Annotated in this window: 52 protein-coding genes (1 of these 52 cut by a window edge); 32 read left to right on the forward strand and 20 right to left on the reverse strand. The window is 60.6% G+C overall.

Going from position 1 to position 56,536, the window contains the following annotated elements; translation table 11 throughout:
- Positions 1-13 precede the first annotated feature (13 nt).
- Positions 14-6,535, forward strand: coding sequence for an amino acid adenylation domain-containing protein (locus ACUTQY_RS17455; protein WP_442531658.1), 6,522 nt, complete (start codon positions 14-16; stop codon positions 6,533-6,535).
- Positions 6,536-6,622: 87 nt separating this feature from the next.
- Here the strand turns inward: ACUTQY_RS17455 and ACUTQY_RS17460 are convergent, their stop codons facing one another.
- From ACUTQY_RS17460 to lpxO, 3 genes are all read right to left on the reverse strand, one after another.
- The gene (locus ACUTQY_RS17460; protein ID WP_422125032.1) at positions 6,623-7,318 is read right to left on the reverse strand and encodes a CTP synthase C-terminal region-related (seleno)protein; all 696 of its coding nucleotides are present in this window, start codon (positions 7,316-7,318) and stop codon (positions 6,623-6,625) included.
- A 115-nt stretch (positions 7,319-7,433) separates the two neighbouring features.
- Positions 7,434-8,354, reverse strand: coding sequence for a kdo(2)-lipid IV(A) palmitoleoyltransferase (lpxP, locus tag ACUTQY_RS17465; protein WP_033651230.1), 921 nt, complete (start codon positions 8,352-8,354; stop codon positions 7,434-7,436).
- Positions 8,355-8,653: 299 nt separating this feature from the next.
- Positions 8,654-9,559 (reverse strand): lipid A hydroxylase LpxO, encoded by a 906-nt coding sequence (gene lpxO / locus ACUTQY_RS17470; RefSeq protein WP_033651231.1) that lies wholly within the window; start codon positions 9,557-9,559, stop codon positions 8,654-8,656.
- Between the two features lie 248 nt (positions 9,560-9,807).
- Between lpxO and ACUTQY_RS17475 the strand changes: the two genes are divergently transcribed.
- Complete coding sequence (locus ACUTQY_RS17475; protein ID WP_016930249.1) at positions 9,808-10,149, forward strand: hypothetical protein; 342 nt, start codon at positions 9,808-9,810, stop codon at positions 10,147-10,149.
- Positions 10,150-10,278: 129 nt separating this feature from the next.
- On the opposite strand, the gene fis is transcribed toward ACUTQY_RS17475, so the two are convergent.
- From fis to acuI, 11 genes are all read right to left on the reverse strand, one after another.
- Positions 10,279-10,575, reverse strand: coding sequence for a DNA-binding transcriptional regulator Fis (gene fis / locus ACUTQY_RS17480; protein ID WP_000462905.1), 297 nt, complete (start codon positions 10,573-10,575; stop codon positions 10,279-10,281).
- Positions 10,557-11,561 (reverse strand): tRNA dihydrouridine synthase DusB, encoded by a 1,005-nt coding sequence (gene dusB, locus ACUTQY_RS17485; RefSeq protein WP_033644443.1) that lies wholly within the window; start codon positions 11,559-11,561, stop codon positions 10,557-10,559. Before dusB ends, fis begins: the two co-directional genes overlap by 19 nt.
- 394 nt (positions 11,562-11,955) lie before the next feature.
- Positions 11,956-12,837 carry a 50S ribosomal protein L11 methyltransferase gene (gene prmA / locus ACUTQY_RS17490; RefSeq protein WP_033644444.1) on the reverse strand — a complete coding sequence of 294 codons (882 nt, stop codon included), beginning with the start codon at positions 12,835-12,837 and terminating at the stop codon, positions 11,956-11,958.
- An 11-nt stretch (positions 12,838-12,848) separates the two neighbouring features.
- Positions 12,849-14,294: a sodium/pantothenate symporter gene (gene panF / locus ACUTQY_RS17495; protein WP_004936863.1), complete on the reverse strand. Its 1,446-nt coding sequence runs from the start codon at positions 14,292-14,294 to the stop codon at positions 12,849-12,851.
- Positions 14,284-14,526 carry a YhdT family protein gene (locus tag ACUTQY_RS17500; RefSeq protein ID WP_033644445.1) on the reverse strand — a complete coding sequence of 81 codons (243 nt, stop codon included), beginning with the start codon at positions 14,524-14,526 and terminating at the stop codon, positions 14,284-14,286. Before ACUTQY_RS17500 ends, panF begins: the two co-directional genes overlap by 11 nt.
- Before the next feature lie 151 nt (positions 14,527-14,677).
- Positions 14,678-16,027, reverse strand: a complete 1,350-nt coding sequence (gene accC / locus ACUTQY_RS17505; protein WP_033651233.1) for an acetyl-CoA carboxylase biotin carboxylase subunit — start codon at positions 16,025-16,027, stop codon at positions 14,678-14,680.
- A 12-nt stretch (positions 16,028-16,039) separates the two neighbouring features.
- Positions 16,040-16,507: an acetyl-CoA carboxylase biotin carboxyl carrier protein gene (gene accB / locus ACUTQY_RS17510; RefSeq protein WP_033636178.1), complete on the reverse strand. Its 468-nt coding sequence runs from the start codon at positions 16,505-16,507 to the stop codon at positions 16,040-16,042.
- 32 nt (positions 16,508-16,539) lie between these two features.
- A complete protein-coding gene (aroQ, locus tag ACUTQY_RS17515) occupies positions 16,540-16,992 on the reverse strand; it encodes a type II 3-dehydroquinate dehydratase (protein ID WP_004936891.1) in 453 nt (150 codons plus the stop codon).
- 287 nt (positions 16,993-17,279) lie between these two features.
- Positions 17,280-17,879 carry a protein-methionine-sulfoxide reductase heme-binding subunit MsrQ gene (msrQ, locus tag ACUTQY_RS17520; protein WP_016930241.1) on the reverse strand — a complete coding sequence of 200 codons (600 nt, stop codon included), beginning with the start codon at positions 17,877-17,879 and terminating at the stop codon, positions 17,280-17,282.
- Positions 17,880-18,881 carry a protein-methionine-sulfoxide reductase catalytic subunit MsrP gene (gene msrP, locus ACUTQY_RS17525; RefSeq protein WP_033651234.1) on the reverse strand — a complete coding sequence of 334 codons (1,002 nt, stop codon included), beginning with the start codon at positions 18,879-18,881 and terminating at the stop codon, positions 17,880-17,882. It abuts the gene before it with no gap.
- A gap of 156 nt (positions 18,882-19,037) precedes the next feature.
- Positions 19,038-20,015, reverse strand: a complete 978-nt coding sequence (gene acuI / locus ACUTQY_RS17530; RefSeq protein WP_033644448.1) for an acrylyl-CoA reductase (NADPH) — start codon at positions 20,013-20,015, stop codon at positions 19,038-19,040.
- Positions 20,016-20,219: 204 nt separating this feature from the next.
- Here acuI and csrD point away from each other — a divergent pair, with 204 nt between their 5' ends.
- The 10 genes from csrD (at position 20,220) to ACUTQY_RS17580 (ending at position 34,436) form a co-directional block, all read left to right on the forward strand.
- Positions 20,220-22,154 carry an RNase E specificity factor CsrD gene (gene csrD / locus ACUTQY_RS17535; protein WP_033644450.1) on the forward strand — a complete coding sequence of 645 codons (1,935 nt, stop codon included), beginning with the start codon at positions 20,220-20,222 and terminating at the stop codon, positions 22,152-22,154.
- Between the two features lie 412 nt (positions 22,155-22,566).
- A complete protein-coding gene (mreB, locus tag ACUTQY_RS17540; protein ID WP_003855260.1) occupies positions 22,567-23,610 on the forward strand; it encodes a rod shape-determining protein MreB in 1,044 nt (347 codons plus the stop codon).
- A gap of 94 nt (positions 23,611-23,704) precedes the next feature.
- Positions 23,705-24,730 carry a rod shape-determining protein MreC gene (gene mreC / locus ACUTQY_RS17545; protein ID WP_033644451.1) on the forward strand — a complete coding sequence of 342 codons (1,026 nt, stop codon included), beginning with the start codon at positions 23,705-23,707 and terminating at the stop codon, positions 24,728-24,730.
- Positions 24,727-25,215: a rod shape-determining protein MreD gene (gene mreD / locus ACUTQY_RS17550; protein WP_004936918.1), complete on the forward strand. Its 489-nt coding sequence runs from the start codon at positions 24,727-24,729 to the stop codon at positions 25,213-25,215. Before mreC ends, mreD begins: the two co-directional genes overlap by 4 nt.
- 10 nt (positions 25,216-25,225) lie before the next feature.
- Complete coding sequence (locus ACUTQY_RS17555) at positions 25,226-25,810, forward strand: Maf family protein (RefSeq protein WP_033644452.1); 585 nt, start codon at positions 25,226-25,228, stop codon at positions 25,808-25,810.
- A 38-nt stretch (positions 25,811-25,848) separates the two neighbouring features.
- Positions 25,849-27,318 (forward strand): ribonuclease G, encoded by a 1,470-nt coding sequence (rng, locus tag ACUTQY_RS17560; protein ID WP_019453170.1) that lies wholly within the window; start codon positions 25,849-25,851, stop codon positions 27,316-27,318.
- 88 nt (positions 27,319-27,406) lie between these two features.
- Positions 27,407-31,210 (forward strand): AsmA2 domain-containing protein YhdP, encoded by a 3,804-nt coding sequence (gene yhdP / locus ACUTQY_RS17565; protein ID WP_033651235.1) that lies wholly within the window; start codon positions 27,407-27,409, stop codon positions 31,208-31,210.
- Positions 31,207-32,067 (forward strand): deaminated glutathione amidase, encoded by an 861-nt coding sequence (gene nit1, locus ACUTQY_RS17570; protein WP_033644455.1) that lies wholly within the window; start codon positions 31,207-31,209, stop codon positions 32,065-32,067. Before yhdP ends, nit1 begins: the two co-directional genes overlap by 4 nt.
- Before the next feature lie 7 nt (positions 32,068-32,074).
- On the forward strand, positions 32,075-33,520 hold the full coding sequence (gene tldD, locus ACUTQY_RS17575; RefSeq protein ID WP_033651236.1) for a metalloprotease TldD: 1,446 nt from the start codon (positions 32,075-32,077) through the stop codon (positions 33,518-33,520).
- 151 nt (positions 33,521-33,671) lie between these two features.
- Positions 33,672-34,436, forward strand: coding sequence for a CDP-diacylglycerol diphosphatase (locus ACUTQY_RS17580; protein WP_033644908.1), 765 nt, complete (start codon positions 33,672-33,674; stop codon positions 34,434-34,436).
- A gap of 60 nt (positions 34,437-34,496) precedes the next feature.
- On the opposite strand, the gene ACUTQY_RS17585 is transcribed toward ACUTQY_RS17580, so the two are convergent.
- Complete coding sequence (locus ACUTQY_RS17585; RefSeq protein WP_046687886.1) at positions 34,497-36,176, reverse strand: PglL family O-oligosaccharyltransferase; 1,680 nt, start codon at positions 36,174-36,176, stop codon at positions 34,497-34,499.
- 694 nt (positions 36,177-36,870) lie between these two features.
- On the reverse strand, positions 36,871-37,812 hold the full coding sequence (gene uriH, locus ACUTQY_RS17590) for a uridine-preferring nucleoside hydrolase UriH (protein ID WP_046687885.1): 942 nt from the start codon (positions 37,810-37,812) through the stop codon (positions 36,871-36,873).
- A gap of 207 nt (positions 37,813-38,019) precedes the next feature.
- Between uriH and ACUTQY_RS17595 the strand changes: the two genes are divergently transcribed.
- Positions 38,020-38,295 carry a zinc ribbon domain-containing protein gene (locus ACUTQY_RS17595; protein ID WP_033644459.1) on the forward strand — a complete coding sequence of 92 codons (276 nt, stop codon included), beginning with the start codon at positions 38,020-38,022 and terminating at the stop codon, positions 38,293-38,295.
- On the forward strand, positions 38,292-38,636 hold the full coding sequence (locus tag ACUTQY_RS17600; protein ID WP_046687884.1) for a hypothetical protein: 345 nt from the start codon (positions 38,292-38,294) through the stop codon (positions 38,634-38,636). The genes ACUTQY_RS17595 and ACUTQY_RS17600 overlap by 4 nt, the downstream gene beginning before the upstream one ends.
- Here the strand turns inward: ACUTQY_RS17600 and aaeR are convergent.
- Positions 38,627-39,538 (reverse strand): HTH-type transcriptional activator AaeR, encoded by a 912-nt coding sequence (aaeR, locus tag ACUTQY_RS17605; protein WP_004936950.1) that lies wholly within the window; start codon positions 39,536-39,538, stop codon positions 38,627-38,629. The genes ACUTQY_RS17600 and aaeR overlap by 10 nt on opposite strands.
- 314 nt (positions 39,539-39,852) lie before the next feature.
- Between aaeR and aaeX the strand changes: the two genes are divergently transcribed.
- The 5 genes from aaeX (at position 39,853) to ACUTQY_RS17630 (ending at position 44,018) form a co-directional block, all read left to right on the forward strand.
- A complete protein-coding gene (gene aaeX / locus ACUTQY_RS17610) occupies positions 39,853-40,056 on the forward strand; it encodes a p-hydroxybenzoic acid efflux pump operon protein AaeX (protein WP_004936952.1) in 204 nt (67 codons plus the stop codon).
- Positions 40,057-40,063: 7 nt separating this feature from the next.
- The gene (gene aaeA, locus ACUTQY_RS17615) at positions 40,064-40,999 is read left to right on the forward strand and encodes a p-hydroxybenzoic acid efflux pump subunit AaeA (protein WP_033644462.1); all 936 of its coding nucleotides are present in this window, start codon (positions 40,064-40,066) and stop codon (positions 40,997-40,999) included.
- The gene (gene aaeB, locus ACUTQY_RS17620) at positions 40,999-42,966 is read left to right on the forward strand and encodes a p-hydroxybenzoic acid efflux pump subunit AaeB (protein ID WP_033644464.1); all 1,968 of its coding nucleotides are present in this window, start codon (positions 40,999-41,001) and stop codon (positions 42,964-42,966) included. Before aaeA ends, aaeB begins: the two co-directional genes overlap by 1 nt.
- 279 nt (positions 42,967-43,245) lie before the next feature.
- Positions 43,246-43,713, forward strand: a complete 468-nt coding sequence (locus tag ACUTQY_RS17625; RefSeq protein WP_046687882.1) for a ribonuclease — start codon at positions 43,246-43,248, stop codon at positions 43,711-43,713.
- 5 nt (positions 43,714-43,718) lie between these two features.
- A complete protein-coding gene (locus ACUTQY_RS17630) occupies positions 43,719-44,018 on the forward strand; it encodes a barstar family protein (RefSeq protein ID WP_033644909.1) in 300 nt (99 codons plus the stop codon).
- Positions 44,019-44,048: 30 nt separating this feature from the next.
- Here ACUTQY_RS17630 and yjgA read toward each other — a convergent pair whose 3' ends face one another.
- Entirely contained in the window at positions 44,049-44,597 is a 549-nt protein-coding gene (yjgA, locus tag ACUTQY_RS17635) for a ribosome biogenesis factor YjgA (protein ID WP_004936968.1), read from the reverse strand.
- Positions 44,598-44,776: 179 nt separating this feature from the next.
- Here yjgA and pmbA point away from each other — a divergent pair, with 179 nt between their 5' ends.
- Positions 44,777-46,117 carry a metalloprotease PmbA gene (pmbA, locus tag ACUTQY_RS17640; RefSeq protein ID WP_042785444.1) on the forward strand — a complete coding sequence of 447 codons (1,341 nt, stop codon included), beginning with the start codon at positions 44,777-44,779 and terminating at the stop codon, positions 46,115-46,117.
- A gap of 138 nt (positions 46,118-46,255) precedes the next feature.
- Positions 46,256-46,642, forward strand: a complete 387-nt coding sequence (cybC, locus tag ACUTQY_RS17645) for a cytochrome b562 (RefSeq protein WP_033644470.1) — start codon at positions 46,256-46,258, stop codon at positions 46,640-46,642.
- 4 nt (positions 46,643-46,646) lie between these two features.
- Here cybC and ACUTQY_RS17650 read toward each other — a convergent pair whose 3' ends face one another.
- Positions 46,647-47,429: an AraC family transcriptional regulator gene (locus tag ACUTQY_RS17650; RefSeq protein ID WP_033644472.1), complete on the reverse strand. Its 783-nt coding sequence runs from the start codon at positions 47,427-47,429 to the stop codon at positions 46,647-46,649.
- A gap of 282 nt (positions 47,430-47,711) precedes the next feature.
- Here ACUTQY_RS17650 and ACUTQY_RS17655 point away from each other — a divergent pair, with 282 nt between their 5' ends.
- The 3 genes from ACUTQY_RS17655 to ACUTQY_RS17665 are packed head-to-tail and all read left to right on the forward strand — an operon-like array spanning position 47,712 to position 50,825.
- Positions 47,712-49,166, forward strand: coding sequence for an FAD/NAD(P)-binding protein (locus ACUTQY_RS17655; protein ID WP_046687881.1), 1,455 nt, complete (start codon positions 47,712-47,714; stop codon positions 49,164-49,166).
- Entirely contained in the window at positions 49,163-50,044 is an 882-nt protein-coding gene (locus tag ACUTQY_RS17660; RefSeq protein WP_033644476.1) for a formyltransferase family protein, read from the forward strand. The genes ACUTQY_RS17655 and ACUTQY_RS17660 overlap by 4 nt, the downstream gene beginning before the upstream one ends.
- The gene (locus ACUTQY_RS17665) at positions 50,037-50,825 is read left to right on the forward strand and encodes a sulfite exporter TauE/SafE family protein (protein WP_033644477.1); all 789 of its coding nucleotides are present in this window, start codon (positions 50,037-50,039) and stop codon (positions 50,823-50,825) included. The genes ACUTQY_RS17660 and ACUTQY_RS17665 overlap by 8 nt, the downstream gene beginning before the upstream one ends.
- A 37-nt stretch (positions 50,826-50,862) precedes the next feature.
- Here ACUTQY_RS17665 and rnk read toward each other — a convergent pair whose 3' ends face one another.
- On the reverse strand, positions 50,863-51,273 hold the full coding sequence (gene rnk / locus ACUTQY_RS17670) for a nucleoside diphosphate kinase regulator (RefSeq protein WP_004936993.1): 411 nt from the start codon (positions 51,271-51,273) through the stop codon (positions 50,863-50,865).
- A 444-nt stretch (positions 51,274-51,717) separates the two neighbouring features.
- Between rnk and ACUTQY_RS17675 the strand changes: the two genes are divergently transcribed.
- The 8 genes from ACUTQY_RS17675 to dagF form a co-directional block, all read left to right on the forward strand.
- A complete protein-coding gene (locus ACUTQY_RS17675; protein WP_089192640.1) occupies positions 51,718-52,044 on the forward strand; it encodes a glycine dehydrogenase in 327 nt (108 codons plus the stop codon).
- Positions 52,045-52,080: 36 nt separating this feature from the next.
- Entirely contained in the window at positions 52,081-52,446 is a 366-nt protein-coding gene (locus ACUTQY_RS17680) for a glycine-rich SFCGS family protein (RefSeq protein ID WP_004937000.1), read from the forward strand.
- The gene (locus tag ACUTQY_RS17685; protein WP_004937003.1) at positions 52,446-52,742 is read left to right on the forward strand and encodes a DUF4312 family protein; all 297 of its coding nucleotides are present in this window, start codon (positions 52,446-52,448) and stop codon (positions 52,740-52,742) included. The genes ACUTQY_RS17680 and ACUTQY_RS17685 overlap by 1 nt, the downstream gene beginning before the upstream one ends.
- A gap of 30 nt (positions 52,743-52,772) precedes the next feature.
- The gene (locus ACUTQY_RS17690; RefSeq protein WP_004937006.1) at positions 52,773-53,549 is read left to right on the forward strand and encodes a DUF4311 domain-containing protein; all 777 of its coding nucleotides are present in this window, start codon (positions 52,773-52,775) and stop codon (positions 53,547-53,549) included.
- An 11-nt stretch (positions 53,550-53,560) separates the two neighbouring features.
- Positions 53,561-54,211, forward strand: a complete 651-nt coding sequence (locus tag ACUTQY_RS17695; protein WP_342188189.1) for a DUF4310 family protein — start codon at positions 53,561-53,563, stop codon at positions 54,209-54,211.
- A gap of 63 nt (positions 54,212-54,274) precedes the next feature.
- The gene (locus ACUTQY_RS17700) at positions 54,275-55,414 is read left to right on the forward strand and encodes an amidohydrolase/deacetylase family metallohydrolase (RefSeq protein ID WP_046687879.1); all 1,140 of its coding nucleotides are present in this window, start codon (positions 54,275-54,277) and stop codon (positions 55,412-55,414) included.
- Complete coding sequence (locus tag ACUTQY_RS17705) at positions 55,398-56,516, forward strand: DgaE family pyridoxal phosphate-dependent ammonia lyase (protein WP_046687878.1); 1,119 nt, start codon at positions 55,398-55,400, stop codon at positions 56,514-56,516. The genes ACUTQY_RS17700 and ACUTQY_RS17705 overlap by 17 nt, the downstream gene beginning before the upstream one ends.
- On the forward strand, positions 56,513-56,536 hold the 5' portion of the coding sequence (gene dagF / locus ACUTQY_RS17710) for a 2-dehydro-3-deoxy-phosphogluconate aldolase (protein ID WP_046687877.1). 717 nt of this gene lie beyond the right edge of the window; the window shows 24 of its 741 coding nt (coding positions 1-24); it begins with the start codon at positions 56,513-56,515; its stop codon lies beyond the right edge, outside the window. The genes ACUTQY_RS17705 and dagF overlap by 4 nt, the downstream gene beginning before the upstream one ends.

Consider the following 56,536-nt stretch of genomic DNA (forward strand, 5'->3'; position numbering starts at 1 on the left):
GCCGCGCCCGACGGTGCAGTCTTTCAGCGGCGCAGAAGTGCCGATCGCGATCGACGCCGAGTTGACGCAGGCGCTGCGTCAATTCAGCCGACAGCATGGCGGCACGCTGTTTATGACGGTGCTGGCGGCCTGGAGTCTGGTGCTGGCGCGCATGGCCGGACAGCAGGAGCTGGTGATCGGCACGCCGGAGGCCAACCGCAGCCGGCTGGAAACCGAATCGCTGGTCGGTTTCTTCGTCAGCACGCTGGCGCTGCGCATCGATCTTCGCGACGATCCGGATCTGCCGACGCTGCTCGAACGGATCCGCCACACAGTGCTGGCGGCGCAGGAAAACCGCGATCTGCCGTTCGAGCAGGTGGTGGAGCTGGTCAACCCGCCGCGCCATCTGGGCTATACCCCACTGTTCCAGGTGATGCTGGCCTGGCAGGACGGCTCGGTGCGCAATATTCCGCTGCCTGGACTGCAGGCCGAGAGCGCCGAGTTGGGCTATCGGATCGCCAAGTATGATTTGACGCTCGATCTGGCCGATAACGGCGAAGGCATCAGCGGCACGCTGAACTTCGCCACGGCGTTGTTCGATCGCGCCACCGCCGAGCGTTACGGCGCCTATCTGGTGCAGGTGCTGCGGGCGATGGCGACAAACGCTTCGCAGTCTGCTTCGCATATCGACCTGCTGCCGGCCGCTGAGCGCGAACTGCTGTTGTATGGCTGGAACCGAACCGCGGAAGCTTATCCGGCGCAGAACCCTGTTCACGTCCAGTTTGAACAGTGGGCGCGGCGCACGCCGGATGCCATCGCGTTGGTAAACGAGGCGGATAGCCTTAGCTACGCGCAATTGAACGCCCGCGCTAACCAACTGGCGCACCAACTTATCGGACAGGGCGTACGCCCCGGCGACCGCGTGGCCACGTCGCTCGAACGCAGTTTCTCTCTGGTCATTGCCCAGTTGGCGATCCTCAAGGCGGGCGCCGCTTATGTGCCGCTCGATCCGCACCTGCCTGTTGCGCGGCAGGCGTGGATCATCGGCGACAGCGGAACGACGTTGATCCTGTGCGATCGCGATCTCGATCGCGAGATAGCCGGCGAGATCGAATGCCTGCGTATCGATCGTTTGCGGCAGGATCCGACCCACGATCCGGCGGTGGCTCGCGCCGGCGACGCACCGGCTTACATCATGTATACCTCGGGCTCGACCGGCACGCCTAAAGGCGTGATGGTGACGCATCAAGGCATCCTCCGGCTGGCGATTAACAATCGGTTTGCGGCGTTCGAACGCGGCGATCGCTTTGCTTTCGCCGCTAACCCGGCATTCGACGCCAGCACGTTGGAAATGTGGGGCGCGTTGCTCAATGGCGCCAGTCTGGCGATCATTGCGCCGGAGGTATTGACGGATGCCGATGCGTTGGCGGCAGCGCTGGTGCGGCAAGAGATTAACGTCTTGTTCCTGACCACGTCGTTGTTTAACCAATATGTCCATAGCATCGCCGCGACGTTGGCGCAGTTGAAATATCTGATCAGCGGCGGTGAAGCTGCGGATCCGCACGCCTTTGCTCGTATGCTGAAAGAGGCGGGGCCGGTGCGTCTGGTCAATGCCTATGGGCCAACGGAAGGCACCGTTATCGCCACTGCGGCGATAGTTGAACAAGTGGGGCCATGGCAACGCCTGCCGATCGGCCGGCCGATCGGCAATACGCACATCTATCTGCTGGATGAGCATTTGCAGCCGGTGCCGCTCGGGGCCACCGGTGAGCTCTATATCGGCGGTGCCGGCGTGGCATTGGGTTATCTCAATCGCGCCGAACTGACGGCAGAACGGTTCCTGGCGGATCCCTTCAATCCCGGAGACCGGATCTATCGTACCGGCGACCTGGCGCGCTACCTGCCGGACGGCAATATCGACTACCAAGGCCGTAACGATCGGCAGGTGAAAATTCGCGGCTTCCGCATCGAATGCGGTGAAATCGAGGCGCGAGTGGCTGGTCATCCGGCGGTGCGCGAAGCGGTGGTGGATGTCCTCGGCGAAGCGAACAATAAACGGCTGGTGGCGTGGGTGGTGCCGGAGGCTGAAGCGGACCGCCAGACGTTGGCGGTGACGCTGCGGCAGTATCTGGCGGGCATGTTGCCGGAGTTTATGCTGCCGACGGCCTGGGTTGCGCTGGATACGCTACCGCTGACGCCGAACGGCAAGTTGGATCGGCGCGCGCTGCCTGAGCCGCAAGAGGACGCCTACGTGCGTGAGGTTTACGCCGAACCGGAAGGCGAGCTGGAAACGCTGCTGGCGGGGATCTGGCGCGAGTTGCTGGGCATTGAGCGTGTAGGACGTCACGATAACTTCTTCGAACTGGGTGGCCATTCGTTGCTGGCGGTCAAACTGATGGCGCAGCTGCGCCGTGTGGGGTTGAGCGCCGGGGTACAAACGCTGTTCACCGCGCCGACGCTGTCGACGTTGGCGCAGACATTGGTCACGCAGCAAGAGGTGAGCGTGCCGGCCAACGGTATCCAACCGGGTTGCGCTTCCATTACGCCGGAGATGTTGCCGCTGGCGGCGCTGAGCCAGCCGGAGATCGACGCGGTGGTGGCGCAGGTGCCGGGCGGTGTGGCCAACGTACAGGACATCTACGCTTTGTCGCCGCTGCAGGAGGGGATTTTGTTCCACCATCTGCTGGCGGAGCAGGGCGATCCGTACCAGCTGTCCGCGGTGCTGCGTTTCGACAGCCGTGCGCGTCTGGATGCCTGGCTGGCGGCGATGCAGCAGGTGATCGACCGCCATGACATTCTGCGCACCGCGTTCATCACCCAGGGCGTGTCTTCGCCGGTGCAGGTGGTGTGGCGCAAGGCCGAGTTGTCGCTGCAAGAACTGCGGCTCGATCCGGCGCAGGGCGATATCGGTTCGCGGCTGACGGCGTTGTTTGATCCGCGCCGCGTACGGCCAGACCTGACGCGCGCGCCGTTACTGAGCTTTGTCGCTGCACGGGAAGAGGAGGGCAGTTGGTGTGTGCTCCAGCAGTGGCATCACCTGATCGGCGACCACTCGACCCTGGCGGTGATGCAGGAGGAAATCAATCTGATCCTGGCCGGACGCGGAGACGAATTGGCCAAGGCGCCGCCGTTCCGCAACGCGGTGGCGCAGGCGCGGCTCGGCGTCAGCAACGCTGAACACGAGCAGTTCTTCCGCACTCTGCTGGCGGATATCGATGAACCGTCGCTGCCGTTCGGCCTGAGCGATGTGCATGGCGAAGGGCGAGATATCTCGACGGCGCACCTGGCATTGCCGCATGCGCTCAATCAGCAGCTGCGGCGGCAGGCGCGACGGATGGGCGTCAGCCTGGCCAGTCTGTGCCATCTGGCCTGGGCGCAGGTGCTGGCGCGCGCCACCGGCCGCGATGAGGTGGTGTTCGGCACCGTGTTGCTGGGCCGCATGCAGGCCGGAGACGGGGCGGAACGGGCGCTCGGACTGTTTATCAACACCTTGCCGCTGCGGCTGGATGTCAATGAGGTTGGCGCAGAATCGGCGGCGTTGCAGGCGCATATCCGGCTGAGCGGACTGCTGGCCCATGAGCATGCGCCGCTGGCCTTGGCGCAGCGCTGCAGCGGCGTCGCCGCGGGCACGCCGCTGTTCAGCGCCCTGCTGAACTATCGGCATAACAGCGGCGAGGAGACTGCCTTGCCGGCCGGCGTGACGCTGTTGGATAGCCAGGAACGCACCAACTATCCGTTCGTGCTGTCGGTCGAGGACGGCGGCGATTCGTTGGGCCTGACGGCGCAGGTCAGACAGCCGATTGAAGCGCTGCGCGTGTGCGGTTACATGGCGCAGGCGTTGAGCGCCTTGGCGCAGGCGCTGGAAGAGGCGCCGCAGACACCGATCTGCGAACTGGACGTGATGCCGGATGAGGAGTATGCGCTGCAGCTGTGCAGTTGGAATCATACGACGGAACCTTACCCGGCGGATACCTGCGTGCACGAACTGTTTGAACAACAGGCGCAGTTGACGCCACAGGCCGTCGCCGTGATCCAGGGGGCGCGGCAGCTCAGTTACGCGCAGTTGAATGCGCGCGCTAACCGGTTGGCGCACCGGCTGATTGAGCGCGGCGTACAACCGGGCGATCGGGTCGCGGTGCGGCTGACGCGCAGCATCGAACTGGTTTGCGCCCAACTGGCGATCGTCAAGGCCGGTGCGGCGTATGTGCCCCTCGATCCGCAACTGCCGACCGCGCGTCAGGCGTGGATCGTCAATGACAGCGGCGCGTGTCTGATGCTGGCAGAGACCGCCGGCAATGAGGGCATTCCGCAGCTGCCGGTCGAGGATTGCGAAGGCAATGACGGTAATCCGGCGTTGCGATTGTCGAGCGGCACGACGGCCTACATCATGTATACCTCCGGTTCGACCGGTACGCCGAAAGGGGTCATGACGCCGCACCAGGGCATTACTCGTTTGGTGCGCAACAATCGCTACGCCGCCTTTGACGCTGAAGACCGCGTTGCCTTTGCCGCCAACCCGGCGTTTGACGCCAGCACGATGGAGGTGTGGGCGGCCCTGCTGAACGGCGGTGCGCTGGTGGTGATAGCGCCGGAGGTAATGATGGAAGCCGAACGTCTGGCGGCCGAACTGCAGCGTCATCGCATCACCACGCTGTTCTTGACCACCGCGTTGTTCAATCAGTATGTGCACAGCATCAGCGGCGCGCTGGCGCAGCTGAAATATCTGATCAGCGGGGGGGAGAAAGAGGATCCGGGCGCTTATGCGCGGTTGCTGCAAGAACAAGGGCCGGTGCAACTGATCCATGCCTATGGGCCGACGGAAACCACGACCTTTGCGACCACGGCGCGTATCGAGCGGGCCGAAGGGGAGGCGCGTTTGCCGATTGGTAAACCGATCGGCAATACCCGCACGTACTTGTTGGACGCCCGTGGGCGCCCGGTGCCGATGGGGGCGATAGGAGAACTGCACATCGGCGGCGTGGGGGTGGCGTTGGGATACCTGAACCGGCCGGAACTGACGGCGCAGCGTTTCCTGAGCGATCCGTTCAACCCGGTCGGCGGCGGCCGCATGTATCGTACCGGCGATCTGGCGCGTTATCTGCCGGACGGCTGTCTTGAATACCAAGGGCGGTGCGACCAGCAGGTCAAGTTGCGCGGGTTCCGCATCGAACCGGGCGAGATCGAGGTGCAGCTGGCAGCGAGCCCGTGGGTGCGGGAAGCGGTGGTGCAGGTTTGTTCGACGGAGCACCACCCGCGTCTGGTCGCCTGGATCGTACCGGCGGCCGAGGGGGAACGCAGCGCGCTGCAAGGGCAGTTGCGGGCCTATTTGAGCGAACGGTTGCCGGAGTACATGGTGCCGTCGGCTTATGTCTGGCTGGATGCGCTGCCGTTGACCGCCAACGGTAAGTTGGATCGGCGCGCCTTGCCGGAGCCGGAGTGTGCGGCAGTCGGCGCTCGGGAGTATGCGGCGCCTCAGGGTGAGACCGAAACGACGCTGGCGCGGGCATGGTGCGAGCTGCTCGAGATTGGCCAGATAGGACGCCACGACAATTTCTTCGAGCTCGGCGGCCATTCACTGCTGGCGGTGCGTCTCTCCAGCCAACTGCGTCAGCAAGGCATCACCTTGCCGGTACAGGCGATCTTCAACCATCCGATCTTGGCCGAATTGGCCGAACGGATCGATCGTCGCACCGCCGAGGCTCCGCTGTGCAAAGCGGTGCCGGCTCGCAGCAGCGGCAGCCGACCGCCGCTGTTCTTCGTCCCGACCGGCTTTGGCGATCACTCTTATGTATTTGAATTGGCCAAGGAGATCGATGAAAGCTTCCCGGTCTACGCTGTGCCGTGGCCGGCGGTGGAGGAGAAGCCGGCGACCATGAGCGACATGGCCGCCAGCGCCGTGGCGTTGATTCGCGAAGTGCAGCCGCAGGGGCCCTACCATCTGGCGGGGTACTCTTCCGGCGGGGTGTTGGCCTATGCCATCGCCGAGCAACTGCAATCGAGCGGGGAAGCGGTCGCTTTCCTGGGGCTGATTGACACGTTGCGGCCGGTGGAGGCGATGCACAGCCCGGTCCAGCTGTTGCTGAACTGGGTGGAATCCACGCAGGAGAGGCCGGATCCGCAGTTCTGTCAGCAGTTGGCCGAGCTGCCGTTACCGGAGGCGATAGCGGCCGTGCAACGCGCTGGGATCAAGACTCAGCGTGCGGAAGTGGCCGACGAGGCGGCTCTCTGGCAACAGCGACACCATTACGCCAAGCTGGTGGAAGCGACTCAGGTGCAGCCTGCATCGCTCAAGATCCATCTTTTCAAGGCGAAGCAGGAGCAGGTTTCCGCCAATTCGCAGAACGAGCAGTTCCAGGCGTACTGGCAGAAGATCAAGCAGGCGGGATATTGCCGCGAAGACGCTTCCGCGCTGGGATGGGATAGGCTGTTGCCGCCGGCGACCGTCCGCGTCAGTCAGGTCAACGGCGACCATGTGTCGATGATGGAGCATCCGGTTCACCGGCGTGAGCTGGGCCAGCACTTCAATCTGGCGTTGCGCGATCTCGGACAGGCGTAAGTCGGCGGGATAGACGATCAGAAAGCCCTCGCAAGAGGGCTTTTTTTATCCGGTGACAACGCCCCGATGGCGCCGATGAACCTTTGTTTACCCGTTGGCGGCTTTGACGAGTTCCACCACCAACGGTGAAAGCTCGCCGCGCAGCGCGGCGCGTTCCGACTGGAACAGCGTGGCGGCGTAAAAACGCCGGCCCGGCAGTTCGATGGCGCGTACGTCGCCTTCGGTGTCGTGGCCGCTGATGATCAGCGGGAAACGCTGCAGATCGGCGACGAAGTCCGGATTCACGCCGAAGTTGCAGTGGTAGCCTTCATGGGCGTTCAGGCTGCCGTAGGCCTGCGCGACGCGGGTGTCAGGCTGAAAAACGATGTCGCCGGTTTTTTCCACCAGCGAACAGCTCAATGGGGCGATCACCAGCCGGCCACCGCTGTCGGTTTCCGCATGACCAGCGTCGTGCCAGCCCATCACATTACGGGCGTATTCGACGATGGCGTATTGAAAACCGCCGCAGGAGCCGAGGAACGGCACGTCGTTTTCCCGCGCATGACGGATCGCCATAAAGGCGCCGTCGTCGTGACGATACGGGCTGCCCGGCACCACCCAGATGGCGTCGAAATCTTGCAGCGCGTCGGGGGAGGTCAGGGTTTCGGTCGGGAGCCACTGGGGCTGAACGTCGATGTCGAGGTGGGCGGTGGTGAGCTGGAGCGCCACGGGGATGGCCTGGTGGGCCACGGCTTGCGGGTTGTAATCACCGACCAGAGCAATGCGGACTTGAGCTTTCATCATTTCCTTTCCTGTGCGGGTAAAAAAGGAGATTACAGGAAAGCGGGATCCCGAGCCGCAGATTTTTTAAACGCGGCGCACAAAAAAGCCCGGCGTTGGCCGGGCTGAAAAAAGAGGGTCAGTACAGCGAGGGCGCGCCAGCCGGTCGGGTTTTGAAACGGCGGTGCAGCCACATGTATTGCTCCGGCGCCCGCATGATCTCTTTCTCGATCACTTTGTTCATGTAAGCCGCGGCCGCCTGTTCGTCGCTCAGCGGATAGTCTTCCAGAGCCGGTTGGATCAGCAGGTCATAGCCGCGGCCGCCTTCGCGGCGGATCAGCACCACCGGCACCAGCGCCGGGTTGGCCATGCGCGCCAGCATGAAGGTGCCGCTGGTGGTGGCGGCCTTATCGACGGCGAACAGCGGCGCGAATACGCTGCCGCGCGGGCCATAGTCCTGATCCGGCGCGAACCACACCGCCTCGCCGCGCTTGAGCGCATGCACCATGCCGCGCAAATCCTTGCGATCGATCATCGCCTTGTTGGAACGCATGCGGCCTTTGGTCTGCGCCCATTCCATCGCCTTGTTGTTATGCGGACGGTACATCGCCATCATCGGCTGACACAGGCCCATCGCCCGGCCGCCCAGCTCCAGCGACATAAAATGCACGCCGATCACCAGCACGCCGCGATCGTCGCGCTGCGCCATTTTGAGGTGGTTGATGCCGGAGACGTTGAACCAGCGCTTGACGCGTTTATCTGACCAGAACCATGCCATGCCGGTTTCCAGCAGGCCCATGCCGAGGGATTCGAAATTGCCCACCACTTTGCGCTCGCGCTGCGCTTCGTCCATCTCGGGGAAGCACAGCTCGAGGTTGCGACGGGTGATGGTGACGCGGCGCTTGAGAAAACGCATCGAGGTGCGTCCCATCCACACCCCCAGACGGTAGAGCAGCGGATAGGGGAGCTGTACCAGCAGGAACAGCAGAGCGAGGCCGAACCAGGTTAGCCAGTAGCGCGGGTGCAGCAAGGCCAGTTGAAATGCTTTGGCTGATTTCATAGAAACTCGTTTTATACGTTAAAAGGGGCAGCAAGCTGTAACGCATAAAGGTTCCACTCGATAGCGATACGACTACTCAGACACCCGGGTACGGCCAGGGTTTAGTCGGAATTCCATAATTGACTAAACATTTACATTCGAAGGGCGGTTTGCGCTGCTATCAGGCTTCGGAGGGATAGCTGTTGGCCAGCGGAGGCGGCTCTAGGAATGCTTATGCTACACAGGGTACGGGGTGTGGCGGAAGAGGGGCATGCGAATATTCTCATTCACGTTGCCCCTGAGTTGAGGATTGGCGAGTTTTACAGGCTGGGAATGATAATCGCGGCGAAGATCGCGGCGATCACCAGCCATTTCAGCAGGTAGTAACCGCGGCGGTTGCGCGCTTTCAGGCGTTGGCCGGCATCGCGCACCGCGTTGACGTATTTGAAGATGCGGTTGATGCCGCCGGTGCGGTCCTGATCGTCGTTCGGCGAACTGGCCGCCGACATCAACGTAGCGCCGACCCAGTGGTTGACCGCCTGTGCCCAGCGCCATTTCATCGGCCGCTCGACGTCGCAAAACAGAATGATGCGCGTCTGATCGGTGGCGTTCTGCGCCCAGTGCACGTAGGTCTCGTCGAAGATCACCGCCTCGCCGTCGCGCCAGCTGTGCTGCTCGCCGTCTACTTCGATGAAGCAGCGATCGTCGTTGGGCGTCATCAGCCCCAGGTGATAGCGCACCGAGCCGGCGTAAGGATCGCGGTGTTTACCCAGGTGGCTGCCGGGCGGCAGCTCGGCGAACATCGCCGCCTTGACCGACGGGATGCGGTTGAGCAGCTCGACGGTTTTTGGACACAGCGTCTGCGCTGAAGGGTGACTGTCGCTATACCATTTCAGATAGAAACGTTTCCAGCCGCGTTTGAAGAAGGTGTTGAAGCCGGCATCGTTATGCGACTGCGCCTTTTTGATGTGATCCTGCAGGCGCACCGCTTCTTCGCGGATCGTCTGCCAGTTGTCGGTCAGCGTCTGCAGCTCCGGGAAGCCTTTTTCGTCGAAATAGGGCTGTTTGGCGGGCAAACGGGAGAAACCGGTCATAAACATGTTGATCGGCCCCATAAACGTGGAGTGATCGAACAGCTGACGGGTAAGCTTTTGTTTCTCTTTGCCGCGGGAGTGTGCGTAGAGGAAGCTGATGATAAAAATGCCGATAATGATTGCGGCAACCATAGAATCCATCCCTGTTAGTGCTTGTTAAAAATTCGTACAAATTATAGTTTTGTGACAGGAAAAATTTAACTTTTTCGTGCGCTTTCCCCGCTCATGCTGCTTAGTGGCATAAAAAATCAATAAAACTGTTTGTAATAAAATTTTATATCGATTTTTTTGGTTTTAGTCCTATTCTTAAATCGCTCAAGGGGCGTTTCATGCCATCTTGTTTCATGACGAATGGCACGTATCTGAGAAAAGAGGGACTTATGAAGAAATCAATCATTGCCTTGTCTGCACTGCTGCTCGCTTCCCCGGTTTTCGCTGCTGAAACTGCGACCGACACCGCCGCTCACGCCAGCAACGAGGTCGTCGCTGAGGCGCATAAAGGGGCGGATACCGCCAAAGAAAAGCTGCACCAGTCTCAGGACAAGGGTGAAGAGCTGAAGCTGAAAGCCAAGCACGCCGCCGAAGGCAAGAGCGATAGCGTCGGCAGTAAAGTGAGCGAAGGCTCGCAAAAAGCCTGGCACTCCACCAAACAGGGTACGGAGAAGGCTTGGGACAAGACCAAGCAAGGGGCGGAAAGCCTCAAAAACAAAGCGACCGAGTAAGGTCTCCGCTTTTTACCCCAAGGGCCGCGTTGCGGCCTTTTTTATTGCCTGCAAACCGGGCGTGCCCCAAAGAAAAAGGCGCTTATCAAATGAGATAAAGCGCCTTTTCAACACGTTAACTGACTAGTATCAGTTCATGCCGTATTTTTTCAGCTTCTTACGCAGCGTGCCGCGGTTGATGCCCATCATCAGGGCTGCGCGGGTTTGGTTGCCACGGGTGTATTGCATCACCATGTCCAACAGTGGCTGTTCAACTTCAGCCAGTACCAGCTCATACAGGTCATTTACGTCTTGACCGTTCAGTTGAGCAAAATAGTTCTTCAGTGCTTGTTTAACCGAGTCACGCAGAGGCTTTTGAGTCACCTGATCTTGTGAGTTAACGGTAGAAACGGTCAGTACGTCAGAATTTACGCGTTGTTCGAACATAGTTCTGTCAGCTCTTTTTTTACGCTAAGATTTTCGAAATATGCCTCCAACGCCTCCAGCTGTTCGCTGGCATCCTCTATGGCGTTGAATGTGCGCCGAAACTGGTCATTCGGAGCGTGTTCCTGGAGATACCAGGACACGTGCTTACGAGCAATCCGGAATCCCTTGCCTTGGCCATAGAAGCCGTGCAATTCCCGAATGTGCCCAATCAACAAGCGCTTCACCTCGCCAAGCGGCATCGGCGGCAGCAACTCCCCAGTGTCCAGATAATGCTGGATTTCCCGGAAGATCCAGGGTCTCCCCTGAGCAGCGCGGCCTATCATCAGGGCATCGGCCCCGGTGTAGTCGAGCACTGCTCTGGCTTTATGCGGGTCAGTAATATCCCCATTCGCGATAATCGGAATGGAAACACTCTGCTTAACTGCCCGAATGCTGTCGTATTCCGCGTTGCCGTTAAACAGACAGGCGCGGGTTCGGCCGTGAATCGTCAGGGCCTGAATACCACAGTCTTCGGCCAGTTGGGCAATCTCTACACAGTTACGGTGCTCTGGCGCCCAGCCGGTGCGAATCTTCAGCGTTACCGGCACATCCACCGCGTCGACCACCGCGTGGAGGATCCGTTTAACCAGATCCGGGTACTGCAACAAAGCGGACCCGGCAAGCTTCCGGTTCACTTTTTTGGCCGGGCATCCCATGTTGATGTCGATGATCTGCGCGCCGCTGGCCACGTTGATACGCGCGGCGGCGGCCATATCATCAGGATCGCATCCGGCAATTTGCACGGAGCGGATCCCAGGTTCATCGCTATGCACCATACGCAGACGCGACTTATCCGTCCGCCACACCTCCGGGTTGGAGGAGAGCATTTCGGATACAGCCATCCCAGCACCCATTGCATGACAGAGGGTTCTGAACGGGCGATCTGTAATACCGGCCATCGGGGCCGCAATCAGGCAATTAGTAAGCTGGTGGTGTCCAATGCGCATAGACAAAGAGTGACCATACTGTGTCCGCAAGGGCGCGTATATTACGCATTTTTGCGTCGAGATGAAAGGCCAAACTTTAACCAATTGGCCCGATATTAGGACGAAAAATACGCTACGCGGCGATTCATAAAAATATTATATATATTTTACAATAAGTTGACGAAAAGTGCTTATTTTGTGTGCGGCAAAATATTCGCCTTTGCGCAGGATATTATCTGCATTCGCCCGCTATTTTTGCCGGGATAGCCTGCCTGGAAGGCGCATTCTCAGGGCGATCCGTCGTTGAGCGGCGAAAAATTGCATAAAATTTTGTGCCGCCCGAGGGCCGATCGCCGGACAAAAAAAATCCACCGGCGCAGGGCCGGTGGACGAGAGGGGCACTATACCGTGACGCTTACTTGCGGCGACCGGTAATGCGGCACCACTCTTCGCGCTCGGCGACCGGGTCGAGCGTGAACTTCTCTGCGTAGGCTTCCGCTACGCTGCTCGCCTGGCTGGCCAGCACGCCGGACAGCCCCAGATGGCCACCGGCCTTCGGCAGACAGCCGATCAGCGGCGCCAGCTCGCGCAGCGGGCCGGCGAGGATGTTGGCGACCACCACGTCCGCCAGCAGGTCGGCAGGCTGGTCTTTCGGCAGATACAGCTCCAGACGCTCTGAAACGCCGTTACGCTGCGCGTTGTCGCGGCTGGCCTGAATGGCCTGGGGATCGATGTCGATGCCGATAGCGCGCGCCGCACCCAGCTTCAGCGCGGCGATCGCCAGGATGCCGGAGCCGCAACCGAAGTCGATAACGGTTTTGCCGGCCAGATCGAGGCCGTCCAGCCACTGCAGGCACAGCGCGGTGGTCGGGTGGGTGCCGGTGCCAAACGCCAGGCCCGGATCGAGCATCACGTTGACCGCGTCGGGATCGGGCACGTCACGCCAGCTCGGGCAGATCCACAAGCGCTCGCCGAAGCGCATCGGATGGAAGTTGTCCATCCACTCGCGCTCCCAGTCCTTGTCTTCCAGCTGTTCTATCTTGTGGCGGAAACCGGCGCCCAGCAGCGGGTGCTGTTCCAGCATCGCCACCACCTCGGCCATATCGGTTTCGGCGTCGTACAGGCCGATCACATCGGTATCGCCCCACAGCAGGGTTTCACCCGGCAAGGGTTCGAACACCGGATTGTCGTGGGTGTCCTGGAAGGTCACCGACACGGCGCCGCTTTCCACCAGCGCGTCGCTCAGGTCTTCCGCCTGGCTGCCGGTGGTGTTCAGTTTGAGTTGGATCCAAGGCATAGCAATTCTCTTCAAGAGGGTAATGATGACGCCGCCCGGCGCTTTTCGCCGACGACGTTACCGAGATAAAACGCCAACAGGCTGAGCAACAGCGAAGGCACGATAGGGTGCAGCCCCGCCGGTTGCAGGTTGAAGCTGGCCAATAGCGTATAGCATACCGCACCCGACACCATTGAGCTAAGCGCTCCCTGTGCATTGGCGCGTTCCCAATACAGGCCCAGCACCAGCGGCCACAGGAAGACCGCCTCCAGCCCGCCGAAAGCCAGCAGGTTGAGCCAGATGATCATCTCAGGCGGCCGCCAGGCCGCCAGCAGCACCAGCAGACCGAGGATCAGCGTGGTCAGGCTGGAGAAGCGCTTGATCAATCGCTCGTTGTGGATCTGCTGCGGCCGCACGCCCAGGTAGAGATCCTTGATGATGGTGGCGGAGGATTGCAGCAGTTGGGCGTTGATGGTCGACATGATCGCCGCCATCGGCGCCGCCAAAAAGATCCCGGCGGCGTACGGCGGCAGCACGGTGATCATCAGCGTTGGGATCACCTGATCGGGGATCTTGAGATCGGGCAATACCGCGCGGCCGAGCGCGCCGGCCAGGTGCATGCCGAACATCAGCACCGCCACCACTACGGTGCCGAGCAGAATGCCGCGATGCACCGCCTTGCTGTCCTTGTAGGAGATGCAGCGCACGGCGGTGTGGGGCAGGCCGATCACCCCAAAGCACACCAGGATCCAGAATGACGCCATAAACGGCAGGCTGAGGATCTGATCGCCGCCCTGCGGCGACACCAGCGCCGGATCGATCTGCTGCAGTTTGCTTACTGCGCTGTCCAGTCCGCCGGCGGCATGGATCACCGCCACCAGCAGCAGCACGGTGCCAAGCAGCATCACCAGCCCCTGCATGGCGTCGTTCAGCACGCTGGCGCGGAAGCCGCCGAAGGCGGTGTACAGCGCGATGCTGATGCCGAAGATCAGCAGGCCGGTGTCATAAGGAATGCCGGCGGCGGTCTCCAACAGGCGGGCGCCGCCGATGAACTGCACCGTCATGGCGCCGAGGAACGCCACCAGCAGGCTGAGGCTGGCCAGCCACACCAACAGGCGGCTTTGGTAGCGGCCATACAGCATGTCATTGAGGGTAATGGCGTTGTAGCGCCGCGCCAGGATGGCGAATTTCTTGCCCAGCACGCCGAGCGACAGCCACACCGCCGGCAGTTGGATCATCGCCAGCAGTACCCAGCCCAGGCCGTATTTGTAGGCGGCGCCGGGCCCGCCGATAAACGAGCTGGCGCTGATGTAGGTGGCGGTCAGGGTCATCGCCAGCACAAAGCCGCCCATCGAGCGGTTGCCGAGGAAGTATTCGCTGAGGAAATTTCCGTTCTGACGGCGGCGATAGGCATACACCGACAGGCCGAACACCAGCAACAGGTAGGCGACCAGCGGCAGGATCACTTCAGTTTGCATCGCTGTCCTCCAGCGAAATGTCGCGGAACACCGTGCGCACCATCAGCCAGCACAGGCCGATGAACAGCAGCGGCACCAGCAGGCAGGCCATTTCGAACCAGTGCGGCAGGCCGGTGACGCCGATGGCGCTGTCCGGCAGGTAGGCCGCCAGCCCCCAGGCCAGCAGGTAGAGCAGCGTCAGCCCCAGCGCCCAGCGCGCTTCGCGGTGCGCCTGAATAAAGCGTTTGTCCATCCGTGTCTCCCATAGGTTTACGGTGATGGATTCATCAAAGGTAGGGAATTTTACGGCATGACGGCGTTTTGCCAAGCCGTTACTGGCGTCAGCGCCAAAGAAAAAGGCCGGTGATTAACCGGCCTTTCGTCAGACGATGCTGCGTGCCTGCTTAGGTTTCCTGCAGACCCAGCTTCTTCTCCAGATAGTGGATGTTGGTGCCACCGTGCTGGAAGTTTTCGTCGTTCATGATCTTCTGCTGCAGCTCAACGTTGGTTTTGATGCCGTCGATGATCAGTTCAGCCAGGGCGTTTTTCATGCGGGCAATCGCCACGTCACGGTTTTCGCCGTAGGTGATCAGTTTGCCGATCATGGAGTCATAGTACGGCGGTACGGTATAACCGGCGTAGATATGAGATTCCCAACGCACGCCGAAACCGCCTGGCGCGTGGAAGCGGGTGATCTTGCCCGGGCTCGGCAGGAAGGTGTTCGGATCTTCGGCGTTGATACGGCATTCTACCGCATGGCCGTGGATCTTCACTTCTTCCTGTTTGATCGACAGCGGCTGACCGGCAGCGATGCGCAGCTGCTCTTTGATCAGATCCACGCCGGTGATCATTTCGGTAACCGGGTGCTCTACCTGAATACGGGTGTTCATTTCGATGAAATAGAACTCGCCGTTTTCATACAGGAACTCGAAGGTGCCCGCACCGCGATAGCCGATTTCCACACAGGCTTTCGAGCAGCGCTCGCCGATATAGCGGCGCATTTCGCTGGTGATGCCGGGCGCCGGCGCTTCTTCGACCACTTTCTGGTGGCGACGCTGCATGGAGCAGTCGCGCTCGGCCAGATAGATGGCGTTGCCCTGGCCGTCGGCCAATACCTGAATCTCGATGTGACGCGGATTCTCCAGGTATTTTTCCATGTACACCATGTCGTTGTTGAAAGCCGCTTTGGCTTCCGCTTTCGTCATGTTGATGGACTGCTCCAGGTCTTTGTCGCTGCGCACGACGCGCATGCCGCGGCCGCCGCCGCCGCCGGAGGCCTTGATGATCACCGGATAACCGATGCGCTTGGCGAAGGCACGGTTTTTATCCATGTCATCGGTCAGCGGGCCGTCGGAGCCCGGTACGCAGGGCACGCCGGCTTTTTTCATGGCGTTGATCGCGGAAACCTTGTCGCCCATCAGGCGGATGGTTTCGGCTTTCGGGCCGATAAAGATGAAACCGGAGCGTTCAACCTGCTCGGCGAAGTCGGCGTTCTCGGACAGGAAGCCGTAGCCCGGGTGGATCGCCACTGCGCCGGTGATTTCCGCCGCCGAGATGATGGCCGGGATGTTCAGATAGCTTTTTACCGATGGCGCAGGACCGATGCAGACGGTCTCGTCGGCCAGCAGAACGTGTTTCAGATCGCGGTCGGCCGCGGAGTGAACCGCAACGGTCTTGATGCCCAGTTCTTTACAGGCACGCAGGATGCGAAGCGCGATCTCGCCGCGGTTGGCGATAACAATTTTATCAAGCATGGGGGCGCCTCGTTATTCGATGACGACCAGCGGCTCGTCATATTCGACCGGCTGGCCGTTTTCCACCAGGATGGCTTTCACGACGCCGGACTTGTCCGCTTCGATCTGGTTCATCATTTTCATGGCTTCAACGATGCACAGGGTATCGCCGGCGTTCACTTTCTGGCCCACTTCCACGAAGGCTTTCGCGTCCGGGCTTGGGGTGCGGTAGAAGGTGCCTACCATTGGGGAACGAACGACGTGGCCACTCACGGCCGCCGGTGCTGCAGGGGTTTCTGCCGCAGGCGCGGTGGCAACGGCGTTAGCCAGGGCTGGCTGCTGCTGTGCCGGCATCGCGTAGGCCTGCTGCATGACGGGATAAGCCTGCGCCGGTGCGGCACGGCTGATGCGAACCGATTCTTCGCCTTCAGAGATTTCCAGTTCAGAAATGCCTGATTCTTCAACCAGTTCGATCAGTTTCTTGATTTTACGAATATCCATGAGTGTGATTCCGTACTCTTTTTGTGGAGCAATTAGTGGGTTTTCGACAGACGGTTAACCGCTGCCTGTAAAGCGAAAGCGTAGCCATCCGCGCCGAGGCCGCAAATCACGCCTACCGCTACGTCTGAGAGATAAGAGTGATGGCGGAAAGGTTCGCGGGCGTGCACGTTGGACAGGTGGATCTCGATGAACGGGATCTGCACCGCCAGCAACGCATCGCGCAGCGCCACGCTGGTATGCGTGAACGCCGCCGGATTTATCAGAATGAAATCGGTATTGCCGCGCGCCTGATGGATGCGATCGATCAGCTGATGCTCGGCGTTGGACTGCAGATGGCTCAGGGTAATATCCAATGCGGATGCCTGGTTTTCCAATCCGTTAACAATCTCTGTCAGCGTCGTGCTGCCGTACTTCTCCGGCTCACGCGTCCCCAGCAGATTGAGATTGGGGCCGTTCAGAAGCAAAATGTGAAACTTATCCGCCATTGTGCTGGTATCTCCGGCAATAAAACCATCATCGTAGAAAATAACCCGATGTTACCGATTTGTCACCTGTTAAGGGGCAAATTCACCCTGAGAACAGAAACAAGGTCGGGCATTATAACGATATCGTAGCAATTCGCAGCTAAATACTGGTCTTATCAGCGAAGATATTCAACCCCAAATCGACGAACTCGGGGAGCCGTGACAGGAATATGAGCGCTGGAACACAAAAAAAGTTCCCGCCGGCGGCGCGCGTTTTTCAGCGGCAATCCCACGCGCCGCCGCGCGATTCAGCGCCACCAGGCGCGGAATTTCTTGTAACGCAGGCCCAACAGCGCCACCGCCAACAGCGCGTAAATGAACGGCTGGGGTGAAAACGTTTTGACCGACCACAGATAGTGGATGGGCGCGAGGATCGCCGCCAGATAGACGAAGTTGTGCAACGTTTGCCATTTGGCGCCCAGTTTGCGCATCGCCCACAGCGTCGAGGTGGCCGCCAGCGCCAGCAGGATCAGCCAGGTGAGGATGCCGAGCGTCAGATACGGGCGGTTCACCAGCTCGCTGCCCAGCAGGCCGAGATTGCTCAGCCCCAGTTCCAGCGTGGAGTAGCTTATCAGGTGCAACGTGCCCCAGGCAAAGCACCACAGCCCGACCAGGCGGCGGCAGCGGATCAGCAGCGGTTGCCGGGCGTAGCGCGCCAGCGGGGCGATAGCCAGCGTGGCCAGCAGCAGTTTCAGCGTCATCCTGCCGGTAAAATGCTGAATGTCCTTGGACGGATCGGCGCTGAACCAGCCCTGATCCACCGCCAACACCAGCCAGAGAAAGGGCAAAAACGCCGCCAGATGCAGGGCGGCTTTCAGCCATTTGATATGAACAGGCGTCAGGCGCACTTAGAAATTCTCCCGCAGGTCCATGCCGTGATACAGCGACGCCACCTGATCGGCATAGCCGTTAAACAGCAGGGTCGGTTGGCGTTTGACGTCGAGTATGCCGCCGGCGCCGATGAAACGCTCGGTGGCCTGCGACCAGCGCGGATGATCGACGTGCGGATTCACGTTGGCGTAAAAACCGTACTCGTTCGGCGCAGATTGGTTCCAGGTGGTCGGCGGCTGATCGCGTACCAAACGGATATGCACGATCGACTTGATGCCTTTGAAGCCGTATTTCCACGGCGTAATCAACCGCAGCGGCGCGCCGTTTTGCGGCGGCAGGGTTTTGCCGTACACGCCGACGGTCAGCAGCGCCAGCGGATGCATCGCCTCGTCCAGCCGCAGCCCTTCGACGTAGGGATATTTCAGGCCGCCGCCGATAAAGCGATCTTTCTGGCCGGGCATCTGTTCCGGATCGTACAGCGTCTGGAAGGCCACGTAGCGCGCGTTGCCGTTCGGCTCGGCCAGCTTGAGAAGCTTGCCCAGCTCGAAACCGATCCATGGCACCACCATCGACCAGGCCTCGACGCAGCGCATGCGATAAATGCGCTGCTCCAGCGGGAAACGCTTCATCAGATCGTCGATATCCAGCGTTATCGGCTTCGCCACTTCGCCGTCGATGCGCACTTTCCAGCCTTCGGTCTTCAGCCCGCCGGCGTTGGCGGCCGGATCGGCCTTGTCGAGGCCGAACTCATAGAAGTTGTTGTAGCCGGTGACCTTGTCTTCCGGCGTCATCGCCAGCTGCGCCTGCCAGGCGGCCGGTTTGCTGAATTCCAGCGCTTTGCCCGGCGGCGCCTTGGGACGATCGTTGCCTTTGAACCACGACAGCAGGTCCGCCTGTGCGCCGGTAGGCAGCGCCAGCGTGGCGGCGGTGATGCCGAGCGCCTGCAGCACTTTGCGCCGCTGGTGGAATACGCTCTCCGGCGTGACGTCGGCCTCGGTCAATTTGGGGTGTTTGTTCATGCTTATGTTCTCCGCGACTGATGCCCGCCACCCGCGAGCGGTTAACGGGGCTCCATGAAATAAGCATGGCGCTAAAGCCGGCCGGAAGCGAGGGGACGCGGGAAAATATGAAATTTCGCAGACGCCGGTGAGCCCCCCGTCGCCGGGGGGAGTCCGTCAGCGGATTTTCACCAGAGTGCGGCCGGTGATTTGGTTGTTCAGCAGCGCGGCGGCGGTGGCCGGCGCCTGTTCGAGGGTGATTTCGTGCGTGGCCTGCTGATAGAAACTGTCCGGCAGAATGCCGGCCAGCCGTTCCCAGGCGGTTTGGCGGCGATGCAGCGGCGTATGCACCGAGTCCACCCCTTGCAGGCGCACATTGCGCAGAATGAACGGCATCACGGTGGTCGGCAACTGATAGCCGCCGGCCAGGCCGCAGGCGGCGACGGTGCCGTTATAGTTCATCTGCGCCAGCACCCGGGCCAGCAGTTTGTCGCCGACGGTGTCCACCGCGCCGGCCCACAGCTGTTTCTCCAGCGGACGCGGCGTGTCGATATAGCCATCGCGCGACATCACCTCTTTGGCGCCGAGCGCTTTCAGGTAGTCGGTATTGCTGTCGCGGCCGCTGATGGCGGTCACCCGGTACCCCAGCGCCGCCAGCAGGGCGATGGCGGTGCTGCCCACGCCGCCGCTGGCGCCGGTAACCAGGATATCGCCGTCGTCCGGGTGTACCCCGCCTTCCTCCAGCGCCATCACGCACAGCATGGCGGTAAAGCCGGCGGTGCCGATGATCATCGCCTTGCGCTCATCCAGGCCGTTCGGCAGCGGCACCAGCCACTCGCCGGAGACGCGAGCCTGCTCGGCCAGGCCGCCCCAGTGGTGTTCACCCACGCCCCAGCCGGTGAGCACCACGCTTTGCCCCTCTTTAAAGCGAGCGTCACCGCTGTGGCGCACGGTGCCGGCGAAGTCGATGCCCGGCACCATCGGGAAATGACGCACGATCTTGCCTTTCCCGGTGATCGCCAGCGCATCCTTGTAGTTCAGGCTGGACCAGTTGATGTCGACGGTAACATCGCCTTCCGGCAACCGATCGCTGCCGATATCTTTGATATGAGCCAGAGTTTGGTCGTCTTGTTGTTCCAATAACAGTGCACGCATGTCACTCTTCCTCTCGTTTACACTTTTCTATCAATGGCTGAATCACATTTATTTGACTATATGCATAATAAGCGGCCCAAGTCCTGATAAAGGACAAAAACGGCGCTTGCAGGTTTAATTCCTCAGCAAGGCTTGTTAGGGTTGGACGGCCCCTTTTAGCTAAAGGGTGAACACTCACTTAACCATAGCGGACAAGGCACAGGGATGCGATTTACCACCAAACTCTCTGCATTGATCACTCTGTTGGTCGCGCTGGCGATGTTTTTGATGCTGATGGGATGCTCATACAGCTTCTTTTACGTTACCCAGGATCGCCAGGAGCGTCGCTTTGATTCGCTGGTCACGTCTCTCGATCAAGCCATGTTGCGCGAGTCGCCGCGCGATCAGGAGAAATGGTTGCCGATTGTCATGCGCCCGCTCGGCATTGTGTCGATCCGCGTAGAGGCCGGCGCCAGCAAGCTCCTCGACTATAAATTGCCGACGGCGAAAAAAGAGCCCTGGGATGCGCTGAACGGCTATCGTCAGGTCTCGCGCCCGCTGTTGCAGCACCCGGGCAGTACGCTGCAAATCACCTACCTCGATCCCTTCGCCAGCGATGTGCGCACGTTGCAATCCACGGCCGCCGTCACGCTGTCGATCGTCGTTATGGTGGTGATTTTGCTGTTCAGCCTGCGCTGGCTGCGTGAACAGGCCGACGGCGAGGATCGTCTGGAGCGCCGCGCGCGGCGCATTCTGAACGGCGAGCGCGAAAACGTCATGCAGGGCGACGTGCGCGAATGGCCGGCCAACGTCAGCGGGGCGCTCGACCGCCTGCTGGCCGATCTGGCGGAAGCCCGGGAGGAGCGCAGCCGGGTCGATACGCTGATCCGCGCCTTCGCCGCGCAGGACGCCAAAACCGGGCTGAACAATCGCCTGTTCTTCGATAACCAATTGACCACTCAGCTGGAAGAGGAAGGCTCGCACGGCATCGTGATGATGGTGCGGCTGCCCGATTTCGAGACCCTGCGCGACACGCACGGCAGCGTAGCGGTGCAGGAGCTGATGTATTCGCTGGTCAATCTGCTGTCTACCTTCGTGATGCGCTATCCGTCGGCGCTGCTGGCGCGCTATTTTCACAGCGATTTTACCGTCTTGCTGCCGCATCGCACGCTGAAGGAGGCCGACGGCATCGCCTCACAGCTGGTCAACGCCATCGATGCCTTGCCTTCCACGGCGATGATCGACCGTGAGGCCTTCCTGCACATCGGCATCGTGGCGTACCGCAGCGGCCAGACCACGGAGCAGGTGATCGATTACGCGGAGCAGGCGACGCGGCACGCCACGCTGCAGGGCGAAAACGGTTGGTACGTGTACGACAGCCAGGTGCCGGAAAAGGGGCGCGGCAGCGTCAAGTGGCGCACGCTGCTGGAACAGGTGCTGGCGCGCGGCGGCCCGCGGCTGTATCAGAAACCGGCGGTGACCGTGGAAGGCGAGGTGCACCACCGTGAGATCATGAGCCGAATTTATGACGGCGCCCAGGAATTGCTGCCGGCGGAATATATGCCGCTGGTGGAGCAATTGGGGTTGGCGGAGAGTTACGATCGCCAACAGGTGAGCCGCATCATCCCGTTGCTGGCGCAGTGGCCTGAAGAAACGCTGGCGTTCCCGCTGTGCGTGGACTCGATTTTGCAGCGCTCTTTCCAACGCTGGCTGCGCGATACGCTGTTGCAGTGCGAAAAAAGTCAGCGTCGACGAATTCTGATTGAACTTGCGGAGGCAGATGTGTGTCAACATATCGACCGTTTGCGTCCGGTGCTGAGGTTGCTGTCAGGGCTGGGTTGCCGCCTGGCGGTGTCCAAAGCGGGGTTAACCGTGGTCAGTACGTCCTATATCAAGTCGTTGCAGGTGGAGATCGTCAAGCTCCACCCGGGGTTGGTGCGGAGTATCGATAAGCGGGACGAAAATCAGCTGTTCGTGCAGAGCCTGACCGGCGCCTGCGCGGGCACGCGCGCTCAGGTGTTCGCTGCCAGCGTACGTACGCGCAACGAATGGCAGACGCTGAAAGAGCGTGGGATCCATGGCGGGCAGGGCGACTTTTTCGCGTCGCCGGAACCGATCGACGTGGGGCGTAAAAAATATTCACGTCGTTATCGTGTTTAAGCTGATTGACGGACAAAAATTGACGTAGAATGAGGACCGGATCCATCTGGGCCTCGTTACCGTCTTTTTGGAGTTTTTTCCAAACTGCCTGCGACAACAACGCCTATTTGAGATAGGCTCTTGTCTGCCTTTATCTGGTTGACGTTGGTAGGTGCTTACCACCGGCGGCAATCAGGGAATATGTTAGATTTTATGAGCTGTGTTACGCCGTTTCGTGCGTTGACAGGGTGGTAAACTGAGCCTTTGTTCAGGGAATTCAGGCCTCATCCAATTTCCGTGCATTCGAGCAGAAACAATACAGACTATTTTTCACCGAAGTAGAACGTTTTTGCGCCTTGTCGCTGCTTCGTGTGGTTGGTAAAGTAGGCGGATTTTATTTTCCGCCCCCAGCTTGCAGGATTATCCTTTCGTTATGTTTAAGAAATTTCGTGGCATGTTTTCCAACGACTTGTCCATCGACTTGGGTACCGCCAATACCCTGATTTATGTTAAAGGGCAAGGCATCGTACTGAATGAACCTTCGGTGGTTGCCATTCGCCAGGATCGTGCCGGCTCCCCAAAGAGCGTAGCGGCCGTCGGTCATGACGCCAAACAGATGCTGGGCCGCACCCCCGGCAACATCGCGGCTATTCGCCCGATGAAAGACGGCGTGATCGCCGACTTCTTCGTGACCGAAAAAATGCTGCAGCACTTTATCAAACAGGTTCACAGCAACAGCTTTATGCGCCCAAGCCCGCGCGTGCTGGTCTGTGTGCCGGTCGGCGCAACCCAGGTTGAACGCCGCGCTATCCGCGAGTCCGCCCAAGGGGCCGGCGCGCGTGAAGTGTTCCTGATTGAAGAGCCGATGGCGGCGGCGATCGGTGCAGGCTTGCCGGTTTCCGAAGCGACCGGCTCCATGGTGGTGGATATCGGTGGCGGTACCACTGAAGTGGCGGTGATCTCGCTGAACGGCGTGGTGTACTCCTCTTCCGTGCGCATCGGCGGTGACCGTTTCGATGAAGCCATCATCAATTATGTGCGCCGCAACTATGGCTCGCTGATCGGCGAAGCCACCGCAGAGCGCATCAAGCACGAAATCGGTTCTGCCTATCCGGGCGACGAAGTGCGCGAAATCGAAGTGCGCGGCCGTAACCTGGCTGAAGGCGTACCGCGCGGCTTTACCCTGAACTCCAATGAAATCCTCGAAGCCCTGCAAGAGCCGCTGACCGGCATCGTCAGCGCGGTGATGGTTGCGCTGGAGCAGTGCCCGCCAGAATTGGCCTCCGACATTTCCGAACGCGGCATGGTCTTGACCGGCGGCGGCGCGTTGCTGCGCAACCTCGATCGCCTGCTGATGGAAGAAACCGGCATCCCGGTCGTGGTGGCGGAAGATCCGCTGACCTGCGTGGCGCGCGGCGGCGGCAAGGCGTTGGAAATGATCGACATGCACGGCGGCGATTTGTTCAGCGAAGAATAGTCAGCCCCTGGAAGGAGGAATCGTATCGGATGAATGCGCACAGCGAAAATCGGGTACGGTTCCTCTTTCTGTTGTCGAGGAACTCGCATAATTTATGAAGCCGATTTTTAGCAGGGGGCCTTCCCTGCAACTGCGACTTTTTTTGGCGGTGATCGCGGCCATTGGCCTGATCGTTGCCGACAGCCGGCTCGGCACGTTCGTGAAGATACGTAACTACATGGACACCGCAGTCAGCCCTTTCTATTTTCTGGCCAACGGGCCGCGTAAAGTTTTGGACAGCGTGTCGGAAACGCTGGCCACCCGCCAACAGCTGGAGCTGGAAAACCGAGCTCTGCGGCAGGAACTGCTGCTGAAAAACAGCGATATTCTTCTTCTTGGCCAATTCAAGCAGGAAAACGCCCGCTTGCGCGAGCTGCTGGGTTCCCCGCTGCGCCAGGACGAACACAAGATGGTCACCCAGGTGATCTCCACCGGTTCCGATCCGTACAGCGACCAGGTCGTTATCGACAAAGGGTCGGATAACGGCGTCTATGAAGGCCAGCCGGTGATCAGTGACAAGGGCGTAGTTGGCCAGGTCGTGGCGGTGGCGAAGGTGACCAGCCGCGTGCTGCTGATCTGCGATGCCTCGCACGCGTTGCCGATTCAGGTGCTGCGCAACGATATTCGGGTGATCGCCGCAGGCAGCGGCTGCGCCGACGATCTGCAGCTGGAACACCTGCCGAACAATACCGATATCCGCGTTGGCGACGTGCTGGTGACCTCCGGCCTCGGCGGCCGTTTCCCGGAAGGGTATCCGGTGGCGGTAGTCTCTTCGGTCAAGGTCGACAATCAACGCGCTTACACTGTGATTCAGGCACGGCCGACCGCCGGTCTGCAGCGCTTGCGCTACCTGCTGCTGCTGTGGGGCGCCGATCGCAACGGCGACATGCCGTTGCCGCCGGACGAAGTTCACCGCGTGGCCAATGAGCGCCTGATGCAGATGATGCCGCAGGTGTTGCCGCCTGCCGGTTCGGTCGGGCCGCAGCTGCCGGCGCCGGCCACCGGCGTGGCGCCGCAAACCGTCGCTCCGGCGTCTGCCCAGCCTCCAGCCCAGCCTGCCGCGGCGGGAGTGGTGCAATGAACAGTTACCGCAGCCACGGGCGCTGGATCATCTGGCTGTCGTTCCTGGTGGCGTTGGTGCTGCAAATCATGCCGTGGCCGGAACAGATCTACATGTTCCGGCCTTCGTGGCTGGTGCTGATCCTCATTTACTGGGTGATGGCCTTGCCGCACCGCGTCAACGTCGGCACCGGTTTCGTGCTGGGGTTGATCATGGATCTGATCCTCGGCTCCACGCTGGGCGTGCGCGCGCTGGCGCTGGGCATCATCGCCTACCTGGTGGCGTTCAAATTCCAACTGTTCCGCAATATGGCGCTGTGGCAACAGGCGCTGATCGTCGTGCTGCTGTCGCTGTCGATGGACGTGGTGGTGTTCTGGGCTGAGTTTTTAGTGATCAACGTCTCTTTCCGCCCAGAGGTGTTCTGGAGTAGTGTGGTAAACGGCATTTTGTGGCCGTGGTTATTCCTGTTGATGCGCAAAATCCGCCGTCAGTTCGCCGTACAGTAAGGGTATCTCAATGACTTCGCTTTATCTGGCCTCCGGCTCCCCACGTCGACGTGAACTGCTGACCCTGCTGGGCGTATCGTTCGACATCCTGTTGACGCATACCGAAGAGCAGCGCCGGGAAGGCGAAGCCGCAGAAGCCTATGTGCGCCGCCTGGCGCAGGACAAGGCCAAAGCGGGCGTGGCGCTGGCGCAGGAAGATCGGCCGGTGCTGGGCGCCGACACCATCGTGGTGCTCAACGGCCGGGTGCTGGAGAAGCCGCGCGACGAAGCCCATGCGGCACAGATGCTGGCGGCCCTGTCGGGCAAACAGCATCAGGTGATGACGGCGGTGGCGATCGCCGATCGCCAAGACGTGCGTTGCCAGCTGGTGGTGACCGACGTGACGTTCCGCAGCCTGTCGCAACAGGATATCCGCGACTATATTGCTACGGGCGAACCGATGGATAAAGCGGGCGCCTACGGCATTCAAGGAAAGGGTGGTTGTTTCGTCAGAACGATAACCGGGAGTTATCACGCGGTGGTCGGTCTGCCACTGGTCGAAACACATGAGCTGCTCAGTAATTTTGTCGCATTACGTGATGTAAGAACCGGTTGATGGGCGCTGCCATTATCGACCGGCTCTGAGGAGAAGGCATGACAGCTGAGCTACTGGTTAATATCACACCGTCTGAAACGCGGGTCGCCTATATCGATGGCGGCATTCTGCAAGAGATTCATATCGAACGCGAATCCAAACGCGGCATCGTCGGCAATATCTATAAAGGGCGCGTCAGCCGCGTCCTGCCGGGGATGCAGGCGGCGTTCGTCGACATCGGCCTGGACAAGGCCGCCTTCCTGCACGCCTCCGACATCATGCCGCATACCGAATGCGTCGCCGGCGACGAGCGGAAAAACTTCCACGTGCGCGACATCGCCGAGCTGGTGCGCCAGGGGCAAGACCTGATGGTGCAGGTGGTGAAAGATCCGCTCGGCACCAAGGGCGCGCGTCTGACTACCGACATTACGCTGCCTTCGCGCTATCTGGTCTTCATGCCGGGCGCGGCGCACGTCGGCGTGTCGCAGCGCATTGAAAGCGAAGCCGAGCGCGAACGCCTGAAGTCCATCGTTGCGCCGCACTGCGACGAGCTGGGCGGTTTTATCATCCGCACCGCGGCGGAGGGCATCGGCGAGGAGGAGCTGGCGCAGGACGCTGCGTTCCTCAAACGCCTGTGGACCAAGGTGATGGAGCGCAAGAAGCGCAACCAGACCAAATACAAGCTGTACGGCGAGCTGGCGCTGGCGCAGCGCATCCTGCGCGACTTCGCCGGCGCGGCGCTGGATCGCATTCGCGTCGATTCGCGGTTGACGCACGATCTGCTGGTGGAGTTTACCGGCGAGTATATCCCGGACATCACCCGCAAGCTGGAGCTGTATACCGGCAGCCAACCGATTTTCGATCTGTACGATGTGGAAAACGAGATCCAGCGCGCGCTGGAGCGCAAGGTGGAGCTGAAGTCCGGCGGTTATCTGATCATCGATCAGACCGAGGCGATGACCACCGTCGACATCAACACCGGCGCCTTCGTCGGCCACCGCAACCTCGATGAAACCATCTTCAATACCAACATCGAGGCGACGCAGGCCATTGCCCGCCAGCTGCGGCTGCGCAACCTGGGCGGCATCATCATTATCGACTTCATCGATATGAACAACGAAGAGCATCGCCGCCGGGTGCTGCACTCGCTGGAGCAGGCGTTGAGTAAAGATCGGGTAAAAACCACGATCAACGGCTTCTCTCAGCTAGGCTTAGTTGAAATGACGCGTAAACGAACGCGTGAAAGCATTGAACATGTGCTCTGTCACGATTGTCCTACTTGCAATGGGCGCGGCACCGTGAAAACGGTGGAAACCGTGTGCTACGAGATCCTGCGCGAAATTGTGCGCGTGCATCACGCCTACGATTCCGATCGCTTCCTGGTGTACGCCTCCGCGGCGGTCGGCGAAGCGCTGAAGAGCGAAGAGTCGCACGCGCTGGCCGAAGTGGAGATCTTCGTCGGCAAACAGGTGAAGGTGCAGATCGAACCGTTGTACAGCCAGGAGCAGTTCGACGTCGTCATGATGTAGCCCGCCCGACATCGGTAGGGGCCCGGCACGCCGGGCCCGTCAGTGCATAGATATTCCCGTTGCCAGGCAGCGGAGCAAGGAGAACTGCGTGAGGCGACTGCCTGGGATTCTGTTAGCAACAGGCGCCACCCTAATTGTGATTGTGGCGCTGCTGATCAGCGGGCTGCGCCTGATGCTGCCGAAGCTGAATGACTACCGCCCCCAACTGCTGGCGCAGGTGGAGAAGCTGTCCGGCGTGCCCGTGCGGATGGATTTCGTGCAGGGCAGCTGGGAAACGTTCGGCCCGCAGCTTGAAATGCGCAACCTGAGCGCTACGCTGCCCAAAAGCGATGTGCATATCGAGCGCGTGACGCTGGCGTTGGACGTGTGGCAGTCGCTGCTGCACTGGCGCTGGCAGTTCCGCGATCTGACCTTCTACCAATTCCGCCTCGACTTGAACGCCACGCTGGGCGGCGACCAGCAGGGCGAAGGCCTTGAGCCGGGCAAAATCAGCGATCTGATGCTGCGCCAGCTCGATCATTTCGATCTGCGCGACAGCCGTATCTCGTTCCTGACGCCCGCCGGCGCGCGCGCCGAATTTGACATTCCTCAGCTGACCTGGCTCAACGGCCGCGATCGCCACCGCGCCGAGGGGCAGATCAGCCTGTCGACGCTGAACGGCCAACACGGCGTGGTGCAGCTGCGCATGGACCTGCGCGATAATCAGGGCCTGCTGGATACCGGCACGGTCTACCTGCAGGCCGATAACATCGATATGAAACCCTGGTTTACCCGCTGGCTGCGCGCCAACACCGGGCTGGAAAGCGCCGACTTCAGCCTGGCGGCCTGGCTGCAGGTGCAGAACGGCCAGATCGCCGGCGGCAATGCGTTGCTCAAGCAGGGGGCGGCGAACTGGGACACCGGCGCCGCGCAGCACCGGCTGGACGTGGATAATCTGGCGCTGTCGCTGCGCCGCCAGGGCACCGGTTGGCAGCTCGACGTGCCGCAACTGCGGTTGAGCACCGACGGCCAGGCCTGGCCGCAGGGGGGGCTTTCCGCGCTGTGGCTGCCGGAAAACACCGAATTCATGGGGCCGGCGCAGAATGAAGAACTGCGTGTGCGCGCGACTGATATTCAGCTGGAGCGTCTGTCGGCGCTGCTGCCGACCTTCTCGTTCCTCAGCCCGGACGTGCTCGACCGCTGGAACGATCTGCAGCCGCAGGGGCAATTGGAAGCGCTGGCGCTGGACATCCCGCTCAAGCAGCCGGAAAAGAGCCGTTTCCAGGCGCTGTGGCGCGATGTCAGCTGGCAGCGTTGGGAACTGCTGCCGGGCGTTAACCACTTCTCCGGGGCGTTGAGCGGCGGGGTGGAGAACGGCCGCCTGACGCTGGGGCTCACCGACAGCACCCTGCCTTACGGCGACATGTTCCGCGCCCCGCTTGAAATCAGCAGCGCGCGTGGCGCGCTGACCTGGCGCTATAACGATCAGGGCTGGGAACTGGCGAGCCAGGGGCTGGACGTCAAGGCGAAGTCGCTGTGGGTCAACGGCGATTTCCGTTATCAGCAGCCGGCCAAGGGCGATCCGTGGCTGAACATCCTGGCGGGCATCCGCCTGTATGACGGCGCCGACGCCTGGCGCTATTTCCCGGAACCGTTGATGGGCAAGCATTTGGTGGACTACCTGAGCGGCGCCATTCAGGGCGGCCAGGTGGATAACGCCACGCTGATTTATTCCGGCGATCCGCAGCACTTCCCGTATCGCAAAAACGAAGGACAGTTCGAAGTCTTCGTACCGCTGCGCCATGCCACCTTCCAGTTCCAACCGGGCTGGCCGGCGCTGACCGATTTGGCGATCGATCTCGATTTCGCCAACGAGGGGCTGTGGATGCATGCGCCGCAAACCCGGTTGGGCAAGGTGGCGGGTAAAAATATCAGCGCGGTGATCCCGGATTACCTGAAAGAGCGATTGCTGATCGACGCCGAAGTCGCAGGTGCGGGCAGCGATGTGCATGACTACTTTATGCAGACGCCGTTGCACGATTCGCTGGGGGCGGCGCTGGAGCAGCTGCAGATCGGCGGCGATGTCAGTGGGCGCTTACATCTAGATATCCCGCTGGACGGCGAGCAGGTCAAAGCCACCGGTGAAGTGGCGCTGAACAATAATTCGTTGCTGATAAAACCGCTGGAAAGCGAGCTGCAGAAGCTCAGCGGCAAATTCCGTTTCAACAACGGCAATCTGGAGAGCGACACCCTGTCGGCCAACTGGTTTGGGCAACCGGTGGCGGTCAACTTCACTACGCAGGAAGGCGAGCGTGACTACAAGGTCAACGTTGGTCTGAAAGGAGACTGGCAGCCGGGCAAGTTCCCCGGCCTGCCGAAAGAGGCCGCCGATGCGCTCAGCGGCAGCGCGCCCTGGCAGAGCCAGGTGGCCATCACGCTGCCGCACCAAGGTTCGGCCAGCTACGATATCGGTCTCGACGCGGATTTGAAGAAAGTGAGCAGTCACTTACCTTCGCCGCTGGACAAGGCGCCAGGAGAGGCGCTGCCGGTGAACGTCAAGGTCAAAGGCGGTTTGAACGGCTTCATGTTGACCGGTAGCGCGGGCAAACAGAACCGTTTCAACAGTGAATGGAACTTCGATAAAAAACAGGTGAATCTGGCGCGCGCCGCCTGGCAAACCAACGGGGGCGGCACGCCGCCGCTGCCGGCCGGCAAGTCGATGACGCTGAATCTGCCGGCGTTGGACGGTGAGCAGTGGCTGGCGCTGCTCGCGCCGGCGCTGAAACAGGGCGGCGGCAGCGGCCAGGTGGGCGGTTTCAGCTTCCCCACCACCGTGGCGCTGACCACGCCGCAGTTGCTGTTGGGCGGCCAGGCCTGGCATAAGCTGACGCTGTCGGCCGAGAAACAGCTTGGCGCTACCCTCGTGAGCGCCAAGAGCGACGAAGTGGACGGCAGCCTGCGGGTGGCCGATCGCGGGCCGTGGCGCGCCGATATCAATTATCTGTATTACAACCCGCAGTTCGCAGAGACGAAAAGCGCGGCGGGCACGCCGCCGCCGTCGACCGAAAAAGTTTCCTTCCGCGACTGGCCTTCGCTGATGTTGCGCTGCAAGTCGTGCTGGGTACTGGGGCAGAACCTCGGCAAGGTCGAGGCGGATCTGACTAATCGGGGCGATACTCTGACGCTGGATCACGGCCTGGTCGATACCGGCCAAGGGCGCATGACCGCCACCGGCCTGTGGAAACAAAACGCGCAAGAAGAGCGCAGCTCGCTGAAAGGCAAGCTGCTCGGCGGCAAGATTGATGAAACCGCCGCCTTCTTTGGCATCACCATTCCGCTCAAGGGAGCGCCTTACGACGTGGATTTCGATCTGTACTGGCATGGCACGCCGTGGCAGCCGCGGGTCGATACGCTGAGCGGCGCGTTGCAGGTCAAAATGGGCAAGGGCGAGATCGACAGCATGGGCGGCGGCCGCGCCGGTCAGCTGCTGCGGCTGGTCAGCTTCGACGCTTTGCTGCGCAAGCTGCAGTTCGACTTCAGCGATACCTTCGGCAAAGGCTTCTACTTTGATTCCATCCGCAGTACCGCCTGGCTGAAAGATGGCATAATGCATACTGATAATCTATTGATCGACGGCTTGGCGGCGGATATCGCTATGAGCGGCCAGATCGATTTGGCGCGCCGCCGCATCGATATGGAAGCGGTGGTGGCGCCGGCGATTTCAGCGACCGTCGGCGTGGCCACGGCGTTTGTCGTTAACCCGATCGTCGGCGCGGCGGTGTTCGCCGCTTCGCAGGTGCTGGGGCCGCTGTGGAGCAAGATTTCGCTGATTCGCTACCATATCGGCGGCGATCTCGACCAGCCGAAGATCAATGAGGTACAGCGTAAGTCAAAGGAGGATAAGGCGTCATGAGGAATGCTAACGTTGCGTTGTTGCAGTTGTGCAGTGGCGATCAGGTGCGCGATAACCTGGCCCAGATTGAACAGCAGATTAAGCAGCTCAATGCCGGGGTAAAACTGGTCATGACGCCGGAGAACGCGCTGCTGTTCGCCAACTCCGCAGCCTACCGCCAACAGGCGGAAAAACAGGGCGATGGCCCGCTGCAGAATGCGGTGCGCGAACTGGCGCGCCGCTATGGCGTGTGGTTGCTGGTGGGCTCGATGCCGCTCGTCAGCCGTGAGAACCCGGAGCTTATCACCACCAGCAGCCTGTTGTTCGACGAGCAGGGCGAGATCCGCGCCCGCTACGACAAGCTGCACATGTTCGATGTGGACATCAACGACGCGCACGGCCATTACCGCGAGTCGGATACCTACCAGCATGGGCAGCACCTGACGGTGGTGGATACGCCGGTCGGGCGTTTGGGCATGACCATATGCTACGATCTGCGCTTCCCCGCGCTGTTCCAGGCGCTGCGGGCGCAGGGCGCCGAACTGATTTCGGTGCCGGCGGCCTTTACGCGGGTAACCGGCGAGGCGCATTGGGAAATCCTGCTGCGCGCCCGAGCGATCGAGAACCAGTGCATGATCCTGGCGCCGGCGCAGGTGGGGCGCCACGGGCCGACCCGTCGCACCTGGGGCCACACGCTGGCCGTCGACGGCTGGGGCAAGGTACTGGCCGAGAACCCGGACGCCGTGGCGGCACTGAAGGTGCGCGTGGACGCCGCAAGCCTGAAAAATATTCGTGCGCAGATGCCGGTGCTGCAGCACAACCGATTCCAGACGTCGCTGACGGCGCCGTCTGACAAGTTATCCTCCAATCAAGAGTGAAACCATTATGAGTCTGACGTTTGTCAGTGAGCAGTTACTCGCTACCAACAAGCTGAGTCATCAAGACCTGTACTCGGTACTGGGTCAACTGGCAGAACGCCGTATCGACTACGCCGATCTCTATTTTCAGTCCAGCTATCACGAAGCCTGGGTGATCGAGGACGGCATCATCAAGGATGGCTCTTACAATATCGACCAGGGCGTCGGCGTGCGCGCCGTCAGCGGTGAGAAGACCGGGTTCGCCTATGCCGATCAGATCACTCTGAATGCGCTGCAGCAGAGCGCCCAGGCGGCGCGCAGCATCGTGCGCGAGCAGGGCGACGGGCGGGCGCATACCCTGGGCGAAATCGGTTATCGAGCGCTGTACCCGCTGCTCGATCCGCTGCAAAGCCTGCCGCGCGAAGAGAAAATCGCCCTGTTGCACCGCGTCGACAAGGTGGCGCGCGCCGCCGATGCGCGGGTGCAGGAAGTGAACGCCAGCATCACCGGCGTTTACGAGCAGGTGTTGGTGGCCGCCACCGACGGCACGCTGGCGGCGGACGTTCGCCCGCTGGTGCGCCTTTCCGTCAGCGTGCTGGTGGAGCAGGACGGCAAGCGTGAGCGCGGCTCCAGCGGCGGCGGCGGCCGTTTCGGCTATGACTACTTCCTGGAAACCGTCGACGGCGACGTGCGCGCCGACGCTTACGCTAAAGAAGCGGTGCGCATGGCGCTGGTCAACCTCGGCGCGGTAGCGGCGCCGGCCGGCAATATGCCGGTGGTGTTGGGTGCCGGCTGGCCGGGCGTGCTGCTGCACGAAGCGGTGGGCCATGGCCTGGAAGGCGACTTCAACCGGCGCGGCACCTCGGTGTTCAGCGGCCATATGGGCGAGCGGGTGGCGTCTGAGCTGTGTACCGTGGTGGACGACGGCACCCTGCAAGGGCGCCGCGGTTCGCTGGCGATCGACGACGAAGGCGTGCCGGGCCAGTACAACGTGCTGATCGAAAACGGCGTGCTGAAAGGCTACATGCAGGACAAGCTCAACGCGCGCCTGATGGGCGTCGCGCCGACCGGCAACGGCCGCCGCGAGTCCTACGCGCATCTGCCGATGCCGCGCATGACCAATACCTACATGCTGGCGGGTAAATCGACGCCGGAAGAGATCATCGCCAGCGTTGAGTACGGCCTGTACGCGCCGAACTTTGGCGGCGGCCAGGTGGATATCACCTCCGGCAAGTTCGTGTTCTCCACCACCGAAGCCTATCTGATCGAGAAGGGCCGCATCACTAAACCGGTGAAGGGGGCGACGCTGATCGGCTCCGGCATCGAGGCTATGCAGCAGATCTCGATGGTCGGCAACGATCTGGCGCTCGATAAAGGCGTGGGCGTGTGCGGCAAAGAAGGCCAGAGCGTGCCGGTGGGCGTCGGCCAACCGACGCTGAAACTGGACACGCTCACCGTCGGCGGCACGGCGTAATTTTTCCTCCAGGGGCCACGCGTTGGCCCCTCAATCATGCTCCATTTTGCGGCCTTTCTCGCATTCGTAACGCTAAGCGCGGCAGGACGCCGTAGCCTGCACGATATAATGGAATAAAATTGACGTGGCGAAAAAACAGAGCAATACGATGATGACGCGTCTGGCTATACCCGCCCGGCGTTGGCTGCTGGCGCTGGGCGTCCTGTCCCTGACGGGCTGCGCCCGCTCCGATGCGCTGTGGGGCGTGGTCGATAAGCTTTGCATGGCCAATTATCAGCAAAAGCGCGATCCGGCGCCCTGTGAGCAGATTTATATGCCGCAGGGGAAGGCCCAGGGCTTTAGCGTGCTGCAAAATCCGCGTTACCCCTATCATTTTATTCTGGTTCCGACGGCGCCGCTCTCCGGCATCGAAAGCCCGCAGCTGTTGGCCGGGGAACGGACGGACTATTTTGGCTATGCCTGGCTGATGCGTTATCGGCTGGCCGCCGAATATGGCGGGCCGGTGCCGGATGATATGTTGGGCATGGCGATCAACTCCGCATACGGCCGCAGCCAAAACCAATTGCATATTCACCTGACCTGTCTGCGTGAGGACGTGCGGCGTCAATTGCAGGCGGAACGTCCCTACATACAGGAACAATGGCGGCCCTTGCCGGATAAGCTGTTGCGCCACACCTACTACGCGCGCCGCGTGATGCAGCCAACCGCGATGGGCGTTTACCCGATTAAGGATCTGGCGGATTATTTCCATCTGTCGCCGCCGCAGATGGCGGAATATGGCGTGGCGTTAGTGCCCACTACGTTTGGCGGCCAACGGGGGTTTATTTTGCTGGCCTCGAAGCGCGGCTGGGACGTCGGCAACCGCGCTTCGGTAGAATCGCTGCTGGATAAAGAGTGCGCGATTTTGCCGCGTTAATTTTGCGACATAAAATGACGCAGGTGAGAGCGGCGAAGCATCGCTCTCACCTCGTTGTCCCTACCTGAACCGCGCATCCCGCGCAAACAGAAAAGCGGCTTCCCGCTGGCGAGCATCGGCTTGTGCCTGATCCCCCTGATAGCGCAAGATCATGATCAGCGTGGCGTAGACGTTGGCGTCGATGCGGTGCTGCAGATAGGCATTGGCCCACTGCCGATAGCCGGTCAACAGGGCATCATCGCGCGTTTGGTTATAGACCAGCAGCGCGTGAGATTGCTCGTCGAAGGTTTTGCGCTCCCGGTAGATCCAGGCGGCCGGCGGCGGCATCTGCTCGATGCTGTCGATGTTGGCCAGCATAGTGCGCTCCGACTGAGTGAGCGCCATGCGCCCTTGCCAGGCGAAGGCCGCCATCACCAGCACGCCGAGCGCCGCAAGCGCCACCGGCAGGCTCAGGGCTTTGGCGAACGGCAGCGGGCGGGGCTCGCCGGTTTGGCCGTCCAGCAGCGCCAGCAGCAGCAGAAACGCCAGCCAGTGCGGCGCAGACAGATAGAAAGGGTATTCCAGCTGAGTGTGTATCAGCATCGGCAGCAGCACCAGGAACAGGCCGACGCGCGCACCGTTCTGCTGTTCTCGATCCCGTTGCCAGGCGCTTTTCAGCAGCCGTACGCCGGCGGCAAGGACGATAGCGATACCCGCCAGCGCCGTCAGGCCGCCCTCGACCCACCACAGCAGGATTTCATTGTGCGGATGCCCGGCGACTTCCAGCACTTCTCTCCAGGGCATTGTCTGCAGGCGGAAGTGCGCGAAGCTGTATTCAAAGCCGCCGTAGCCCCAGCCCAGCAGCGGCTTGGCCAGGATCATGGCGCCGACGTCGTGCAGCATGGTCAGGCGCGCGCTGTTGGAAAGCTCCCGTCCGATCAGGCCAGCGCGGCCATCCAGACCAAAACCGGTGAACAGCACCGTCAGACCGATCGCGGCGCCCAGCAGCAGCGCGCCGCCGGCCCAGCGGCTTGCGGCCGGGCGTTGGCGGGCAAAGCGCCACAGCAGCAGCGCCGCCGCCAATGCGGCCCCCAACCAGGCGGCGCGCGACTGGATCAGCACCAGCAGGGCGGAGAAAGCGGCCAGCAGCGCGAGCAGCGGGATTTGCCGCCGTGTCGGCGCAGAGAAGGGAGCCAGCAGCAGCCAGAGCGCCAAAGCCAGCCCGGTGGCGATAAAGCTGCCCAGCACGTTCGGCTGCTGAAAGACGCCGTAGACCCGGCCGCCGTTAGGGGATACCCAGGCCAGCGCGGGGGCGAACAGCTGTAAAGCCGCCAACAACGCCTGAATGCCGACGGCAAACAACAGGCCGAACAGCAGCAGCTCGCGCTGCCGTGCGGTGACGCGCAGCTGCAGGCAGGCGACATAGAACAACCAACCGCCGAGCAAACCGGCGCAGCGCCACAGGGCGTCTTCGCGCCATTCGGGGCGGGTATACAGCAACGGCAGCGCCAGCACGGCGATGCCGAGCAGCAACAGGCGCGCGGTGGGCGTGAGCGAAAGGTGGATGCGACCCAGGCAAACGGTAAACGTCACGATCAGCGTAGTGAGCGCCATGACGCCCCAGGCCAGAATGTTTTGCGGCAGCGCCAGACCGTCGCCGCCCATGTTGGGATGATAGACCGGCAGGACCGCCGCCATCCAGATCAGCAGCAGGGGCAGCACGGCGATGGTCGCTGCGTTAGCGGGAGATTTATCGGCCATGGTTAACCTGCCAAGGCCTGATAGCGTTTATTAAATGCATGCTTTGATTATTCCCTATCCTTTATCCTGGTGTTGAAATGCGTGTAATGTTGAAATCGAAAATGTCTCACGGGAAATTTAAACCGTCTTTATGGTAAAGCGATAAATAATATTTGCCCTGAGAATGCGCGAGGCTGTTTGCCCAAAGAAAGGTTAAGCCGTATTTTTCACTCGCAAAAGGCATTTTTGTTGTTTGCAAAAACAGACGCGCTATTTTCTCAAATCTATTGTGATTCAGTCAATTTTTAATCTTAATGTTGTTTTTATTAATTAAAATCAATGGGTTGTTTGTGGTTCTTGCGTGTGTGGATATCGTGGGGTATCCCGGCAACGGCCTAGATTGGCAGGCAGTGTGAAGAATAAAAGAGGTATCTGCTTGTTTAATTGATGCCGTCAATGGCGGCGTGACGGTGGAGATTTACTTCATCGTTTTCCATTGCTGATTTTTAAATTCAATGTGATTTTCATGGTTTTAATTTTATTAAGATTCTTCCTGTCTTTATCTGTTTTTTTAAATTTTCATGAAATAATTTATTATTAGGATTGTTCTGCTGCATTGGAAATAAAAGCGGTTATGACTTGAGCCTCCCCGTTGCCGCGGCAGAATACAGACTAACGCGCCTGCCCAAGCGCGTTAATCTCGTCTCTTGTGCGCTTACTCCACGTCGCCGATCCGCTCCAGCGCATCCACCACCAGATCCCAGAATTTATCCTGATCCAGTTTGACCGCGACCTGGGTGTGGCAGTCCGGCGGCGGCGGCGCGCGGAAGTCCGCGACCGTCATGCCCAACGTCAGGGTGCCGGTCAGCTCGATATCCACCGGCACTTTGCGCACCGACATAACGCTCGGATCGATCACATAGGCCACTGCGCAAGGATCGTGCACCGGCGGGGCGCTGAAGCCCTGCGCCTGTTGGTACATACGGCCAAAGAATGCCAGCAGTTCGCCGACGAAGGTGGCCGGCCGGGTGCCGAGGGTGGCGATGCGTTCGCAGACTGCCGGCGTGGCCAGCGCCTGGTGGGTGAGATCCAGCCCGACCATGGTCAGCGGCCATTTTTCATTGAACACGATGTGCGCCGCCTCGGGATCGATTTTGATATTGAACTCCGCCACCGCGCTCCAGTTGCCCACATGATAGCCGCCGCCCATCAGCACCACTTCCTTGACCCGCTCGGCAATGCGCGGCTCTTTACGCACCGCCATGGCGATATTGGTCAGGCCGCCGGTCGGCACCAGCGTCACGCTGCCGGGCGGGTGGGCCATCACGGTATCGATGATCAGATCCACCGCGTGGCGCGAGTCCAGCTGCAGGTGAGGCTCCGGCAGCACCGGGCCATCGAGGCCGGAGTCGCCGTGAATGTCGGGTGCCACTTCGATATTGCGCACCAGCGGGCGCGGGCAGCCGGCGGCGAAGGGCACGCCGGTGATATTGGCGATGCGCGCCACCGCGAGGGCGTTGCGCGTCACTTTGTCCAGCGTTTGGTTACCCACCACGGTGGTGACCGCCAGCAGGTCGATCTGCGGATTGCCCCAGGCCAGCAGCAGGGCGATGGCGTCGTCATGCCCCGGGTCACAGTCCAGTATGATTTTTTTCATGGTTATTCCTGATGCAGGGAGAGGTGCCCGCAGCATAACGCAGCGCAGCGGCGTGGGATAATGCCGATGATGCTTTTGTTAACGGCATCAAAGCCTTGCCATTATTACGATGTAATGAAACGTAAATCCTCATCGCCGGGCTTTACCCTGGAGTTTACTCCAGGGTTTACAGTGAGCTTCAGCGTGAATGCACAGAGGAGAGGCGGGATGAGCTTACTGAAAAGGTTGTTGGGGCAAGGCGGTATTAACGGCGGTCATCGGCGCGCGGGCCACGGCGGTGGCCACCATGGCAACCGCTATAGCCAGCATGGCGAACAGGGGCCGCAGTGCCCGGAATGCCGGGCCGTGAATAAGCCGGGCGCGCGTTATTGTCACCGCTGCGGCCAGCCGTTTGCTGCGGTGAGCGCCACCTGCGGACAGTGCGCCGCGCCGTTGCCGCCGGGCAGCCGCTTTTGTCCGCAGTGCGGCGGCGGTGTGCCGTGAATCGGGGCGGCTGGACGGTCGCGCTGCTGCTCGGCACCATGGCGCTGTGGACGTTGCTGGCCTGGGGCGTATCCGGCCTGCTGACCTGGCTGCCGACGTTGGCGGAGGCGGCCGGAAACGCAACGTTGCCGGTGAACGGTGCGCTGAGCCTGGTGCCGCAGACGGTGTTGGACACTTGGCTGCCGTGGCTGAAACAGCTGGGCAGCGGGCTGGCGAGCTATTTTCCTCTGCTGCTGGCCTGGGCGGGCTACGCCGTCTGGCTGCTGTGGGGCATCGGCATGTTGGCGCTGATGCTGCTGGCCGCGCTGGCGCGCCGCTATTTAAGCGCTGCTCAGCGATAACCCTGATAGACCGCCGCTACGCGTTCGAAATAGTCGGTTAAATAGTTGATGCACACCTGTACCTTCAGCGGCAGTTTGTCCTTCTCGGTATAGAGCGCGTAGATCGGCCGCGGATCCGAATGGTAGCTTTTGAACAGGATCTCGATCTCGCCGCGTTTGATCTCTTCGATCACCCACATCAGCGGGGCGTAGGCGATGCCGGCGCCGTTTTTCAGCCAACGGATCATGGTGGAGGAGTCGTTGGTGACGAAGCGCCCCTGCGGGGAAATGCGCGTGGTGATGCCTTCCGGCGACATCAGTTCGAATTCGCTGTCGGGCCGCACGCTGTACTCCAGCCAGGAAAAGTTGACCATGTCGCTCGGCTTCTGCGGCGTGCCGTGCTGGCTCAGGTAGCTTTTGGCGGCGCACACCACCATCGGCATCTGCCCCAGGCGGCGCGAGAACAGACTCGAGTCTTGCAGCGCGCCGGTGCGGATCACCAGATCCAGACCGTCGGTGATCAGATCCGGCGCCGGTATACCGGTCACCAGGTTGACCGTCAGACCCGGGTACTCTTTCATCATCTCGGCGGTCATGTTCGCCAGCACGTTTTGCGCCATGGTGGACGAGCTGCCGATGCGCAGCGTGCCGGCGGGCGTATTGTTAAACGCGTACAGCTGCTCATGCACTTCGCTGACTTCCTGCAGCATGCGTCGGCAGCCCTGATAGTAAATCTTGCCGGCCTCGGTTAGGCCGATGCTGCGCGTGCTGCGGTTCAACAGCTTGACCTGCAGCTCATTTTCCAGTTTCGAGACGGTTTGGCTGATCGATGAAACGCTCATGTCGAGTTGGCGCGCGGCCGCGGTAAACGACCCGAACTCAACCACTTTGGCGAATACCGACATGCGTTTTAATCTTTCCATTATTCACTCTGGCTTAAAAGTGATTTAGATCACAGATTGTTGATGCCTTGATAGTAAGCAGGCTAATATAACGTGGTCGGGTGAATAGACCTCACCAACGTGCGAGAGCGAGCGGCGACGTCATCCTGCCGCTCCTCCGGCACCCTCGCAATCCCTGTCGTGGATGTCTGCCCCAAAGTTTAACCTTTTTTCGGGTTCGTGACCTGGACAAGCTGCCTGGTCAAGATTTGTGGCGCGCGCACGCTAAAATGTAAAGAGAATGTGAATGGCGAGACCTGTCTTTCCCCGGCGCAGTGAACAATAAGGAAAAAGTGATGAGTTTGCTTCCGGTTATGGTCATCTTCGGACTGTCGTTTCCGCCGGTGTTTTTCGAGCTGCTGGTGTCGCTGGCGCTGTTTTTTCTCTTGCGCCGCCTGCTGCAGCCGACGGGGATTTACGATTTTGTCTGGCATCCGGCGCTGTTTAATACCGCGCTGTATTGCTGCTTGTTTTATCTGATTTCGTGTCTTTTTGTTTGAGGTCGCTGTGAAAAATTTTTCGATAAAAATAACCCGAATCGCGATCACTTTGATTCTTGTGCTGCTGGGCATTGCCGCGGTATTCAAGGCCTGGGTGTTCTACACCGAGTCGCCGTGGACGCGTGACGCCAAGTTTACCGCCGACGTGGTGGCGATCGCGCCGGACGTCAGCGGCCTGCTGACCGACGTGCCGGTGGTGGACAACCAACTGGTCAAGAAAGGCCAGGTGCTGTTCGTGGTCGATCGGCCGCGTTATGAGCAGGCCTTGGCGGAAGCCGGCGCCGACGTCGCCTACTATCAGACGCTGGCGGCGGAAAAACGGCGTGAGGCCGGCCGCCGCGTGAAGTTGGGCGTACAGGCGATGTCGCAGGAAGAGATTGACCAGTCGAACAACTCGCTGCAGACCGTGCAGCACCAGCTGGCGAAGGCCATTGCGGCTCGCGAGCTGGCGCAGTTGGATCTGGAGCGCACCACGGTGCGCGCCCCGGCCGATGGCTGGATCACCAACCTCAACGTACACGCCGGTGAATACATCACCCGCGGGTCGGTCGCGGTGGCGCTGGTGAAGAAAGATTCCTTCTACATCCTGGCGTACCTGGAAGAGACCAAGCTGAACGGCCTGAATAAGGGCGATCGCGCGGAGATTACCCCGCTCGGCAGCAACCGCATCATGCACGGCACCGTCGATAGCGTGGCGGCGGCGGTGAACAACAGCAGCAGCACGGTGAACAACAAAGGGTTGGCCTCGATCGACAGCAACCTGGAGTGGGTGCGCCTGGCGCAGCGCGTGCCGGTGAAGATCCTGCTGGACGCCAAGGACCAACAGCATCCGTACCCGGCCGGCACCACCGCCACCGTGGTGATCGTCGGCAAGAACGATCGCAATGCCGACAGCGGCTCGCCTTTTGTGCGCCTGATGCACCGGCTGCGTGAGTTCGGCTAATGAGCAGCCCAACCTTTATCCGGCTGAGATTTGCCTTCAAACTCAGCTTCGCGATTGTGTTTGCGCTGTTCGTCGGCTTCCATCTTAATCTGGAAACCCCGCGCTGGTCGGCGATGACCGCCGCCATCGTCGCCGCCGGCCCGGCCTTTGCCGCCGGCGGTGAACCCTTCTCCGGCGCCATTCGCCATCGCGGCTGGCTGCGCATCATCGGCACCTTTATCGGCTGCTTCGTCGGCCTGCTCATCATCATCACCACCGCCCGCGCGCCGGTAGTGATGCTGATGCTGTGCTGCATGTGGGCCGGTTTCTGCACCTGGCTCTCTTCGCTTATCAAGGTGGAGAACTCCTACGCCTGGGGGCTGGCCGGCTATACCGCGCTGATCATCATCGTGACGGTCGCCACCAGCGAGGCCCACCTGCTGGAAGCGCCGCAGTTCGCCATCGAGCGTTGCAGCGAGATCGTGCTGGGGATCGTCAGCGCCGTGTTGGCCGATCTGCTGTTTTCGCCGCGTTCGATCAAGCAGGACATCGATCGGGCGGTGGATAAGCTGCTGGTGGATCAATACCGCCTGATGCAGATGTGCATCAGCCATGCCGATAAAGAGGACATCGACCGCGCCTGGAGCAATCTGGTGAAGAGCACCACGGCGCTGGACGGCATGCGCAACAACCTGATGATGGAATCCTCGCGCTGGCAGAAGGTCAACCGACGGGTGAAAGCGCTGCATACCCTGTCGCTGACGCTGATCACCCAGGCCTGTGAAACCTATCTGATCTTGTTGAATCACCCGCAGGCGCTGAAAGAAAGTTTGCGGGAACAGCTGATGGTTCCGGCGGAGACCCCGCAGGAGATCCACAAGCGCATGAAGCTGTTGCGTCAGGTGCTGACCACGCATCGCTCCGAGGAAACGCTGCCGACCATCACCGGCTGGGTCGGCGCGGCGACGCGCTACCTGCTGCTGTCGAAAGGCGTGCACACCAACTGCAGCATCAGCGCGGTGGAAGAGGGCGTCTTGAGCAACGAAACCGTGGTCAAGCCGACCTCGGCGGAAGGGCATCACGCGATGATCAACGGTCTGCGCACCTTTGTGGCGACGGCCTTCGGCTGCCTGCTGTGGCTGTGGACCGGCTGGACGTCCGGCAGCGGTTTTATGGTGATCATTGCGGTGATCACCTCGCTGGCGATGCGCACCCCGGCGCCGCGCATGGTGGCGATGGATTTCGTGCTGGGCATGCTGGCGGCAATCCCGGTCGGTTCTCTGTTCTTCATGGTGATCCTGCCGGCGACCCAGCAGAGCATTTTGCTGCTGTGTCTCAGCCTCGGCCTGCTGGCGTTTTTCATCGGCATCGAGGTGCAGAAGCGGCGGCTCGGTTCGCTGGGGCTGTTGGCGGGGACCATCAACATTCTGGTGCTGAGCAACCCGATGGAGTTCAACGTGACCCAGTTTCTTGACGGGGCGCTGGGCCAGTTCCTCGGCAGCTGCGTCGGGCTGATGGTGCTGCTGCTGATCCGCGATAATTCGCGCGAACGCACCGGCCGCACGTTGCTCAACCAGTTCGTCAGCAGCGCGGTGTCGGCGCTGACCACCAAGGCGGCGCGCCGTCGGCAAAACCACCTGCCCGCGCTGTATCAGCAGCTTAATCAGCTGCTGATGATGTTCCCGAACGACATCGCCAAGTATCGTCTGGCGCTGAACCTGATCATCGCCCACCAGCGCATGCAGCGAGCGGAAATTCCGGCCAGCGAAGAGCTGTCGGCCTTCCACCGCCAGATCCGCAGCACCGCCGATCGGGTGGTCTCCGCCAAGAACGACGTCAAGCGCGCCTACTACTACGATCGCTTGCTGGGCGAAATGAACGAGTACCAACAGAAGCTGGTCGACAATCAGGCGCCGCTCAGCGTCACCGGGCCGGTGAAACGCCTGGCCGACATGCTGCACCGCTATCGCCACGCCTTGATCGATTGATGCGTTCCCTCCTGTTGCGCCGCGCTGTGCGGCGCCTTCCCTGACTATACTGTAAGCAGTCGTTGTTCGGCGGGCCGTCTCAGAGCAGGCGGCTCGTTTTCAGAGAGACTCCGAGTGCCAGAACGGCTGGAAAGTGGCATCATTGACATGAATGGATGAAACCCTCACCGCCGCGAAAACGCAACGTGTCGGTCATCTTAGTTTCATCCAGGTCGACTATATACCTAACTAGCCTGGGGGAGCTGCGGCGCCTCCGGCGGCATAATTTCAGGGAATGTCATGAACAAGCGGATTCTGTTGGCGATTGTCATCGCCGTGGTCATCGCCGTCTTCAGCGCGTTGCGCGGCAACGAGCACCGTGCGATCGGCGGCAATGCGACGGTGGTGCAAGCGCCGGCGGGGCAGCAACAGAGCATCGATCGGCTCACGCAGCAGCAAACGGTGGTGAGTTACCTGCAGCAGCATCAGCGGCTGCCGGATTATTACATCACCAAGAAGCAGGCGCGCGAGCAGGGCTGGGACCCGCGTTCAGGCAACCTCTGTTCGGTATTGCCGGGCAAGGCGATTGGCGGCGATCGATTTTCTAACCGTGAAGGGCAACTGCCGAGCGCCGGCGGCCGGGTCTGGCGTGAAGCGGACATCAATTACCAGTGTGGCCGGCGCGGCGCCGATCGCCTGCTGTATTCGAGCGACGGTCTGATCTTCGTCTCGCGTGACCATTACAAAAACTTCATTCGTGTGGAGTGAGTTTGATGGCAAAAGTAGAGTTTGATTTTGAGCAGATCCAGGATGTGCCGGCCTTCTACCGCGATTTCGCGCATAAGTTTGCTCTGGACGAGGGGTTTGGCGCCAACCTCGACGCGCTGTGGGACGTGGTGACCGGCGATATCGGTCTGCCGGTGGAAATCGAGTTCACCCACCTCAATGCCCGCAGTAAACGTCGTTTTGGCGCGATCATTCTGCTGTTTGAAGAAGCGGAAGAAGAGCTGGAAGGCAGCCTGCGTTTCAATATCCGCGAAAGCAGCGGTGAACCGGCGCATCACCGGGGATGAAACGGGTTCATCCCGGGATGGCGGCGGCGTTTAGTCAGCCGCTTCGGCCAGCTCGCGCAGGTATTGGAAGATCTGGCGGTAAGCCTTAGGCGGCTTGTTGGCGGCCTTCTCTTTCTGCGCATTGCGCACCAGTGAACGCAGCTGTTGACGATCGGCGGCCGGATACAGATCCAGAATCGACGGAATGACGTCATCGCCTTCTTCCACCAGGCGGTCGCGCAGCGCTTCCAGCTTATGGAACAGCGAAACCTGTTGGTTGTGGCGGTTTTTCAGCTTGTCGAGCGCGGTCTGGATCGGCTCGATATCGCGGGCGCGCAGCATCTTGCCGATCAGCTGCAGCTGACGGCGACGGCCTTCTTTCTTGATCTTCTGCGCCAGCTCGATGGCGGCGCGCAAATCTTCGTCCAACGGAATGCGATCCAGCGCGTTTTTGCCCAGATCGACCATTTCGGCCCCCAGGTCTTTCAGCGCTTCGGCATCACGTTTAATTTCACTTTTACTGACCCAGATAATCTCGTCATCGTCCTCGTTTTCATTCTCCGGGACATCGTCGAGCCAGTCTTCAGGCTGTTTGTTCATGGTAGGCTCCGTTAAAAAGAGGCTAATCCTAACAGGTTGCCGGCTTTATGCGAAATTCAACGCGGTTCCTGTTAGACTCAACGGCAGAGATCTCAGGATTTTTGCGCGCCGCCCCGCGTGCACAACTACGCCGCTCCGGCACTTTTCTCAACGATTTTCTGATTAATTATGGCAGATTGATGAAAGTAGTCACTCAAGTTGCAGAACAGCGCAAGGCGCTGGAACAGGCCGTTTCTCAGGCTCTGGAGCTGGCACGCGCCGGTTCCGACGCGGCGGAAGTCGCGGTCACCAAATCGACCGGTATCAGCGTCAGCACCCGCTTCGGCGAGGTGGAAAACGTCGAGTTCAATAGCGATGGCGCGCTGGGCATCACCGTGTATCACCGTCAGCGTAAAGGCAGCGCCTCTTCCACCGATCTCAGCCCGGATGCCATCGCCCGCACCGTACAGGCGGCGCTGGACATCGCGCGTTACACCTCTGAAGATCCCTGCGCCGGCCCGGCGGAGAAAGATTTGTTGGCGTTTGAGGCGCCGGATCTCGATCTGTTCCACCCGACCGAGCTGGACGCCGAGCGCGGCATCGAGCTGGCGGCGCGCGCCGAGCAGGCTTCGCTGGCGGCGGACAAACGCATTACCAACACCGAAGGCGGCAGCTTCAACAGCCACTACGGCATCAAGGTGTTCGGCAACAGCCACGGCATGCTGCAAAGCTACTGTTCCAGCCGTCACTCGCTGTCCAGCTGCGTCATTGCGGAGCAGGACGGTGACATGGAGCGGGATTACGCTTACACCATCGGCCGTGCGATGGGCGATCTGCACAGCCCCGAGTGGGTGGGGCAGGAGTGCGCCCGCCGCACGCTGGCGCGTCTCGCGCCGCGTAAACTGTCGACCATGAAGGCGCCGGTGCTGTTCGCCTCCGAAGTGGCCACCGGGCTGTTCGGCCATCTGGTGGGGGCCATCAGCGGCAGCAGCGTCTACCGCAAATCCACTTTCCTGCTGGACGCGCTCGGCAAGCAGATCCTGCCGTCGTGGCTGACCGTCGAGGAACACCCGCATCTGCTGAAAGGGCTGGCGTCAACGCCGTTCGACAGCGAGGGCGTGCGCACCCAACGGCGCGATATCGTCAAGGATGGCGTGCTGCAAACCTGGCTGATGACCAGCTACTCGGCGCGCAAGCTGGGCCTGCACAGCACCGGCCATGCCGGCGGCATCCATAACTGGCGCATTGCCGGGCAGGGCGCAGACTTCGCCGGCATGCTGAAACAGCTTGGCACCGGCCTGGTGGTCACCGAATTGATGGGCCAGGGCGTCAGCGGCGTCACCGGCGATTATTCTCGCGGCGCCGCCGGTTTTTGGGTGGAAAATGGCGAGATCCAGTATCCGGTCAGCGAGATCACCATCGCCGGCAACCTGAAAGACATGCTGCGCAACATCGTCAGCGTCGGCAGCGATATCGAAACCCGCAGCAATATCCAGTGCGGTTCGGTGCTGCTGCCGGAAATGAAGATCGCCGGCCAGTGATCCTCTGTGCGGTCGGCGCCCGCCGGCCGCGCGTTATACCGCCTCAACCTTGCTTACAAATCTCCGGTTTCGATTTTGCCCGGCCTTGCCTATGGTAGCGGTGGGTTAACTAAAACAATAACTGGAAGGTGAGCAAACATGCAGAATACCCTGAAAGCGCTGGCGGCGTTGACGCTGCTGGCGGCCAGTTCGCTGGCGGCCGCCGCCGATCTGGGCGACGATATGGACACCCTGGCGGAAAACTACAAAACGGTGCTGAATACCGACTCCGCCGCCACCCTCAAACAGAGCCTGCAGAACATGCGCGCCGCCGCGCAGGATGCCAAGCAGGGTACTCCGCCGAAACTGGAGAGCAAAGCCGCCGACAGCCCGGAGATGAAAGATTTCCGCAGCGGGTTGGATACCCTGATCGGCCAGATCGATCAGGCGCTGGCGCTGGCCAATCAGGGCAAAGTCGCCGAAGCCAAGCAGCTGGCGCAGGGCTTCAAGCAGACCCGCGACGCCAACCACAAGAAATTCCGCTAACCCGTCAACCGTCGCGCCCGTCTTCCGTCAGATAGGAGGAGGGCGCCTGCCCCAGCACGCGGCGAAACATGGTTGAAAACGCCGCGCTGCTGTCATATCCCATCTCCATGGCCACCTGCGTCACGCTGCGCCCTTCGGCCAGCAGCGCCAACGCCAGCACCACGCAGGCGCGCTGACGCCATTGCGAAAAAGGTAGGCCGGTCTGCGCGCGAAAGAAGCGGCTGAAGGTGCGAATGCTCATGTACAGACGAGGGGCCCATTGCTGCGCGGAGTCGTGGGCGTCGGGGTGCTGCAAAAAGGCGCGGCACAGCTCGCCCAGCCGGGGATCGGCGGGCAGCGGGATGTGCAACGGCAAGGGTTGCAGCCGGGCCAGCTCGTGCAGCAGCAGCGTCGCCAGCGCCCCGTCGCGTCCCTCCCGCTCATACTCCAGCGGCATGTCCACCGCCGCCATCAACAGTTGGCGCATCAGCGGGGTGACGCTAACCACCTGGCAAACCTGAGGCTGTTCGGCGGGCAACGCGCCCGGTTCGAGGTACAGACTGCGGGTAGTGACGCCGACCATCCTCACCGCGTGCGGCATCTGCGGCGGCAGCCACACCGCGTGCTGCGGCGGGACGATCCAATTGCCTTGCTGCGTGAAAACGTGCATGACGCCGGTGGCGCCGTACAGCAACTGCGCGCGCCGGTGGCTGTGCATCGGCAGCAAATGCCCCGGCGGATAATCGGTGCCGATGGCGATCACTGCGCGTGCTACGTGGTCGATGTCATCAATGCGGACGTTGCGCATGTGTCCCCTTTGGCGGCAGGTTGGCCGAAACGCAATGATAGTTGGCCTTTCATATAAAGCAAGCCAGCGGAGGTCGCCCTACTATCGGGGCAGAAAAATAACGCTTGTCCGGGGCGCCGTTATTTTATCGGCCATAAAGCTCGCGCAAGTTTTCACACCGGGGTGAGAAGAAGGTTTTCGTTCTCGCAATACAAGAAGTTAATAAGGAATAAATCGTCATTTTATTCCAACACCTGAAGCAATAGTTCTTAGCGCAGTTCAATGACTATAAGGTGATATTTCATGTATAAGTTCGGTGTGATTGGCGGCGGAGCCGCCGGCATCTCTTTTGCGTATAACTTTATAAAAAATAAGTCGGTTAATCATTGCAAAAGGCCGCTTTCCCTGACGGTGTTCGACAAGCAGGGCTTCAAGGGCGGTATGGCATACAGCAGCGATTTTGACAGCCATATATTAAATATGACGCCGGAAAATATGTCGGCGGATATTTTCGACGACGCGCACTTCGTCGATTGGATCGCCATGCATTTCCCGCAGTTTTGCCAGGATCGTTATCCGCCGCGTTGGCTGTATCGGGAATATCTCGATTTTATTCGCGACATGACGATGTATATGGCGGCGGACAGCAACGTGGCGCTGAATTTCGTGACCGCCGAAGTGAATGCCATTGCGCCGCACGAGGCAGGCTATCGGCTGACCACCGCCTGCGGCGCCGCCGAACAGATGAACGCGCTGGTGCTATGTTCTGGGCATAACCCGCCGGAATGTCTCTATCCGGTGGACGGGGTGATCGCTTATCAGGCCCACCGGGATCTGCCGCCGATCAACCCTTACTCAACCATCGGCGTGATCGGCTGCAGCCTGACGGCGATCGACGCCATCGTTGAACTGATGGAGCGCCTGGGGGCCACCGATATCTGCGCCCTGTCGCGTTCGGGCCTGTTCCCCAGCGTGCAACCGGCGTTGATGCGTCCGCCGCCGGAGGCGTTTGTTGAGGGGCTGCGGCGCTTTGTCGCCGGTAACGATTTTATTGATGCGCATCAGCTGGTGCATGCGATCAATGCCGCGCTGGCGCGTCACTATCCGGGGCCGGAACGGTTGACGGTACTCTCGGCGCTGAGGGAAAGGCGCGATTGCTACCGCGATCTGGCGGACAGCCTCGACCGGGCGCGCTTTGCCCGTGAGCACATCTGCAGCTACCTGGCGGCGATCCATCCGACGGTGTGCGCCGCCTGGGTCAAAATGGATGCCAACAACCGGCAGATCTTCATGCGCTTTTACAACTCCTCCTGGATGCGCAATCGGCACGCCATGCCGATCAAGAACGCCTATAAGATCGTGGCGGCGTTGGAGAGCCAACGCCTGCGCGCCTGCGGTGGCCTGGCGGATATCAGCAAGGGGGCGGACGGATTTATCCTTCGTTGCCATGAGACGCGGGTGCATGCGCAGTATCTGTTCAACTGCACCACGCCTTCTTATCAACTGCCGCCCAACCGCCTGAGCCATCAACTGCTGCAAGACGGGGTGGTGCAGGAGAACCTGTTCGGCGGCGTGAAGTGCAACCCGCACACGCTGAAAATCGCCGATCGCCGCGGCCGCGAGCAGCATCTCTACTCGCTCGGCGCGCCCGCCAAGGGCGACCTTTTTTACACCTCGGCGATGGAATCCATCACGCGAGATATCAGCAAAATCGTGTTTAACAACCCTATTTTCAACGCAAAGAAGGCTGAAGCATGAAAAACGTAGCGCTCTTTGTCGGCAACGACATTTTCTCCTGGCTGGTATGTCAGGATCTGATCGCCGCCCTGAAAGGCGAGTGTGCTTTTACGGTGTATTTCCCCCTGGCGAAAAGCGGCGGCCGCGCCCAGGAGCCGGCGGTTCGCCGCCTGGGGCTGTATGAGCGCGAGGTGCTGAACGATTTCGTGTTCCCGTTCGTTGGCCGCAACGCCGCCGCCTGTGAGGGCGCCTATCAGCCGCCGGCACTGTTCCTGGCCGCCGCCGGGGTCAAAGCGCATCGCGTTCTCGACATCAATGACGCCGCGTTTATCAGCAGCCTGGGTCATATGGACGGGGTGATTTCTTTGCGCTGTTATCAGAAATTTTCCGCCGACTATGTGCGCGCCTTCAGCCGGCGCGGCAAGCTGCTGTGGAACCTGCATCCGGGTGACTTGCCGCGCTATCGCGGGGTGATGACGTTGTTCCGCGCGATGATGAACGGTGACAAGGACTGTGCGGTGACGCTGCATGAAATGGACGAACATTGGGATGCCGGCCCGGTGCTCGCCCGCCTGCCCGCCGAGCTGCGCCACGACCTGTCGTTCCTGGAAAACATGATGTTGCTGGGCGTGCAGAGCGGCACCTTCCTGGCGCGCCAGCTGATGCGGGCGGAACGGAGCGAAGCGATAGCGGCGGAAAAGCAGGGCGATTCGCGCTATTGGGGCTTCCCGGATGCGCAGACGCTGGCGCAGGCGGAACAGGCGGGCATTGAGCTGGTGGATCACGACGCCGTGCGCGAGCAGTATCTGGGGCTGTTTGTCGGCGATCGTTTCCACCCGCTGGCGGGGCAGTTCTGCGCCGGGTTCGACGACTTCGTGCGGGCGCACGGCCATGATTGAAATGTTAATCGTTCTGGGTGCCGGTTTTCTGACCGGCATCACCACCATTCTGTTTGGCTTCGGCGGCGGCTTTGTGGTGGTACCTTTCGTTTACCATTTGATCTCCGCCTCAGGCGAGCAGCCCGGCCAGGCGATGCATATTGCGGTGGCGACCTCGACGGCGGTGATGATCCTCAACGCGGGGTACGCCACCCTGACCAACTGGCGCAGCGGCAACCTGCTGCGGGAAACCATCGTGCCGCTGATCTTTTTCATCGGCATCGGCGCGGCGCTGGGCGCGTTTGCCTCCTCGCTGCTGGCGGACGGCGTGATCCGCGTGCTGTTCGTGGCCTATATGGCGGTGACCATCGCCGACTGTCTGTTCCGCCGGGGGTTCCTGACCAAACCGGCGCGCGCTGAACTTTCCCCTGCCACGCTGTGGGGCGGCGGGCCGCTGATCGGCGGCATCGCCACACTGCTGGGGGTGGGCGGCAGCGTGATGACCGTGCCGCTGCTGCGCCGCCATGGCTATGACATGAAGTATTGCGTCAGCGCCGCCAACCCGCTGTCGATCCCGGTGGCGGTGATCGGGGCGCTGATGTATATCGTGTTGGGGTGGCGCGAGATGAGCGGGCCGCAGTATCTGGGCTACGTCAATCTGAACATTCTGGGGCTGCTGGTGGTGGCGGGGATTGCGGGGATCGTGTTTGCCAGGCGCTGTTTGCCGAAGGTGAGCGATGCGCTGCATGCCAAAATCTATGTGCTGCTGCTGATCGCCGTGCTGATCGCTATCTGCCTCTGAAACAGAAAGGGCGGCCGGATGCCGCCCTGAGAACCGCTTAACGGTGGTATTCGCCCGCCGCTTCCGGCTGGTACAGCAATTCCAGCACTTCAATCCGCGCTTCTTCACCGTTCGGCAATTGCCAGGAGATCTGCTTGCCGACGTGCATGCCGAGCAGCGCTGCGCCCAGCGGCGCCATCACCGACAGCTGATCGTGGCTGTCTTTCAGCGAGGCCGGGTAAACCAGCGTGCGCACGTGCTCTTCATCGGTGTGCAGATCGCGAAAACGCACGCGGCTGTTCATGGTCACCACGTTGGCCGGCATTTTCTCCGGCGGCAGGATTTCCGCGCGATCCAACTCGTCGTTCAGCGCGGCGGCGACGTCGGTGTTGGCAAAGGCCGGTTGTTCCAATAGCGCATCCAGGCGTTCCGCATCCAGCTCATTAATAGTAATGATGGGTTTGGTCATTCCACTCTCCAGTCAAATCAAAGGGCGCCAGTCTGTGCACCCATAAATTCGGAAAAACAACACAAAGCAACACCCCCGCGCCAGAGGAGCGGGGGTGTGGGTAATGTCGATTTGTCCCATTGATAGTAGGCGGTTGGGGCGAGAAAAGAAAGAGATCCCGATCACGAAGGCTTTTATCGTCAATCGAGGCAAAAAAAACCGTTAGCCGGGTTATGTAATTGTTATCTCATTTACTTTTTCGCCTTAGCGCCGTTTTGCGAAATGGATCTCCGCGCGTCATTCGATTTCCACTTCGAACTGGAAAAAACCGGTCTCCACAGAAAATCTTACCGGGGGTAGGGTAAAGACATCACAGAAAGCGGGTTATTCAGGTGATGCGCTTTACGGCTTACTGATTAATGTGGGATCTAGGGGTACTGAAAAGTGAATGATGGATCTGCTTCGATAAAAGAAATTGAACAATCCGATATCAGCGAAGCCGGTGAGATCACCGCTCGGGTGCTGGCGGATATTACCGCGATGCTGAATGCTGAGAATATTTATACCAATGCGGTGCAGCAACAGATGCTGGAGTCGCATATTCGCGCCATGGTGCTGCGCTCAATAACCGGTGAGCCGTTGCCGGAGGTGGATAAATCACTGTTCGACGAAATTTCCGCCGAGTCCATGCAAATGGCGGAGCGCGTGGTGGATCAGTTTGGCACATTGCCTATCGAAGAAGCCTATTTGCTTTCAGTGCACTTCGAAGTGGCGAAAGATAATAACGCATAGCGGTTAACGCATCGATTTCAATCAGGAGAATATACCATGGGTCAAATTACCGTAGTGATCGGCGATCGTTTGGGAAAAGGGCAAAAAGTCGGCCAGGGCGTTGAAAACGCAGGCGGAAAAGCGGTGGTTATCCCCGGCGTGGCGGCGGATATGAAGCTGGGCGACGTCATGAAAGCGGAAAACGCGCAGCTGGGCATCTCTTTTTGCGGCAGCGGCGGCGCCGGCGCGATTACCGCGCAAACCAAATACGGCTACAAAGCCAAATACGGCATGCGTTCGGTGGAAGAGGGCGTGACGGCAATTAACGAAGGCTGCAACGTGCTGGGGTTCGGCTTTATGGATAAAGAAGAGCTGGGCCAGAAACTGGTGGAAGCCTACGTCAAAAAACATGGCAACCCATAATGAAAGAGCAATATACCACATCGGTAAAGGTGGAGGGTAAAGGCGACAGCAAAGCGAAAGCTTTTGCTTCCGCCTTGGCTAATGTGCAGGGCGCGGTATTAAAGTCCACCAACAATATTCTGCTGCGCATCGAGCCGCAGGACGTCAGCGTGGTGAAAGCGGAAGAGAAAATAACAAAAGAGAAATTTCTTTTCTTCTTTTTGCCGCGTGAAAGAAAGAGCTATGCCGTTTCTCTGGAAATAACCGTGAACGTAACCATTATCAATACCGAGAAGGTTGTCTTCGTCACGAAATAAAAACGTTAGCATAAATGAAAGGGTATACTGATGTTTTTAATCATCTTATTTAAATCGATTATTATCGGTGGGCTGGTGGGGGTTGGCGTAGGGGCCGGCGCCGCACGCATGTTCCACGCGCCGACAACACAGGGCATGGGGGCGTTTCGCACCCTGGGCGAGCTGAACTCCTGCGAGGGCGATCCGGCTTCCCACTTCTCATTCGGTCTGGGCTTCTTCTTCAACGCCTGGGCGTCTTCCGTGGCGGCGGGCTCCTTCACGCAGGACGTCGATCACCGCATCATCCCGCACTGGGGCGCGGCGGCCCTGATGGTCAAGAACCGCAATCTGGCGCAAACGCTGCACGATCCGAAAAAAATGGCCATCGCCTGCGGCATCATCGGCATGCTGGTGGTGGCTTTCCTCAATACCACCGCTTCCGCCGTGCCTGCCGCGCTGCAGGTCACCGCGATCAAGGTGCTGGTGCCGGCGGCCAACCTGCTGGTGAACACCGTGATGCCGGTGATCTTCTGGCTGGCGGCGATCGACGCCGGGCGCCGTTCCGGCTTCTGGGGCACCATTTTCGGCGGCCTGGCGCAGCTGATCATGGGCAACGCCGTACCGGGCCTGGTGCTGGGCATTCTGATCGGCAAAGGCGTGGAAGAGAGCGGCTGGAACAAAATCACCAAGATCATGATGGCGGTGATCGTGCTGCTGTTCGTGCTGAGCGGCTTCTTCCGCGGCTTCGACATGAAAGTTCTCGAGTCCTTCAGCCTCGGCGTGCCGGGCTGGCTGGACGCCATTCACAACACCCTGAGCGGTAAATAAGGAGCGGGATGATGGAAGAGCAAACCCAAAAAGGCTTCTGGTACGCCGACTGGTCATTCCCGATTTTTGTTGGCCTGCTGTCCTCCGGCGTGTTCGCCGGGACGCACATGTACTACCTGTACGGCATCGGCGCCTTTAACGAAGTGGCCTTCGTCTCCATGCTGCGGGCGGGGATGGATACCGGCGTGTACGGCGCGGTGGCGGCGTTCGGCGCCAGCTTCCTGTTCGCGCGTATCATCGAAGGTTCGCTGGTAGGCATCCTCGACATCGGCGGCGCGATCCAGACCGGCGTCGGGCTGGGCGTACCGGCGCTGCTTTTGGGGGCCGGCATCGTGTTCCCGGTCGCCAACTTCGTCGCTTCGCTGGCCACCGGCCTGATCATCGGCCTGGCGATCGGTTATGTGATCATTCTGGCGCGCAAATTCACCATCAATCAGAGCAACTCCACCTACGGGGCTGACGTGATGATGGGCGCGGGCAACTCCTCGGGCCGCTTCCTCGGGCCGTTGATCATCCTGTCGGCGATGATCGCCTCGATCCCGATCGGCATCGGTTCGCTGCTCGGCGCGCTGCTGTTCTATATCTGGGGCAAACCGATCACCGGCGGAGCGATCCTCGGCGCGATGATCCTGGGGGCGATCTTCCCGGTAGCCATTTCTTAAGAGGCCTGCGCCAGGCGCCGCCCGAAACTGCGGCGGCGCCCGGGCTAACAGGAGCAATGCGGTATGTATGACTTAGTAATCAGAGGCGCCAGACTGGCGGACGATACGCTGATCGATCTGGCGGTGAAAGACGGCAAAATAGCCTCGGTGGGGCGGTTGGCGGCGGATGTCAGTGCCGTTCGCCAGCTGGATCTGGCGGGCAACTGCCGCCTGAGCGCCGGTTGGATCGATGCGCACGTGCACTGCTATCCCGAATCGCCGATCTACCATGACGAGCCGGATCGGGTCGGCGTCGCCAGCGGCGTCACCAGCGTGGTCGATGCCGGCAGCGCCGGTGCCGACGATATCGACGCCTTTTATCAGCTGACGCGCAGCGCCAAAACCAACGTTTTCGCCTTCCTCAATATTTCGCGCATTGGCCTGCTGCGGCAGAACGAGCTGGCGGAGTTGACGGACATCGACAAGCGCGAGGCCGGCCAGGCCATCGCCAACCATCCCGGTTTCATCATCGGCATCAAGGCGCGCATGAGCAGCAGCGTGGTGGGCAAGAACGGCACCCGGCCGCTGGTGTTGGCCAAAGAGATCCAGCAGGAAAACCGTCGGCTGCCGCTGATGGTGCATATCGGCAACAACCCGCCGGATCTGGACGATATCGCCGATCTGCTGACCCGTGGCGACATTATCACCCACTGCTACAACGGCAAACCGAACCGCATTCTGACGCCGGCGGGCACGCTGCGCGAGTCTATCCAGCGCGCGCTGCGGCGCGGCGTATTGCTCGACGTAGGGCACGGCACCGCCAGCTTCAGCTTCGAGGTGGCGCGCCAGGCGATCAAACTGGGCATTTTGCCGCACACCATCAGCTCCGATATTTACTGCCGCAACCGCATGAACGGGCCGGTGCACAGCCTGGCGACGGTGATGTCCAAATTCTTCAGCGTCGGCCTGACGCTGCCGCAGGTGATCGCCTGCGTGACGGAGAACGCCGCATCGGCGCTGCAGCTGAGCGGCAAAGGGCGGCTGGAGCCGGGCTATGACGCCGATTTCACGCTGTTTGAACTGCGCCGCGAACCGCAGGTCTTCGCCGACGCCGAAGGGCAAACCGCCGAGGGCGAACAGCTGTTGGTGCCGCTGGCCGCGGTGGTGGCCGGGGAAATCCTATTAACCGAACAAGGGGAGGCAAGCCATGTCTTCGATTTATGAAAAATACGGTTTGAAGCAGGTGATCAACACCTCCGGCCGCATGACCATTCTCGGCGTTTCTACGCCGCGCCAGGACGTGATCGACGCCGTTGATTACGGCCTGAACCATTATTTCGAAATCAAGGATCTGGTCAACAAGACCGGCGCCTACATCGCCGATCTGCTCAACGTGGAGGACGCGGTGATCGTTTCCTGCGCCTCGGCGGGCATCGCCCAGTCGGTGGCGGCAGTGATCGTCAAAGATAACGCCAATCTGCTGGTGAACCTGCACTCGGCGCCGGTGACCGTGCCACGCGAGATCGTGCTGCCGCGCGGCCACAACGTCAACTTCGGCGCGCCGGTGGACACCATGGTGGCGCTGGGCGGCGGCAAGGTGGTGGAGGCGGGTTACGCCAACGAATGTTCGCCGGAGCAGATTGAAGCCTGCATCACGCCGCAGACCGCGGCGATCCTGTACGTCAAATCGCACCACTGCGTGCAGAAAAGCATCCTGTCCGTCGAACAGGCGGCGGTGGTGGCGCGCAAGCATAACCTGCCGCTGATCGTCGACGCCGCGGCGGAAGAAGATCTGATGTGTTACTACCAGATGGGGGCCGATCTGGTGATCTACAGCGGCGCTAAAGCCATCGAGGGGCCGACCAGCGGTCTGGTTGTCGGCAAGAAACAGTACGTCGAGTGGGTGAAGCTGCAATCCGGCGGCATTGGCCGGGCGATGAAGGTCGGCAAAGAGGGCATCCTCGGCCTGACCCAAGCGATTGAAAGCTATCTGACGCTTGAGAAAACCACCGGGCAACAGATGGTGGAGCGGATGACGCCGTTCCTCGACAGCCTCAACACCCTGACCGGCGTCAGCGCCAGGACCGTCTGGGACAGCGCCGGCCGCGATATCGCTCGCGCCGAGATCGCCTTTGACGAAGCGGTGCTGGGGCGGTCGACCTATGACATCGTCCAGGCGTTGAAAACCGGCGATATCGCCATCTACTTCCGCGGCTACAAGGCCAACGAGGGCAAGATTGAGGTCGACGTGCGCAGCGTCGACGAGCGGCAACTGATGACCGTCTTTACCTGTATCAAAAATCTGTTTACGGAGAAACAAGCATGAAGCTGCAGCCTAACTACTAT

It is taken from the genome of Serratia sp. TSA_130.1 (assembly GCF_052691795.1).

What these genes read in the sequence shown, in the direction of transcription:
- ACUTQY_RS17680 (WP_004937000.1), top strand. Translation starts at nt 52,081, where the DNA reads ATGGGTCAAATTACCGTAGTGATCGGCGATCGTTTGGGAAAAGGGCAA.
- rnk (WP_004936993.1), bottom strand. Translation starts at nt 51,273, where the DNA reads ATGACCAAACCCATCATTACTATTAATGAGCTGGATGCGGAACGCCTG.
- ACUTQY_RS17705 (WP_046687878.1), top strand. Translation starts at nt 55,398, where the DNA reads ATGTCTTCGATTTATGAAAAATACGGTTTGAAGCAGGTGATCAACACC.
- ACUTQY_RS17630 (WP_033644909.1), top strand. Translation starts at nt 43,719, where the DNA reads ATGGCAAAAGTAGAGTTTGATTTTGAGCAGATCCAGGATGTGCCGGCC.
- acuI (WP_033644448.1), bottom strand. Translation starts at nt 20,015, where the DNA reads ATGCGTGCACTGTTATTGGAACAACAAGACGACCAAACTCTGGCTCAT.
- ACUTQY_RS17685 (WP_004937003.1), top strand. Translation starts at nt 52,446, where the DNA reads ATGAAAGAGCAATATACCACATCGGTAAAGGTGGAGGGTAAAGGCGAC.
- aaeR (WP_004936950.1), bottom strand. Translation starts at nt 39,538, where the DNA reads ATGGAAAGATTAAAACGCATGTCGGTATTCGCCAAAGTGGTTGAGTTC.
- ACUTQY_RS17665 (WP_033644477.1), top strand. Translation starts at nt 50,037, where the DNA reads ATGATTGAAATGTTAATCGTTCTGGGTGCCGGTTTTCTGACCGGCATC.
- ACUTQY_RS17460 (WP_422125032.1), bottom strand. Translation starts at nt 7,318, where the DNA reads ATGATGAAAGCTCAAGTCCGCATTGCTCTGGTCGGTGATTACAACCCG.
- ACUTQY_RS17580 (WP_033644908.1), top strand. Translation starts at nt 33,672, where the DNA reads ATGACGCGTCTGGCTATACCCGCCCGGCGTTGGCTGCTGGCGCTGGGC.
- ACUTQY_RS17595 (WP_033644459.1), top strand. Translation starts at nt 38,020, where the DNA reads ATGAGCTTACTGAAAAGGTTGTTGGGGCAAGGCGGTATTAACGGCGGT.
- aroQ (WP_004936891.1), bottom strand. Translation starts at nt 16,992, where the DNA reads ATGGCGGATAAGTTTCACATTTTGCTTCTGAACGGCCCCAATCTCAAT.
- ACUTQY_RS17500 (WP_033644445.1), bottom strand. Translation starts at nt 14,526, where the DNA reads ATGGACAAACGCTTTATTCAGGCGCACCGCGAAGCGCGCTGGGCGCTG.
- mreC (WP_033644451.1), top strand. Translation starts at nt 23,705, where the DNA reads ATGAAGCCGATTTTTAGCAGGGGGCCTTCCCTGCAACTGCGACTTTTT.
- ACUTQY_RS17695 (WP_342188189.1), top strand. Translation starts at nt 53,561, where the DNA reads ATGGAAGAGCAAACCCAAAAAGGCTTCTGGTACGCCGACTGGTCATTC.
- yjgA (WP_004936968.1), bottom strand. Translation starts at nt 44,597, where the DNA reads ATGAACAAACAGCCTGAAGACTGGCTCGACGATGTCCCGGAGAATGAA.
- accB (WP_033636178.1), bottom strand. Translation starts at nt 16,507, where the DNA reads ATGGATATTCGTAAAATCAAGAAACTGATCGAACTGGTTGAAGAATCA.
- fis (WP_000462905.1), bottom strand. Translation starts at nt 10,575, where the DNA reads ATGTTCGAACAACGCGTAAATTCTGACGTACTGACCGTTTCTACCGTT.
- aaeX (WP_004936952.1), top strand. Translation starts at nt 39,853, where the DNA reads ATGAGTTTGCTTCCGGTTATGGTCATCTTCGGACTGTCGTTTCCGCCG.
- ACUTQY_RS17555 (WP_033644452.1), top strand. Translation starts at nt 25,226, where the DNA reads ATGACTTCGCTTTATCTGGCCTCCGGCTCCCCACGTCGACGTGAACTG.
- lpxP (WP_033651230.1), bottom strand. Translation starts at nt 8,354, where the DNA reads ATGAAATCAGCCAAAGCATTTCAACTGGCCTTGCTGCACCCGCGCTAC.
- csrD (WP_033644450.1), top strand. Translation starts at nt 20,220, where the DNA reads ATGCGATTTACCACCAAACTCTCTGCATTGATCACTCTGTTGGTCGCG.
- msrP (WP_033651234.1), bottom strand. Translation starts at nt 18,881, where the DNA reads ATGAACAAACACCCCAAATTGACCGAGGCCGACGTCACGCCGGAGAGC.
- ACUTQY_RS17655 (WP_046687881.1), top strand. Translation starts at nt 47,712, where the DNA reads ATGTATAAGTTCGGTGTGATTGGCGGCGGAGCCGCCGGCATCTCTTTT.
- lpxO (WP_033651231.1), bottom strand. Translation starts at nt 9,559, where the DNA reads ATGGTTGCCGCAATCATTATCGGCATTTTTATCATCAGCTTCCTCTAC.
- ACUTQY_RS17660 (WP_033644476.1), top strand. Translation starts at nt 49,163, where the DNA reads ATGAAAAACGTAGCGCTCTTTGTCGGCAACGACATTTTCTCCTGGCTG.
- ACUTQY_RS17585 (WP_046687886.1), bottom strand. Translation starts at nt 36,176, where the DNA reads ATGGCCGATAAATCTCCCGCTAACGCAGCGACCATCGCCGTGCTGCCC.
- mreB (WP_003855260.1), top strand. Translation starts at nt 22,567, where the DNA reads ATGTTTAAGAAATTTCGTGGCATGTTTTCCAACGACTTGTCCATCGAC.
- ACUTQY_RS17475 (WP_016930249.1), top strand. Translation starts at nt 9,808, where the DNA reads ATGAAGAAATCAATCATTGCCTTGTCTGCACTGCTGCTCGCTTCCCCG.
- pmbA (WP_042785444.1), top strand. Translation starts at nt 44,777, where the DNA reads ATGAAAGTAGTCACTCAAGTTGCAGAACAGCGCAAGGCGCTGGAACAG.
- prmA (WP_033644444.1), bottom strand. Translation starts at nt 12,837, where the DNA reads ATGCCTTGGATCCAACTCAAACTGAACACCACCGGCAGCCAGGCGGAA.
- accC (WP_033651233.1), bottom strand. Translation starts at nt 16,027, where the DNA reads ATGCTTGATAAAATTGTTATCGCCAACCGCGGCGAGATCGCGCTTCGC.
- aaeB (WP_033644464.1), top strand. Translation starts at nt 40,999, where the DNA reads ATGAGCAGCCCAACCTTTATCCGGCTGAGATTTGCCTTCAAACTCAGC.
- ACUTQY_RS17625 (WP_046687882.1), top strand. Translation starts at nt 43,246, where the DNA reads ATGAACAAGCGGATTCTGTTGGCGATTGTCATCGCCGTGGTCATCGCC.
- cybC (WP_033644470.1), top strand. Translation starts at nt 46,256, where the DNA reads ATGCAGAATACCCTGAAAGCGCTGGCGGCGTTGACGCTGCTGGCGGCC.
- ACUTQY_RS17690 (WP_004937006.1), top strand. Translation starts at nt 52,773, where the DNA reads ATGTTTTTAATCATCTTATTTAAATCGATTATTATCGGTGGGCTGGTG.
- panF (WP_004936863.1), bottom strand. Translation starts at nt 14,294, where the DNA reads ATGCAAACTGAAGTGATCCTGCCGCTGGTCGCCTACCTGTTGCTGGTG.
- uriH (WP_046687885.1), bottom strand. Translation starts at nt 37,812, where the DNA reads ATGAAAAAAATCATACTGGACTGTGACCCGGGGCATGACGACGCCATC.
- ACUTQY_RS17700 (WP_046687879.1), top strand. Translation starts at nt 54,275, where the DNA reads ATGTATGACTTAGTAATCAGAGGCGCCAGACTGGCGGACGATACGCTG.
- rng (WP_019453170.1), top strand. Translation starts at nt 25,849, where the DNA reads ATGACAGCTGAGCTACTGGTTAATATCACACCGTCTGAAACGCGGGTC.
- dusB (WP_033644443.1), bottom strand. Translation starts at nt 11,561, where the DNA reads ATGCGCATTGGACACCACCAGCTTACTAATTGCCTGATTGCGGCCCCG.
- mreD (WP_004936918.1), top strand. Translation starts at nt 24,727, where the DNA reads ATGAACAGTTACCGCAGCCACGGGCGCTGGATCATCTGGCTGTCGTTC.
- tldD (WP_033651236.1), top strand. Translation starts at nt 32,075, where the DNA reads ATGAGTCTGACGTTTGTCAGTGAGCAGTTACTCGCTACCAACAAGCTG.
- ACUTQY_RS17650 (WP_033644472.1), bottom strand. Translation starts at nt 47,429, where the DNA reads ATGCGCAACGTCCGCATTGATGACATCGACCACGTAGCACGCGCAGTG.
- nit1 (WP_033644455.1), top strand. Translation starts at nt 31,207, where the DNA reads ATGAGGAATGCTAACGTTGCGTTGTTGCAGTTGTGCAGTGGCGATCAG.